The 48,908-nt window shown below is 45.9% G+C and carries 33 protein-coding genes and 1 riboswitch; of the genes, 26 read left to right on the forward strand and 7 right to left on the reverse strand.

Going from position 1 to position 48,908, the window contains the following annotated elements:
* Window positions 1-148: 148 nt before the first annotated feature.
* The gene (locus QUA01_RS24000) at window positions 149-349 is read right to left on the reverse strand and encodes a hypothetical protein (protein WP_333092967.1); all 201 of its coding nucleotides are present in this window, start codon (window positions 347-349) and stop codon (window positions 149-151) included.
* 499 nt (window positions 350-848) lie between these two features.
* On the opposite strand from QUA01_RS24000, the gene QUA01_RS24005 reads away from it, so the two are divergent.
* The 6 genes from QUA01_RS24005 to QUA01_RS24030 all read left to right on the forward strand — a co-directional run bounded on the left by QUA01_RS24005 (window position 849) and on the right by QUA01_RS24030 (window position 9,014).
* A complete protein-coding gene (locus QUA01_RS24005) occupies window positions 849-1,130 on the forward strand; it encodes a 4a-hydroxytetrahydrobiopterin dehydratase (protein ID WP_333092966.1) in 282 nt (93 codons plus the stop codon).
* Between the two features lie 616 nt (window positions 1,131-1,746).
* Window positions 1,747-3,393, forward strand: a complete 1,647-nt coding sequence (locus QUA01_RS24010) for an HD domain-containing phosphohydrolase (protein WP_333092965.1) — start codon at window positions 1,747-1,749, stop codon at window positions 3,391-3,393.
* Window positions 3,394-3,684: 291 nt separating this feature from the next.
* Window positions 3,685-5,931 (forward strand): iron uptake porin, encoded by a 2,247-nt coding sequence (locus tag QUA01_RS24015; RefSeq protein WP_333092964.1) that lies wholly within the window; start codon window positions 3,685-3,687, stop codon window positions 5,929-5,931.
* A 561-nt stretch (window positions 5,932-6,492) separates the two neighbouring features.
* Window positions 6,493-6,933 (forward strand): RrF2 family transcriptional regulator, encoded by a 441-nt coding sequence (locus QUA01_RS24020; RefSeq protein WP_333092963.1) that lies wholly within the window; start codon window positions 6,493-6,495, stop codon window positions 6,931-6,933.
* A gap of 54 nt (window positions 6,934-6,987) precedes the next feature.
* Window positions 6,988-7,950, forward strand: coding sequence for a cysteine synthase A (cysK, locus tag QUA01_RS24025; RefSeq protein WP_333092962.1), 963 nt, complete (start codon window positions 6,988-6,990; stop codon window positions 7,948-7,950).
* Between the two features lie 380 nt (window positions 7,951-8,330).
* A complete protein-coding gene (locus tag QUA01_RS24030) occupies window positions 8,331-9,014 on the forward strand; it encodes a J domain-containing protein (RefSeq protein WP_333092961.1) in 684 nt (227 codons plus the stop codon).
* 329 nt (window positions 9,015-9,343) lie between these two features.
* On the opposite strand, the gene QUA01_RS24035 is transcribed toward QUA01_RS24030, so the two are convergent.
* Window positions 9,344-10,840: a cyclic nucleotide-binding domain-containing protein gene (locus QUA01_RS24035; protein ID WP_333092960.1), complete on the reverse strand. Its 1,497-nt coding sequence runs from the start codon at window positions 10,838-10,840 to the stop codon at window positions 9,344-9,346.
* Between the two features lie 416 nt (window positions 10,841-11,256).
* Here QUA01_RS24035 and QUA01_RS24040 point away from each other — a divergent pair, with 416 nt between their 5' ends.
* The 6 genes from QUA01_RS24040 to QUA01_RS24065 all read left to right on the forward strand — a co-directional run bounded on the left by QUA01_RS24040 (window position 11,257) and on the right by QUA01_RS24065 (window position 18,971).
* Window positions 11,257-12,129, forward strand: coding sequence for a 6-carboxytetrahydropterin synthase (locus QUA01_RS24040; RefSeq protein ID WP_333092959.1), 873 nt, complete (start codon window positions 11,257-11,259; stop codon window positions 12,127-12,129).
* A gap of 18 nt (window positions 12,130-12,147) precedes the next feature.
* On the forward strand, window positions 12,148-12,288 hold the full coding sequence (locus QUA01_RS24045; RefSeq protein WP_333092958.1) for a hypothetical protein: 141 nt from the start codon (window positions 12,148-12,150) through the stop codon (window positions 12,286-12,288).
* Between the two features lie 281 nt (window positions 12,289-12,569).
* Window positions 12,570-14,567, forward strand: coding sequence for a tetratricopeptide repeat protein (locus QUA01_RS24050; RefSeq protein ID WP_333092957.1), 1,998 nt, complete (start codon window positions 12,570-12,572; stop codon window positions 14,565-14,567).
* 737 nt (window positions 14,568-15,304) lie between these two features.
* Window positions 15,305-17,602, forward strand: a complete 2,298-nt coding sequence (locus QUA01_RS24055) for a Calx-beta domain-containing protein (RefSeq protein ID WP_333092956.1) — start codon at window positions 15,305-15,307, stop codon at window positions 17,600-17,602.
* A gap of 168 nt (window positions 17,603-17,770) precedes the next feature.
* On the forward strand, window positions 17,771-18,331 hold the full coding sequence (locus tag QUA01_RS24060) for a Uma2 family endonuclease (protein WP_333092955.1): 561 nt from the start codon (window positions 17,771-17,773) through the stop codon (window positions 18,329-18,331).
* Window positions 18,332-18,410: 79 nt separating this feature from the next.
* Window positions 18,411-18,971 (forward strand): Uma2 family endonuclease, encoded by a 561-nt coding sequence (locus QUA01_RS24065; RefSeq protein WP_333092954.1) that lies wholly within the window; start codon window positions 18,411-18,413, stop codon window positions 18,969-18,971.
* Between the two features lie 127 nt (window positions 18,972-19,098).
* On the opposite strand, the gene QUA01_RS24070 is transcribed toward QUA01_RS24065, so the two are convergent.
* Entirely contained in the window at window positions 19,099-20,235 is a 1,137-nt protein-coding gene (locus tag QUA01_RS24070) for a DUF262 domain-containing protein (protein ID WP_333092953.1), read from the reverse strand.
* 124 nt (window positions 20,236-20,359) lie between these two features.
* A riboswitch (TPP riboswitch) is annotated at window positions 20,360-20,456 on the forward strand.
* 8 nt (window positions 20,457-20,464) lie between these two features.
* Between QUA01_RS24070 and thiC the strand changes: the two genes are divergently transcribed.
* Window positions 20,465-21,838, forward strand: coding sequence for a phosphomethylpyrimidine synthase ThiC (thiC, locus tag QUA01_RS24075; RefSeq protein ID WP_333092952.1), 1,374 nt, complete (start codon window positions 20,465-20,467; stop codon window positions 21,836-21,838).
* 472 nt (window positions 21,839-22,310) lie between these two features.
* Here the strand turns inward: thiC and QUA01_RS24080 are convergent, their stop codons facing one another.
* A complete protein-coding gene (locus tag QUA01_RS24080) occupies window positions 22,311-22,505 on the reverse strand; it encodes a hypothetical protein (protein ID WP_193975465.1) in 195 nt (64 codons plus the stop codon).
* A gap of 383 nt (window positions 22,506-22,888) precedes the next feature.
* Between QUA01_RS24080 and QUA01_RS24085 the strand changes: the two genes are divergently transcribed.
* The 11 genes from QUA01_RS24085 to QUA01_RS24135 all read left to right on the forward strand — a co-directional run bounded on the left by QUA01_RS24085 (window position 22,889) and on the right by QUA01_RS24135 (window position 41,087).
* On the forward strand, window positions 22,889-23,242 hold the full coding sequence (locus QUA01_RS24085) for an STAS domain-containing protein (RefSeq protein ID WP_333092951.1): 354 nt from the start codon (window positions 22,889-22,891) through the stop codon (window positions 23,240-23,242).
* A gap of 141 nt (window positions 23,243-23,383) precedes the next feature.
* A complete protein-coding gene (locus QUA01_RS24090) occupies window positions 23,384-26,170 on the forward strand; it encodes a TIGR03960 family B12-binding radical SAM protein (RefSeq protein ID WP_333092950.1) in 2,787 nt (928 codons plus the stop codon).
* A gap of 1,133 nt (window positions 26,171-27,303) precedes the next feature.
* Window positions 27,304-29,691, forward strand: coding sequence for an Rne/Rng family ribonuclease (locus QUA01_RS24095; protein ID WP_333092949.1), 2,388 nt, complete (start codon window positions 27,304-27,306; stop codon window positions 29,689-29,691).
* On the forward strand, window positions 29,684-30,415 hold the full coding sequence (locus QUA01_RS24100) for a ribonuclease HII (protein WP_333092948.1): 732 nt from the start codon (window positions 29,684-29,686) through the stop codon (window positions 30,413-30,415). The genes QUA01_RS24095 and QUA01_RS24100 overlap by 8 nt, the downstream gene beginning before the upstream one ends.
* Window positions 30,416-30,928: 513 nt before the next feature.
* Entirely contained in the window at window positions 30,929-31,234 is a 306-nt protein-coding gene (locus QUA01_RS24105; RefSeq protein ID WP_333092947.1) for an FAD-dependent oxidoreductase, read from the forward strand.
* Window positions 31,235-31,248: 14 nt separating this feature from the next.
* The gene (locus QUA01_RS24110) at window positions 31,249-32,232 is read left to right on the forward strand and encodes a hypothetical protein (protein ID WP_333092946.1); all 984 of its coding nucleotides are present in this window, start codon (window positions 31,249-31,251) and stop codon (window positions 32,230-32,232) included.
* 244 nt (window positions 32,233-32,476) lie between these two features.
* Window positions 32,477-34,597, forward strand: coding sequence for an FAD-dependent oxidoreductase (locus tag QUA01_RS24115; RefSeq protein WP_333157002.1), 2,121 nt, complete (start codon window positions 32,477-32,479; stop codon window positions 34,595-34,597).
* 182 nt (window positions 34,598-34,779) lie between these two features.
* Window positions 34,780-34,935: a hypothetical protein gene (locus tag QUA01_RS24120; RefSeq protein ID WP_333133235.1), complete on the forward strand. Its 156-nt coding sequence runs from the start codon at window positions 34,780-34,782 to the stop codon at window positions 34,933-34,935.
* 47 nt (window positions 34,936-34,982) lie between these two features.
* A complete protein-coding gene (locus QUA01_RS24125) occupies window positions 34,983-38,372 on the forward strand; it encodes a GAF domain-containing sensor histidine kinase (protein WP_333092945.1) in 3,390 nt (1,129 codons plus the stop codon).
* Window positions 38,373-38,922: 550 nt separating this feature from the next.
* Entirely contained in the window at window positions 38,923-39,318 is a 396-nt protein-coding gene (locus QUA01_RS24130) for a response regulator (protein ID WP_333092944.1), read from the forward strand.
* Entirely contained in the window at window positions 39,315-41,087 is a 1,773-nt protein-coding gene (locus QUA01_RS24135; protein WP_333092942.1) for an adenylate/guanylate cyclase domain-containing protein, read from the forward strand. Before QUA01_RS24130 ends, QUA01_RS24135 begins: the two co-directional genes overlap by 4 nt.
* 216 nt (window positions 41,088-41,303) lie before the next feature.
* On the opposite strand, the gene QUA01_RS24140 is transcribed toward QUA01_RS24135, so the two are convergent.
* Entirely contained in the window at window positions 41,304-44,288 is a 2,985-nt protein-coding gene (locus QUA01_RS24140) for a PAS domain-containing sensor histidine kinase (RefSeq protein WP_333092941.1), read from the reverse strand.
* 873 nt (window positions 44,289-45,161) lie between these two features.
* Window positions 45,162-45,308 (reverse strand): hypothetical protein, encoded by a 147-nt coding sequence (locus QUA01_RS24145; RefSeq protein ID WP_333092940.1) that lies wholly within the window; start codon window positions 45,306-45,308, stop codon window positions 45,162-45,164.
* A 5-nt stretch (window positions 45,309-45,313) separates the two neighbouring features.
* Between QUA01_RS24145 and trpD the strand changes: the two genes are divergently transcribed.
* Window positions 45,314-46,429: an anthranilate phosphoribosyltransferase gene (gene trpD, locus QUA01_RS24150; RefSeq protein WP_333092939.1), complete on the forward strand. Its 1,116-nt coding sequence runs from the start codon at window positions 45,314-45,316 to the stop codon at window positions 46,427-46,429.
* A 269-nt stretch (window positions 46,430-46,698) separates the two neighbouring features.
* Here trpD and QUA01_RS24155 read toward each other — a convergent pair whose 3' ends face one another.
* Entirely contained in the window at window positions 46,699-47,175 is a 477-nt protein-coding gene (locus tag QUA01_RS24155) for a retropepsin-like aspartic protease family protein (protein ID WP_333092938.1), read from the reverse strand.
* A 493-nt stretch (window positions 47,176-47,668) separates the two neighbouring features.
* Between QUA01_RS24155 and carA the strand changes: the two genes are divergently transcribed.
* Window positions 47,669-48,820: a glutamine-hydrolyzing carbamoyl-phosphate synthase small subunit gene (carA, locus tag QUA01_RS24160; protein ID WP_333092937.1), complete on the forward strand. Its 1,152-nt coding sequence runs from the start codon at window positions 47,669-47,671 to the stop codon at window positions 48,818-48,820.
* The last annotated feature ends 88 nt before the right edge of the window (window positions 48,821-48,908 follow it).

Raw genomic sequence — 48,908 nt, forward strand, 5'->3', positions numbered from 1 at the left:
GCTTGGATGTCTCCGATCGACCAACCTCACGAAAACTTCATGTTCCCAGAAGAAGTTCTTCCTCGCGGTAACGCACTGTAATCAGCGCTAGTTATCAAAAAAGTCAACATTCTCAAAGGATTAAGATAAAGCAATTTAGGTTTTATCCTCAATGTTGAAAAAGCTCCCACCGATTGGTGGGAGCTTTTTTGTTTCGCTTTTTTTGTTTCAAAGCCGCGCATTTCCCGCTTGACACCGAACCCAACAGCCGAGCAATCCGTTCAAAAGCTCGATCGTCCGCTAGCAACTCGAAGAGCGAGCGAAAACCTCGCAGCAGCAGTAATTTGCCCAAAGCTGGCAAAAATATCAATTTGAATTCCCCCAGTTCTAATTCCTTGTGTTATTATAGTAATTGTGATTGCTGGAATGATACTCAGAACGCAGGTTCTTTCAGTAACGCTGGCAATAGCTAGCGCACAAATCCTGACACCAAATCTTGTATTTGGGTCAGGTGCGTTCAAATATAAACCATTTAGTAAAACTTGGAGGTGATGCCCATGATAGAAAGTAGTAAACGCATGGGTCATCAGATTGGAAACTACCGGCTGTGCGCCGGGGCCGCTCACTAGCAGTCAGCCGTCGTTTCCAACGGGAAACGAATTCCACGGGGAACCAGGCTGAGCTAGGGATTCTCCCGGCAGTCAGGTTCTAATCTGAAGACCCGCTAGACCGCTCTCATAAATAGTGTTACATCTTGAGTATTAAAACTTGAGCCTCAACACTATTTTTGAGAGCGGATAGTTTTTTGTAGGATTTTCCGCAGGTGGGCTGTGAATATGCCACACTCATCCCAAAATACCAAAAAAAATATGGCTGACCTACTTAACAATACGGAAATTCAAGAGCGCGCTAGTCAATTGTCAGGCTGGACAGTTGAAGGCAAGCAACTGCAATGTACCCGTTTATTTAAAGATTTTATCGAAGCGATCGCCTTTGTAAATAAATTGGTCGCCCCCTCAGAAACCGCAGGACATCACCCAGATATCAAAATTTCCTACAACAAAGTTACAGTTAACTTGACAACTCACGATGCCGGAGGGTTAACTGAAAAAGACTTTGCGCTAGCCCAAGAAATTTCTACGCTACATTAAAACAGTTCCGCTTTGTGCGACAGGAGCCGCTGCATCTAGCGACAGTCCACAATCGCCACAAGCTCGCCAATAAAAAAATCGACTCTGGGTTAAAATCGGGTGTGAGAAAGTCGAGATGCAAAAAGTCCAATGTTTGACACTCCCCAGCCTAAAGGCGTGGGGATTCTTAATTCATCGACTAACCTTTAAGCGCTATGTCCTTTCGGCAATTCTTAAACTTTTCAACCGTACAAAAGTACCAATTGACGAGCCTAACTCACAGCAACCCCAGAGGGTCTATCTCCACTCATGGTACTAGGATATTAACCTAGAGTTCGGGTATGCCCTACCCTACTTAACAAATAAACTACATTATTTGTTTTCTGGTAAAGAGAATGTGTTAATTCTCTAGCTATTTTAAGAGTTTTCGCTGCTCTGTGTCCAACAATTTGTGCCTGAAAGTGTGTCTTAACTGTTTCACGATGGCAAAGGAGTTTAACCTTGACTATTGTAGTATACTACAAATACAAGCAAGTTTTGGATTTTTAGAAATAGATTTAAGAAATTAAAGCCGTCCTAGAAGAACGGGGTTTTAAACCCAATCTCCCGATAAAAGGCTGTTCGCCATCCTCCGACCATGATCGTATTTGAAAAGCCAGAGTTATTGAACGAGTCTGCTGAAAGAACCGAGCTGATAGAAAAGCTTCTGGATATTGGCGCTGCTCTGTCGAGCGCTCAAGATTTAGGCGGTTTGTTAAATTTAATTTTATCCAAAAGTAGGGAAATTACCAACAGCGATGCGGGCAGCGTTTACTTAGTAGACCGCAGCGACGAACAACCTAAGCTGCTGTTCAAGGTAGCCCAAAACGCTTCTAAACCGAGCCTGTCGTTTAAGGAGTTTGCGCTGCCGCTGACAGACAAAAGTTTGGCAGGTTACGTAGCAATTACAGGTCAAAGTTTGAACCTGTCGGATGCCTACGACTTACCCCCAGCCGTACCTTACCAGCTAGATACCAGTTTTGACAGGGATATTAATTACCGCACTTGCTCGGTAATGGTGTTACCGATGCAAAACAGAGAAGGCGAGACAATCGGCATACTGCAACTGATCAATCGCAAAACAAAGGCAGATGCGGTGCTGACAGCCGAGAATGCCTGGGAATCGACGCAGCAGTATTCTTTGTGGGAAGAAAGAATAGTTCGCTCGCTCGCATCTCAAGCAGCAATCTCGATCGAGCGCAATCATCTCCAAGAAAGTATAGAACATTTGTTCGAGGGCTTCGTCAAAGCCAGCGTGCAAGTCATAGAAGCCAGAGACCCCTGTACCTACGGCCATTCAGAACGAGTAGCAGCCCTGACAGTGCGCCTGTCAGAAGAAGTAAACGCCGTCAGCAACGGATGGCTGCGCTCCGTCTACTTTAACAACCGCCAAATTCAAGAAATTCGCTACGCAGCCTTGCTGCACGATTTTGGTAAAATCGGAGTGCCCGAAGCAGTTTTGACCAAACAGAAAAAGCTCTACCCCGCACAGCTAGAAATCATCCGCCACCGCTTTGGCTTAGCTCAGCGGACAATGGAAATGGAATGCGTCCAGTCTAAATATAAATATTTGCTAGAGCATTCAGCCTACCCAAAACATCCCAGCGAAGAGCCAGAGTGCGTTCAATGCCAGCAAATAGAAAAGCTAGACACTAAACTAGCAGAAGCAAAAACCAGATTGGCTCAATATTGGGAAATTCTGATCGAAGCCAACGAACCTCACATTTTGGCAGAAGAACCCTTAGCTCAACTGCGAGAAATTGCTGGGCAAACTTATAAAGATATCGACGGGGCAGTTAAACCCCTGCTGACTCCCGACGAGATCGTGCAATTGATGGTGTCGAGGGGCAACCTGACAGCGGAAGAACGATCGGCAATAGAATCTCACGTAACTCACACTTACGAATTTCTCAGCCAAATTCCGTGGACAAAAGATTTAAAAAATGTTCCCCAAATCGCCTACGGACACCATGAAAAACTCGACGGTACCGGCTATCCGCGAGGACTGAAAAACTCTGAAATCCCGATTCAGGCGCAATTAATGACAATCGCGGATATTTACGACGCCCTGACAGCGGGCGATCGTCCCTACAAACGAGCTCTGCAGACAGAGGCAGCGATGAAAATTTTGTGGCAAGAAGCAGCTCACAACAAAATCAACGCCGATTTGTTAGAATTGTTCGATTGCCGCCAAGTCTTTAGCGTCCTCGGACACAGCTTGGATGGTAAAGTCGAATCAGCCTAGACGATTCGGGCGTGCTGTGCTAAAAAAGTACAGAGGCGATCGGGCTTTTGGATGCAAGCAGTCAAATCAATCGACAGCCTAAGTCTTGTCAGGTTTTGAGGCAGTCGATGGCAGGGTAAAAAATACGCCCTCAGCAGCAGCCGATCGCATCCATACACTCAGTCAGACCAAAAGAATCAAAAGAAAAAGTGAATTTTAGGTCTTTTTTTGCAGTATGCTAGTGGAGCAACTACTGACGGCATAGAAGACTAGAAAAGTTTCTCTGTAATCGGTGTGAGGATGAGAGTGAATATGTCGAAATTTTTGTGGAGTTACCTATTAATCAGCCCAGCAGTCTTAGGAGCTACCCTAGTAGTTTCTTCGAGCGCGATGGCAGCAAACGCTCAGCCCGGTGCTGATGCGCTCAAGCCTCAAGCTGCCAAAGCTGAAACTGCTGAAACCTCGGAAGCGAAAGTTAATGCTGTAGCAGCGGTTGACGAAACTACTGCAGCAGCCGATCGAATCGCAGAAAATTCCCCAGCCGCTGGCATCGAAACAGAGCCAGCGATTGCAGCTTCAGGCACGGCTGCAACAGAAAGCGCGATCGCCACAGCCAACACAGCCCCCGCAGCGGAAAATCCCGAAGCGGCAGCACCAAAACCTGCAACTGAATCTCTAGCAGCAGTTGAGCCCACAGTCGCTCAACCGGTAGAAAATTCAGCGGCTGCGAAACTAGAAAATCCAGCCCCGACAGCTACGGCTATCCCAGAGATACTCGGTGCAGTTCAATTAGAAACTACCGCCCCGGCAGCGGGAGCCCCGGCAGAACCAACAGCGGCAGCGCCAGCAGAACAAACAGCACAGGCTGAACCTGTAGCCCAAACAGCACAGGCTGAACCTGTAGCCCAAACTGTCGCACCAGAAGCTCAAAACCCAGCCGCCACATTAGAGCAGCTCAATCAGTACAGCAGCGAAGGTGCAGCAGGTGGCGAAACTCAAGGTCAAGTCACCTCAGTATCTCAACTTTCTGACGTGCGACCTACAGACTGGGCATTCCAAGCACTGCAATCCCTAGTCGAGCGCTACGGCTGTATTGCCGGGTATCCCGACGGCACATTCCGCGGCAACCGGGCAATGACCCGCTACGAATTCGCAGCCGGTTTAAACGCTTGCTTAGACAAGGTTAGCGAGCTGATCAGAGCAGGCAGCGGCAACTTAGCTACGAAAGATGACTTGGCAGCCCTCCAACGGCTCCAAGAAGAATTTGCAGCAGAACTGGCAACCCTGCGCGGCCGCGTCGATGCTCTCGAATCTCGGACATCCGAACTCGAAGCCAACCAATTCTCAACTACTACCAAGCTGACTGGGGAAGCAATTTTTGCCCTCAGCGACGACTTTGGTGGCAACGATGGCTTGTTTGGCAGAGGCAATGACAGGATCGTCGGCAAGGGTAACAATGAGACCGTCTTCCAACAGCGGGTACGTCTCAACTTAAATACCAGCTTTACCGGCAGAGACTTGTTACTTACCAGACTTCAAGTCGGCAACGGTCAAAGATTTAACCTTGGGGCTACCAGCGAAGGCACTCAAACTTGGAACGTAGTCGGCAGAACCGACAACGTTGTTGCCCTAGACAGCTTGTTATACAAGTTTCCTGTAGGTCAAAACCTGAACGTTACCCTGGCAGCTAACGCTGGCGTTTGGGACGACATTATGCCGACTGTCAACCCTTACTTTGAAGACTATGACGGTGGCAACGGCTCCCTGAGCGCCTTCGGACAGCGCAACCCGATTTACCGCTTGGGTGGCGGTGCGGGTATCGGCTTTGACTATGCCTTCGGTGGCAGAGGCTTGCTGGGCGGCGTGTTCGGCCCGACTTCTCTGTCCTTCGGCTATTTGGCCTCAAGTGCAGCCAGTCCTGCTAAGGGTTCAGGCTTGTTCAACGGCGACTACGCGGCGATGGGCCAGTTGACTTTTACCCCCGGACGCAACTTGCAAGTTGCTTTCAACTACAACCACGGTTACTTTAGCCGAGGTAACTTCGGGTTTGACAATGCTTTGGGAAGCGGCCCCGATAATCTCGGCGGTTTCACTGGTACCGGTGTGGCTAATTCCCTCAACGGTTTGAGCGACGGCTTCCCCGGTTTCCGGGCTCGCAAAGTGGTCAGCAACTCCTACGGCGCTCAGGCTTCTTTCCGTCTCAGCCCGAGATTTATAATTGGCGGCTGGGGTGGTTTAACGAATGCTCGCATTCTCGGCATCGGCGATGCGAAAATTTGGAACTACGCTGTCACCTTGGCTTTGCCTGATTTAGGAAAAGAAGGCAACTTGCTGGGCTTTGTGGTAGGTCGCGAGCCTTACTTGGATAAACTTGATGCTCCCGGCAATTTGGATAACTTCAGAAATGACCAGTCGTGGCACTTTGAAGGCTTCTACAAGCTCAAGGTTTCCGATAACATTGCTGTGACTCCGGGCGTCATTTGGATTACTAACCCCAATCAAAACGATCGCAACGATGACATCATTATTGGTACTCTGAGAACTACTTTTACGTTCTAAGAGCGGGTGAAAGAAAGGCAGGACGGGTCAAACTCTCTCTGCTAATTCTAGCCAAATTTAGCCCTGCTTCCGGCAGGGCTTTTTTGTGCGCGAGACTAATTTGGGGCCCGCAAGCAATTGAAAATTAAACGAGCAATTGCATAAATCACGGGATCGATCCTTTAACCGCAGATGTAAGGTAGATAAACGCAGATGGACGCAGATAATTTGCTGATCGGAGAGCGAATGAAAACAATGCAAGTCTCCGATCATTCCTCGACTCTAATATCATGTGCGGTCGATTGACATATCTCAAATTGGATCGCGCGTGGGGAATGCGAGTCCGCAATCAGGGAGCGTACTCGCATTCCCCACTACGAAGGGTTTTTGTTATGGTAATCGACCAGACATTAGATGAAACCCGGTTTGTTGAGAGAAGATTGTAGAAATTTATGAAAGTCGATTAAGTTCAGTGGAAAACCGGAGTATAATAACAATTGAGGAATTAAAATTTTGAACTCAACATTGAGGAAAATTTTAAGATCGGACTTCGGAGTCTAGAATTCAGGTATTTGAAGCAATATGGTAGAACTCTCCTGTAAAAGCGAATACGCAATCTTAGCTTTGCTAGAGCTTGCCGATTGCTACGACGAGGGCGAACCCCTGCAAATTCGCCAGATAGCGGCTCAGCAAAATATTCCCGATCGATATTTAGAACAGTTACTGGCTACAATGAGACGCTGCGGGCTGATTCGCAGCCAGCGAGGTGCTAAGGGCGGTTATATCTTGGCGAGGGAACCCTGGAAAATTACACTGCTGGAAATTATTAACTGTCTCGAAGGCTCAGAATTAGATCGCTCCCAAAAAGACTCGCCGGCTCAAACGGTAGAAAGTGCTGTAATTTGGGAAGTTTGGCAAGAAGCGCGATCGACTGCCAACTCGGTTTTGCAAAAATATACGCTACAGGATCTGTGCGAAAAGCGCAATGGCAGGCGGCAGCTCGATATTATGTATTACATCTAGTTACTATTGCCAACGAGCAATTAACAATTTACTCTCAACAAACAGACAAAGATTATGCGTATTGCTGGCGACATTACAGAATTGGTCGGACACACACCCCTGGTGCAACTCAACCGCATTCCCCAAGCCGAAGGCTGCTTGGCTCGAATCGTGGTCAAACTCGAAGGCATGAATCCGGCAGCATCGGTAAAAGACCGGATTGGTGTCAGTATGGTCAATCAAGCCGAGGCCGAAGGGCTGATTACTCCAGGAAAAACGGTTTTAGTAGAACCGACTTCTGGCAATACCGGAATTGCTTTGGCAATGGTGGCGGCGGCAAAGGGCTACCAGTTGATTTTGACAATGCCGGATACGATGAGCACGGAACGCCGATCGATGCTGCGAGCTTACGGAGCCCAACTAGAACTGACTCCCGGCATTGAGGGCATGAGTGGCTGCATCCGCCGCGCTCAAGAAATTGTGGACAAAACTCCGAATGCGTATATGTTGCAGCAGTTTCGGAATCCAGCCAACCCGGAGGTTCACCGTTCGACAACGGCTGAGGAAATTTGGGCAGATACCGACGGTGAGGTGGATTTCCTGATTTCTGGAGTCGGCACTGGTGGCACGATTACGGGTGTTGCAGAGGTACTCAAGTCGCGGAAACCCGAGTTTAAGGCGATCGCCGTTGAGCCGGCCAACAGTCAGGTACTGTCGGGCGGAAAGCCAGGGCCTCACAAAATTCAAGGTATTGGTGCGGGTTTTGTGCCGCCAGTGCTGAATGTGGAGGCGATCGACGAGGTGATAATTGTTACCGATGACGAGGCGATCGCCTACGGGCGTCGCTTAGCCAGAGAAGAAGGACTTTTGTCGGGTATTTCCAGCGGTGCGGCACTCTGTGCGGCCTTAAAAGTCGGCAAGCGTCCAGAAAATGCCGGGAAATTGATTGTGATGATTCAGCCTAGCTTTGGCGAACGCTATCTGAGCACTCCCTTGTTCCAAGATCCAGAACTCAATCTAGCGGTGGCTGTCAACTAAATCAGCTTCCGGCGCAAGTCGCAGCAACTTTTAGCAGGGTGTAGAGTTTACGCCCTGCTGTTGTTTGTAGTGAGGAATGCAAGTCCTGATTAATATCAAATTTGCAGAAAGAATATTGTCGGCAATCGCAATTGTGCCAGCCAGAGGAATGCAAGTCCTGTTTAACTCAAATCCGTCAAGAGAAGACCAAAGTCGGATGCTGCGAACTTTTTCAAGACTCAATATTTTTATAAAATGGATTTATAATAATTTGAAAACAAAAGTTTTTTACCGACAACTTTTGACATTCATATCAAATAAATAACTAATACTTTAGCAAAAAGTGATATTTTTGTCAAGAACTTTTTCGCAGATTATCTAGATTTCAAGGAAATAAGAGCGTGTCTTCCGTTAGCAATCACTACAAAACCCTAAAAATTAGCCCAACAGCAACACAAGCCGAGATTAAACAAGCATACCGCCGTTTAGTCAAACTATTTCATCCAGATAGCCAGAGTAAAATAGCCGGTCACGAAGAAATTATCCGTCTCAATGCAGCCTATGAAATATTAGGAGATGCCAAGCAAAGACAATCCTACGATCGCCAAATTTCCCCAGAAAGCGAAGAATTGCGATCGCCCAGCGCGTCCAACTTCAGCCGCCAGCGACAACAAACAGCGCGGGATGCCGACGAACAAATGGAACAGTGGCTGATTAAAGTATATAAACCAGTCAATAGAATGCTCAACAACATTTTGAAGCCGCTGAAAAAGGAAATAAACGAATTGTCAGCAGATCCGTTCGATGACGAACTGATAGAAAAGTTTCAAGCCTATATCGATACCAGCCGCGAATTTCTTGAAAAAGCTCATAACAGTCTTAGATCGATGCCCAATCCATCTAATCTAGCCGGAGTAGCCGCCCATCTCTACTATTGTATCAATCAAGTCGGCGATGGCATAGAAGAATTGTATTTATTTACCCTCAATTATGACGATCGCCACTTGCACACAGGTCAAGAACTGTTTAGAATTGCCTCTAAACTACGACGGGAAGCACAGGATGAATTAAAAATGAGAACTTAGTTAGTTGAAGGAGAGGGGGAGAATGGGAGAGGGGGAGAATGGAAGAGGGGGAGAGGGGGAGAGGGGGAGAATGGGAGAGGGGGAGAATGGGAGAGAGAGGGGAGAGGGGGAGAGGGGGAGAGAGAGGGGAGAGGGGGAGAGGGGGAGAATGGGAGAGAGAGGGAGAGGGGGAGAATTGCCCAATTCCCAATTCCCAATTCCCAATTCCCAATGACTAATGATTAATGATTAATGACTAATGACTAATGACTAATGACTAATGACTAATGACTAATGACTAATGACTAATGACTAATGACTACTGACTACTGACTACTGACTAATGACTACTAAATCCCAAAAAGAACTTGAATTCGTTTCCTAATTTTAATAAAAGGAGCTTGTTCTAGAGAATCACCATATAACAATCCCAAATCTCTCAAAGCTTGCTGGCGTTCCGACAATTTTTGAGCAATCTGATCTGCTAAATTCGGCTGTTCAATTAAAAGTTTTTGCAAGTCGTGGCGTTCCACAACAAACAAAATTGAATCTTCGCTAGTTTTAACAGTCGCCGTTCTCGGAGTTCCCAACAGCAAAGAAATTTCCCCAAAAAACTCGCCCTCGTGAAGCGTCGCAATATACTGATCTGTTTTTTGAGAAAGAACTTCTACAGCCCCGGAAAGAATAATATAAAAAGAATCGCCAGGGGCATTTTCTTTACAGACAATCTGTCCCGCTGGAAACATTTGTCGGTAGCCATATTCAATTAACTGTCGCAGTTCTAAATCCGTACACTGTTCAAAATAAGTAACTCGCCGCAACAAGTCTCGCAGAGTCCAATTATTAGGTGCTTTACCAGGGGTGATATGTTCAGAGATGCTGGAATTAGATTTGAGTTCGGCTGAATTTTTAGTATTTTGCGGAACAACTTTTCCATTGGAATTATCGTCTTTGTCATGGTGAAAAGCTTGAGTTAACTCGTGGGGATTTCGCAGCCATAAATCGTGCTGGGGAAAGGGGATTTCGATATTTCGGTGGCGCAATTCGTAATCTATTAAAAAATTGATTGCACTTATAATGGCATCGCTTTCCTGTGGCTGGTCAATCCAAACTAAAAGTTCAAAATTTAAAGCATTGTCTCCAAAACCGCTAAACCATACTTTAGGAGAAGGATGGGACAAGACATTCGATGCCATCCGCGCCGCCACTAATAGCGCTTCGGTAACTATTACTGGGTCAGTGCCGTAAGCAACGCCGACGGGGATGTGAAGGCGGCATTTTGGGTCTCTATAACTCCAGTTAATAATGTTAGTTTCGACAAACCTGATGTTGGGTATTATTACAAATAGCCCATCAATTGTTTTGATAATTGTGGAGCGGATAGAAATATTTTCTACTGTTCCTAAGAGGCGGTCAATTTCAATAAAGTCTCCGACTCTAATTTGCTGCTCGAATAGCAGGGTGATACCGCTAATAAAATTGCTGGCAAGATTTTGCAACCCGAAGCCGAAACCAATGCCCACTACGCCAGCTAAGACGGTGAGAGAAGTGAGGTTGATGCCGGCAGCTTGCAGGACGAAAATACAGCCGAGAGTTGCTAAAATATAGCTAATGATGGTGGCAATTGATTCTCGGCTGCCGCGATCAAATCTCATCCGAACTAGGAGGCTGCGCTTGATTCCTTCGCTGACGATCCGAGCTACAATGAAGGCAAATATAGCTAAGATTATTATTTTGACGATCGCACTAACGGACAGATGAGTGTCGCCGATATAAAATAGCGGAGTGCCCATCGCAGCGGATAAATGTTGAAAAAAGCGATCGGCTCGTACAGTAATCCAATTCATGAAGATTTCGTCATTCGTAATTAGTTTTGCTCGCAACTGAACCGGAAACTGCTAACTATTGCAGAGCTTAGGCGAAAAATTATAAATGGGGAGTTCCCTCTGTTGCAAAAAGTACGCGCAGCGCAGCTATCCCTCGCGGGGCCAATCGAAAATGGGATAACCCATCCCTTAGCAACGGATGAGGAAAAACTGTTTTGTAGCAGTAGCAGTATTTTCTGTATTTTCTGCCCGATATCTGTGTTGTGGCGCACAATAAGCCATGCTACTCTCGCGGCGACTGGTTGGCAATATCTCGAAAATTGGTATAAATTCAAGTAAAGCACCCTCAAGTAATCGAAAAATTCCCGCAAAAATTAGTTTATCCTTAAGAAGTCAGTTCTTTACAGAACTTAACAAGCTTATCCTAATTGACTTTTATGCAGTGCATCATCAATCGTCGGGCACAGTTTTCGGCGAGTCATCGTTACTGGCTACCGGAGTTGAGCGAAGCCGAGAACTTTGAGCGGTTTGGCCCAACAGCCCGCGCACCGGGACACGGACACAATTACGTTCTTTACGTTTCCATGATAGGAAAACTCGACGAGTACGGCATGGTGCTCAACCTGTCTGATGTCAAACACGTCATCAAGCGGGAAGTTACCAAGGATCTCGATTTTTCCTACCTTAACGAAGCGTGGCCGGAATTTGAGCAGACTCTGCCAACTACCGAAAACATAGCACGGCAAATTTGGCTGCGGCTAGCTCCTCATTTGCCTGTGAACAAAATTCAATTGTTTGAACACCCGGAACTTTGGGCTGAATATTTAGGAAACGGCATGGAAGCTTATCTAACTCTGTCAACTCATTTTAGCGCCGCCCATCGGTTGGCTCGTCCCGATTTGAGCTTTGAAGAAAACTCGGAAATTTATGGCAAATGTGCTCGTCCTAACGGTCACGGTCACAACTATCATTTAGAAGTGACTGTGAAAGGGGAAATTGATCCGCGCACTGGCATGATTGCTGATTTGGGAGCTTTGCAAAAAGCCGTTGACGATTATGTTGTTGAACCCTTCGATCACACTTTTTTAAATAAGGATATTGCTTATTTTGAGAAGGTTGTGCCGACGGCGGAAAATATTGCGGTTCGGATCGGGCAATTGTTGCGATCGCCCGTGAGGGAATTGGGCGCAGAGTTGCACAAGATCAAGCTGATTGAAAGTCCGAATAATAGCTGCGAAATTTTCGGTGCAGATTTAGATGCAGCGGATGTCGCGCGCCAGAAACCGTCAGCCGTTTTAGCTGGGGTTTAGAGTTAAAAATCGGGTTTTTTGGGGCGGTTTCACCCGGATTTGCAGCTAATTGTGCAGATTGGTGAAGCCGCCCCAACGATTAAATTGGACGATCGCATTTTTGGCAATTTACCGACAATTCGGGCGAGCGAAGTTGGTTGGGGCGGGACAAGTTTATAGATATTTTGGTTAGGAAGTTAAGATTTTGAGAAGGGGCGCATAAAAGGCTGTTGATGATTCCGAGGGCGATTTCAGCCGGATCGGGTACCAGAATAAATTCTTTCACCGAAGTTATAGAGCTACAATTATTGGCACTTTTCCTGACAAGTCAGACACAGCCCGTATTTTGGAGATAGTAGCATCATCGCCAGCATTCCTCATCTCAGTTATTGTAACTGCTGAGACTATGAGGTCGATCGCTGACAAACAAGCACTAATTTCTCCTAGGTGAGTTGACGTTTATGCGAGTCTCAAATGTAGCTCTCTTGACTCTGGCCGCCCTCGCATCCCAGAATGTAACAGCTAATACTAGCGCCGCTCCTGCTGCACCTCCCGCCTCTGGAGGGATACCGCAGGCCAGCAAATTTGTTGATGCCATAAATAATATCGCCTCCCGTCCGGCGGAGTCAATGAGCGCGCCGGAGACGATCGCCCACGAACAATTTTCCCCGCGAATTGCGGTAAAATCCCCTGCAGGTTTGCTAGTAGCCGCCGCCGGGCCGGAGTTATCTCCAGCAGTAAAAACCAAGGCGAATACTGCTGCTCAATCCGGCGATGAATTAACACAATCTTTACAAGAAACCTGGCTGGCTAAATTAATTGAAACCGGAGTTGAAAGCAATCCCCAAGTTCGCGACGCTTTCGATTTTCTTGCCCTGCGTACTGACAGTAATGCTGAATCGGGATATGGTTTTAATAACACCATAGCTCTGCTGAATATTTTGCTAATTCTTGGTACTATCTTTCCACCGGCGACACTTGCCTTTTTTTGGACGTTCCGGCGACTGGTAGTCAGACAGTTGGTTGCTGATGCCAATCAAAGATTGCAGGGCATTGGTATATTAGAATCAGAGCTAATCAATTCTAGTCAACTGACTCAAAAGTTGAGAGATGAATTAGAATCGCAACTGAGTGCAGCCAAACAATCCATTGATTTTTTAAGTAGAGAAACTGAACTTTCCAAATCTTCCGTCGAGCAAATTGAGACTCTCAAATCTCAATTTCTCATGCACCTCCAAGTTTTGTTAACAGAAGTTTACGAGAAAAAATCTGAAATTGTTCAAGAAATATCCCAACTTCCTGCAGTTGTTGCCAAAGAAGCTGTCAAACTCGCACCTCAACCGCAGTTAAACAATTCGCAAAATTCGGAAACAGCACCTGGTAGCGCAGCAAATATGATTGCTGATGATTACATCAAGCAAGGTGAAGGGCTTTATTTTCAAGGCAATTATGATGAGGCAGTAGTCTGCTTTGAAAAAGCTATTTTAATGAATAAGAATGTGGATGAGGCTTGGTATTGGCGCGGAAATGTGTTAATAAAATTGCAGCGCTATGAAGAAGCGATCGCCTGTTACGACCAAGCAATATCGATGAAACCGGATTGTTGGGAAGCGTGGTATAATAAAGCGAATTTGCTGGCAAAATTGCAGAAGTATGAAGAGGCGATCGCCTGTTACGAGCAAGCAAGTGCCAGCGAGTCCTACACATACGCCTGTTGGCACAGCATAGCAGCTTTGTTGGGTAAACTGCGGCACTACGAAGAAGCGATCGCCAGTTACGATCGCGCCCTCGCCATCAAAACAACCGACAGCGAAATCTGGCACAATCGAGGCGCGATGCTGGGCAAAATACAGCAAAACGCCGCAGCAGTTGATTCCTACGATCGCGCTCTTGCCCTCAATCCCAACAGATACGAAACTTGGTACAATCGAGGCAATGTGCTGTGGAGATTGCTCCGCTACATTGATGCTGTTGATTCTTACGATCGGGCTTTGGACATCCGAGCTGACAAATACGAAGTTTGGTACAATAAAGGCGCAGTGCTCGGAAAAATGCAGCGCTATCAAGAGGCGATCGCATCCTACGACAAAGCAATTGCCATTAAACCCCAGGATTTTGAAGCGTGGCACAACCGAGGTACAGTTTTCGAGAAACTCTCGCAATACGAAGCAGCAATTGCATCTTACTCCGAAGCAATTAAGCTTAATTCCGAGTGTTACGAAGCTTGGTTTGGTAAAGCCGAAGCCTTAGCAAAATTGCAGCGCCCAGAAGAAGCAGTTGCAGCTTACCAAAAGGCGATCGCGATCAAGCCAGAATCCTACGATGCTTGGCACCAAATGGGTACAGCTTTATCAGAATTAAAGCGTTACGAGGAAGCAATGGCAGCTTACGATCGTGCGATCGCCATCAAGCCCGAAAATGCCGAAGCTTGGCGCGATCGAGGTGCAATTGCCTCATAATTCAAGCAGGATTGAGAAGGATTTGTTACGAGCAAAAAAACAATCAAAACTCGCCACAATTCGATGAATTATTCGGCTATTTATATCAATACTCAAAACTATTGATACACCTAAATTATACGGAACAACTACTCGTTACTAGGCTCTGCCTGGTAACGCAGATGCTTTGGCTCTGCCTCCCTTTTCGCAGGCTAGGCTCTTCAAGACAGACATCGATTCCTAGGCTATTAACCAGTTATTGAAAATGATTTAGAATTGCTATAAGCGATCGCAGTTGCTCTTACATAATTTCCCCGGCTCTTCCAAATGAACCAGTTATTTTAATTAATTTAGGAGTGCTATAAATTTTAAAAAATCGTCCTGAAATCGGTTGAATCAATAGAAACATATAGGTTAGCTACTGGCACTTATCGCAATCCACAACGGGCCGAAATTGTGCAGCAAACAAGTATTAGTTTTAATGCAAATCTTTTGCAAACTTCGGGAACATTCATCGAACATTCTCCTTCTTCATTATTAACAGGACATCGAAGCGGAATACAGTTGCCAGAAATCGCAACAGCCTAAAATGTAGGGAGAGATTACCGTATAGGGACAAACAGCAGACTAAATCTTGACATAAATGTCCGGTTTTTTTCTGCAAATCAGTTAATTTAACAACCGCAATCTGACCCTGAAGAATCTCTACAGGTGCTTCTACCAAAAGCAAAAAAAATTAACCTGTGGAGTTAAAAAAAATGGCAAATATAACAGGAACTCTCGGCCCCGATGTGATACCGGGCCTTTTACCAGACGGTCGCGTAATTAGCCTGGGAAACTTACTGAGCGACGATACCATCAGCGGCCTTGACGGCAATGATGCAATCAATGCACTAGACGGAAACGATCTACTTTTCGGCGGCCCCGGCAACGATTTTGTTAACGGCAATGAAGGTAACGACAGCGTTTTTGGCGGCAAAGACGACGACCAAGTTTACGGTGGTAAAGGCAACGACTTAGTTAGAGGCGACATCGGCAATGACAGCGTTTTTGGCAACGACGGAAACGACAGTATGTTCGGTGGTAAAGACAATGACACGATGTTCGGCGGGAAAGGCAACGACTTGATCCTAGGCGACCTCGGCGACGATGTACTTTACGGCGACCTCGGTTCTGATACGATGAGCGGCGGTGGTGGAAATGACATTTTTGCGATCGGGCGAGTCGGCGACGGCAGGCCCACAGCCACCACCGGCGGCCCCGGAGTCTCCGATGCCGACATGATTACCGACTTCCAAGTTGCCGGCAACGATGTCATCCAACTGTTCGGCGGCCTGCAATTTAGCGATTTGCAATTCATCGACGGCACCGGTTCCAACGGCATCAGCATCGGCAACACCCTCGTTCGCGATACCGGCACCGGCGAGTATTTGGTCAACATCCAAGGTTTGACAGCAGCCCAACTGAGCGCGAACCCAGCTTGGTTCCAATCGGCTGGATTCCCGACACCAACGCCGACGCCGACACCGACGCCTGCACCGACACCGACACCTGCACCGACTCCTGCAAGTGTCTTCAGCTTTAGCACAAATAATTACTCTACTCCCGAAGGCAGTCCCGCTACAGTCACAGTGATTCGCACGGGCAATACTTCCGCTCCTGGAAGCATTAGTTTTGGTACTGTTGACGGTTCAGCACTTTCTACTGGCTCGGCTGCTGACTACACTGCTACTACAGGAACTCTGAACTTTTCGGCAGATCAAACTAGCGCGACTTTCACTGTCGCGACTCTGAACGATGCTATTACCGAAGGGCCAGAGACGGTGAATGTATTTCTCAACAGCGGTAATGTGGGTACTGTCAATCCAGCCACAGTGACGATTTTTGATGCTTCAACGTCGGTATCGCCGACTCCGACTCCGACTCCGACTCCTGCACCGACTCCAACGCCTGCGAGTATTTTCCAGTTTGACCAAGCAAGTTACACGGTTAGTGAAGGCGGTGTGGCGACGGTTAACGTTACTCGATCGGGCGGCACTGGTGCGGCGACAATCGGCTACGCTACTGTTGACGGTTCGGCAATTTCTAGCGGGACTGCACCTGATTACAGTGTGGCCGCTGGTTCGCTGAATTTTGCTCCGGGGCAAAATAGCGCTAGTTTCACGATTTCGGCTCTGAGCGACATGATTCTGGAATCGCCGGAAACGGTGAATTTGGTGCTCAGCGGCGGTAATGTGGGCAGCAATCCATCAATCTTGACGATTCAGGATGTGCCCCCTGTCCCGACTCCGACTCCGACTCCTTTTCCAACCCCGACTCCTTTTCCAACCCCGACTCCCGCCCCCACTCCGACGCCTGCTCCCACCCCGACTCCCGGTCAAAGCACGTTTTTCTTCAGTGCGGCTACTTACAGCGCTAATGAGGGTAGCACTGCTCCGGTGACAATCAATCGCGGTGGCGACCTTTCTGCGCCGGCTACGATTTTGTTCAGCACTGGCGACGGTACTGCTATGGCTGCGGGTTCTCAACCCGATTACACGGCTGTAGTTCAAGCGGTGAATTTTGCACCCGGACAAGCTAGCGCGCAAGTTCCGGTTCAAACTTTATTTGATAGCCTCACGGAGTCTACTGAGACGGTGAATTTGTTCTTGAGCGGCGGTAGTTTGGCGAGTCCTTCTGCAGCAGTTTTGTCGATCCTTGATACTACTGCTGTTCCTCCTACTTTCTTCTCTTACGGTTCGTCTCCGGGTTCTGTTTCTGACGGCGCTGCTGGCACTTTTACGATTAACCGCAGCGGCAATACTGGGGTTTCGGCTTCGATCGACTTTTTGATTGTTTCCCCCGGCGGCGGTCAACCTCTGAATAATGTAGACTTCAACATTGTCGGGCCCTATTCTCCGAATTCTTCTGGCGGTTCGGTGAACTTTAATCCCGGTCAAACGAGCGTCAGTCTGACGATTAATAACGCTCCTGGTTTGACTGCTGGGGTAGTGAATTTAGGTTTTGGCCCTGGTTCGATCGGCGCTCCGGCTTCCACTGCAATTACTCTGATTTAGGACTGTTAGTAGGGCGAGCAATTTTTGCTCTACTAATATGTTTCTTGGGTACAGTCAAACCCTTTTTGTTTAAGGTTTGTCTTCTAAATTTTTCCTCTTTTTGCCGCCCCGTTTGGGGCGGTTTTTTTTATGATAAATTTAGAGAAGCTGCAAATAAGGAGAATAGTTATGTCTGTTGAAATGCAAAGACGGCTATTTACAGTCCAAGAATATCACTTGATGAATGAGTGTGGTGTGTTTGGTGAAAATGAACGAGTCGAACTTATAGAAGGAGAAATTATCCAAATGGCAGCAATTGGTAGGCGTCACGCCGCCCGTGTCGATCGCCTTGCAGAGTTTTTTGGCGATCGGGTGCGAAAACGTGCTATTATCCGGGTTCAAAATCCGATTAGCCTTGGATCGGGATCTGAGCCTCAACCTGATATTGCTTTAGTACAACGTCGCGCTGATTTTTACGAAGAATCGCTGCCAAATAGCGAGGATATTTTGCTGTTACTTGAGGTTTCAGATAGCACGGTTAATTACGATCGCGATGTGAAAGTACCTAATTATTCACGTTCTGGGATTCAGGAAGTTTGGTTGTGGGATTTAGAGGCTAATTGTTTAGAAGTTTATCGCAACCCGACGGCAAATGGCTACATTTCAGTGCAAAAATTTGAGCGGAGAGAAACTGTTTCGCCCTTGGCTTTTCCCGACTTTGTAGTGAGTATTGATGGAATTTTGGGTTAGGGGGATGAGCTAGTATTAGTTGGAAGATGACTGGTAACAAAACTCAGCTTGAATTGACTGCGAAAAAAGGAGGAAATTTATGTCTGTTCAGATCCAAAGACGGCTATTTACAGTGCAAGAATATCACTTGATGAGTGAGGCTGGCGTATTTAGAGATAATGAACGAGTAGAACTTATCGAAGGAGAAATTATCCAAATGGCAGCAATTGGTAGGCGCCACGCCGCCCGTGTCGATCGCCTTGCACGAATGTTCAGCCACATTCCAGAGTCCCTAGTTATTTTTAGAGTGCAAAATCCTATTTGCCTTAATGATAACTCAGAACCGCAACCTGATATTGCTTTAGTGAAACCCCGCGCCGACTTTTATGAAGAATCGCTGCCAAATAGCGAGGATATTTTACTGTTGGTAGAGGTAGCAGATAGTACGGTTAATTATGACCGCGATGTGAAAGTACCGAATTATGCGCGATCGGGCATTCAGGAAGTTTGGTTGTGGGATCTTGAGGTTAATTGTTTAGAAGTTTACCGCGATGCGACGGCTGATGGCTACACTTCAATGCAAAAATTTGAGCGGGGAGAACAAGTTTCGCCGCTGGCGTTTCCTGAGTTTGTAGTGAGTATTGATTTAATCTTGGGTTAAAATAGCCCGCTTAAACTAACTGTTGAAAAAAGGAGAGAAGAATAGTTATGTGTGTTTAAAAACATTGCCTTAAGCATCTAAAAAAGAAGCGTCAATTATAAGTTAACGCTACTTTTATGAACACTTGCTATTCTAAATTTCCTAAATAATTGGACGCAATTTCTAATCTCCTCTTGACATTATCTTCGCTAGTAAGATTGCGTATTTTTTGAGCTACTCCACTAAAACTATCATTTTCCATCAGTGATTTATAGCGTTCTTCCAGTTGTTCAAAATTATTAATCTTGCCTTGTTCTAACCTGCGAGCAGTAACCACCATTACGGCTTCAAAGTAAGTAGGAATCAATAATTTTAGAGGCTTAAAAGCTTTGTTACCAAGACATTTATGGAGCAATTCAATCGTTGGGATAAATGCGTTTATTATTTGTTTTTTGGATTGGTGGGCAAAGTGTCTATTTTTCCTCATGTATTGATTGAGAAATTCTTTTAGAGAAGGCTTATAATCGTTGCCATCGAAGTAAAAGGCCAGGAATCGCAAAATAAGTTCTTGATCTTTCCTGTTTTTATCTGGGATACCAAATATGTCACGCCACGCTGGGTTTTGATTTAGTTCCTCTAGCAAATTATTGAGTTCGCCGTGATAGATGCAAGCACGAATTTCCTGCGATTTAAGGATAGTACCTCCGGTATTTAGCCTTTCAAAGATATAGTAAATACTACTGTCGTCGTCTGCATAAAGTGGCTCGACAATTGTAGCGGAGACAACCGAGTCATCTAATTGGCGTCGGTATGCGTCTTTCAGTGATTGATATGTCTCTCTTTCAAATTCTGTATGAACCCCTTTCAGAGCAAACGAGTGCCGACTGTTTGGAAACTTCCCTTGGTAGAAATATAAAAGACTGCGTAATCTTTGCTGACCATCAATAACAAGCAGTTTTTTTGTTTCTCGATCTTTTGCTAGAAATATACCGGGAACTGGAAGCCCAAGCAAGAGAGATTCTATAAAACGCGCAGCTTGTTTGGGTTTCCAAACATAAGCACGCTGGAATTCAGGAATATATACGTCTTTGCTTTCCAGGCGTCTAACTAGACCCGCTACATCAAAATCAATTCGAGAAACTGCTATGGAAAATTTGGAGGGAATAATGTCCTCCTCATCTTCCCCGCTGTCATCTTCCCCGCTATCCTGAATATCGTTTTCCTGTTCCTCATTCGCTAGATGCTTTGGGGCAGATGTCTCGCTGTTTGACTCAAATGTACTCATCTTGTAGCCTCCTTTCTGCCTGAGTTATTAGATATTATATAATGCTCGCTCCCCTGATCTATCTCTCAATATTAAGATTTCCTTAGTTGCTGCCGTCGCGCACAGAAATCGGTGATACAATCAACAGCTTAGCTAGGGGTGCCCGAAAGTCCGGGCTGAGAAAACACCCTTAGAACCTGAGTCTGGGTAATACCAGCGGAGGGAAGCTGTTTATCAAGGAAATAAGAATATGCGTACCGAATGGATCGCGAAGCGTCAGGGACACAGCAATGTATCTCAAATGCACTACGCCCGTCAAGGTGTGATCACTGAGGAAATGGATTATGTTGCTAAGCGAGAAAATCTCCCAGCAGAACTGATCCGCGCGGAAGTAGCGCGGGGACGGATGATTATTCCGGCTAACATCAATCACACAAATTTGGAGCCAATGGCGATCGGCATTGCCTCTAAGTGCAAAGTCAATGCTAATATCGGTGCTTCTCCCAACTCTTCCAATATGCAGGAAGAAGTTGACAAGCTTAAACTAGCAGTGAAATACGGTGCTGATACCGTGATGGATTTGTCCACCGGCGGCGGTAATTTGGATGAAATTCGCACTACAATCATCAATGCTTCGCCGGTACCAATCGGTACTGTACCAATTTACCAAGCTCTAGAAAGCGTGCACGGTAATATGGAAAGTCTGACGGCGAATGACTTCCTGCACATCATTGACAAACACGCTCAACAAGGTGTTGATTACCAAACAATTCACGCCGGAATTCTGATCGAGCATTTGCCGTTAGTCAAAAATCGGCTGACTGGAATTGTATCTCGCGGCGGCGGCATTTTGGCGCGGTGGATGCTGCACCACCACAAACAAAATCCCCTCTACACTCACTTTAACGACATCATTGAAATCTTCAAAAAATACGATGTTTCGTTTAGTTTGGGAGATTCTCTGCGCCCCGGTTGCACTCACGATGCGTCGGATGAAGCTCAATTAGCCGAACTCAAAACTTTGGGACAATTAACTCGCAAAGCTTGGGAACATGACGTGCAGGTAATGGTGGAAGGCCCCGGCCACGTTCCTATGGATCAAATTGAGTTTAATGTCAAGAAACAAATGGAGGAATGCTCGGAAGCACCTTTCTATGTTTTGGGGCCGTTGGTGACTGATATTGCGCCTGGGTACGACCACATTACCTCAGCAATTGGCGCCGCGATGGCTGGTTGGTACGGTACTGCTATGCTGTGCTACGTGACACCGAAGGAACATTTGGGATTGCCTAATGCTGAGGATGTCAGAAACGGGCTGATTGCTTACAAAATTGCGGCTCACGCTGCGGATATTGCGCGGGGCCGTCCGGGTGCGCGCGATCGCGATGATGAACTCTCGAAAGCGCGTTACAATTTCGATTGGAACCGTCAATTTGAGCTGTCATTAGATCCAGAACGAGCAAAGGAATATCACGACGAAACTTTGCCGGCAGATATCTACAAAACTGCCGAATTCTGTTCGATGTGCGGGCCTAAATTCTGTCCGATGCAGACGAAAGTTGATGCCGATGCTTTGACTGAGTTGGAGAAGTTTCTTGCTAAGGAACCTGTAGCGCTAAGCTAATTTCGATCGGGTGGGCGGATTGTTTCGCCCGCCCTTGGCCATTCAAAAGCAGCGAGGTAAGGGAGGTAGAGCCTCCGAATCTGCATTACCAGGCTCTTCCTGCTAACGAGGAGGGAGGAGACAATTTAAAGATTGATAAGCTGAGCTTGGTCTGGTAGCGACGGATTATCGTAAGTAATAGTATAAAGTTATACTCATAAAGCTTTTTTTAAGTATAACCAAAAAAGCTCAAATCAAAGATGGGCTTTTTGAAAGTAGAGAAATCCGAAGTATTTCCCCAAAGAAAAGACAGGTTATACGGACTTATGATGTGCTATTTAAGTCTTCGAGAACCATCGCCGCAATCATCCCCCCAACCATCGATAGCTCGGAAAAACACCGTGCTGCAGTCAATGATTTTAGCACTCTTATATTGTGCGCCACGCCAGGATTTTGTTTCGCTGTTTGATTTTTCCGTGTCGCCCGGTTCCCACTATCGACTAGATACCAATTGCACCCGGCCGGCATCCATTTCATCCATTAATAACTCTAAAGCCTCATAATCAATATCCGAGATGTACCCCAAACGGGTGAGCTCGTAGTTGATTTCGTTTTCAATGTCAGGCGTCAACTGCTTAATGTAGAGGGCTTTTTCTACCAGATGACGAATAGCATAAGTTGCTTGCATATTAGCTCTGAGAACTCCATACACTATAATCTTACTATTAACAGTCGATCGCGCGCGCGATCCAAATCACCACTAATAAGTGATTTAAATTACATTGATTGGTTTAACTTAACAGCTAGTACAAAGTCGATCGCCATTTTTAGAGTTGCCAAGACTTGCGATTGCTAGCATCAATAAAAAACAGTATAGCAGCTTACGTTTCCTCTCCCAATCCTGGGTAATTTTGCATAAATAAGAGTAAATAAATAAAAATTAAGTAAAATTAGTGAAAACAGCTTGTCGGTTTCCCTCAGAGCAAGTTAGGCTCAAGGTATAAAATAGATTTAGACTGACAACCAGATAACACCATAGTAGACAATACACAGAAACCATAGGTTGAAAATATGCAAACACTTCTTGCTCCGAAACCAATTACAGTGATTCAACCCTTATACCACCTGAATGCAGCTACCTCCGGAGAATTCGGACAGCAACTAACAACAGCAATTGAGACTGAGGGAATTGTGGCGGTACTCGTAGATTTGGGCGCAGTAACATTTATTGATAGTGCTGGTTTGATAGCATTGGTTTCCGGCTTAAAGCAGGCAAAAAAAATGGGGCGTAGGTTTAGTATTTGCTCAGTTTGCACCCAGATTAGGATGGTTCTGGAACTCAGTCAACTCGATCGAGTTTTTGAGATATTTGAAAGCGTCGAAAGTTTTGAAGCGGCCAACTCCCGCGCCCCCAAGCACTGGTAAAATCTGGCTAGAGGTCAAAAGCAGCAACAAAACACAACAAATTGAGTGAAATGCCCGAAAATATAGCAAACTGTCGCTGGCGTGTTGAGCGATTTTAAGGTAGGCTGCTTAGGAGTCGCAAATATCAGAGCGAGTCGAGCCGTGCCAGTAAAAATCGAAGAATTACTTACAGCAGAAATCAATCAGCCTGCTCGTTATCTGGGTAACGAGTTGGGGGCGGCGCGCCCGCTGTGGGATGCAGCTCGCGTGCGTTGGGTGCTAACTTATCCAGAAGTGTATGAAGTTGGTGCTTCCAATCTGGGACACATCATCCTTTACAATATTTTGAACGCTTTGCCGAGGCAGTTGTGCGATCGAGCTTATTTGCCCGCACCAGACTTGGCAGCAAAACTGCGATCGACCAAAACTCCCTTGTTTGCAGTAGAATCAAGGATATCGCTCACAGAATTTGATATTCTAGGGTTCAGCCTCAGCTACGAACTCGGAGCCACAAACATTCTGGAAATGCTGGAACTTGCCGGCATTCCCCTAACTTGGAAAGAAAGAGCGACAAACCCTCAAAATGGTGGCGATTGGCCGCTGATTTTTGCTGGCGGACAAACCGCAACATCCAATCCCGAACCCTACGCTGACTTTTTTGACTTCATCGCCTTGGGAGATGGAGAAGAATTGCTCCCAGAAATCAGCTTGGTTTTGGCAGAAGGTAAAACTAATAATTTAAGTCGAGAAGCGCTGTTGCTGGATTTAGCGCAAATTCCCGGCGTTTATGTCCCGCAATTCTACGATATGGCGGCAGACGGTTCGGTTCATCCCAACCGCCCGCAAGTTCCAGATCGAATTCTGCGCCGAGTCGCGACTCCGATACCAGCTTATTCGATCGGCCTAGTGCCCTACGTGCAGACAGTACACGACAGACTGACAGTCGAAATCCGCCGGGGATGCACCCGCGGCTGTCGCTTCTGTCAGCCGGGAATGCTGACTCGCCCCGCGCGCGATGTCGAACCGCAGCAAGTCGTAGAGGCGATCGAACAAGGGATGAAAGCCACCGGGCACAGCGAATTTTCCCTGCTTTCCCTCAGTTGTTCCGACTATCTGGCACTCCCAGCAGTCGGGATGGAAATCAAAAACCGCCTCAAAGATCAAAATATTTCTCTGTCTCTACCCAGCCAGCGGGTTGACAGATTTGACGATAATATTGCCGACATTCTCGGCGGCACGCGGCAAAGCGGTTTGACTTTTGCCCCGGAAGCTGGCACTCAGCGGATGCGGGACATCGTTAACAAAGGCTTGACCAACGAAGAATTGCTCCGGGGCGTGAAAACTGCGGTCGATCGCGGTTGGGATAAAATCAAGCTGTATTTTATGATCGGTTTGCCCGGAGAAACAGATTTTGATGTGCTGGGAATCGCCGAAACAGTCCGCTGGCTGCAAAGGGAATGCAGGCTGAATGGCCGGCGGCCACTGAATTTTAATTTGACAATTTCTAATTTTACGCCTAAGCCTCACACTCCTTTTCAGTGGCACTCGGTTTCGACTGCTGAGTTTTCTCGCAAGCAAAAACTCCTGAAGGGAGAATTTAAAGCGATGAGAAATCTTAAGGTGAATTATACTGATGTGCGGCTTTCGGCAATGGAGGATTTTGTCGGACGGGGCGATCGGCGTTTGGGCCCTGTAGTCCGTCGCGCTTGGGAACTTGGCGCTGGTATGGATGCTTGGTGGGAAAGTTTGGATCAAGCTTACCAAGCTTGGACTCAGGCGATAGATGAATCTGACCTTACTTGGAAATACCGCCAAGTTGAAAGCGGCGAATGGAATCTTTTTCAGAAGGAAGAGGAGAAGGCAGAAGGCAGAAGGCAGAAGGCAGAAGGCAGAGAAATCAAAGAAGATTTTCCCAATTCTCCGCATCTCTCCCACTCCCCCTCCCCCTCCCCCACTCTCCCCCTCTCCCTCGATCAACCACTGCCTTGGGATCACTTAGACACGGGGATCGACAAAAACTGGCTGAAAATTGACTTGCAAAAGGCTTTGGAAGCGGCGACGGTTCCTGACTGTTCCTTTGAAGGGTGTTCGCGCTGTGGGGTTTGCGGCACGGATTTCGGACACAACGTGGTGGTGGATGCGCTGCCAATTCCTGAGTTTGCCGGTGAGTTCGTGCCGAATACGCAGCGGCAACAGCGGGTTCGGGTTTGGTTCGGGAAGGTGGGCGATATGGCTTTGGTTGGTCATCTGGATTTGCTGCGATTGTTCGATCGAGTTGTCCGCAGGGCCAATTTGCCGATTTCGTTCACCGGCGGCTTTCACCCGAATCCTCGGATTTCGGTGGCAAACGCTCTGCCTCTGGGTGTCACTAGCACAGGGGAAATTGCTGATTTTGAGCTTACTCGGCCGATCGATATTGAGGTTTTTCGGGAAAAATTGGTGGCGACTCTGCCAGAAAATATCCCGATTTACAAGGTGGAACAGATCGATCTCAAGGCTCCTTCTGCCAACCAGTTGTTAGAAGCCGCTGAGTATATCGTTACTGTCGCAGCAACAGGCCCGCTGGCAGAAAATGGCGATTTTGAAGGTGAAAATTCGGCTGCTGTCTCTGTCGCTGTTAGCGCTAACTGGGAAGCTTGGGTAGGGGCGATCGCCCAAACAGAGGCTTTTTGGCGGGTGCACACTACTAAGTCGGGAAAGACTAAGGATGTCAATTTGCGCGATCGGCTGCACAAACTAGAACTTGTAGAGCAGCTACCAGCTACCAGCGCCTCTGGCTGTGGCGGTACATCCGAAGGTAGAGCAGTCTTGCGCTATACCGGCAGTTGTCGCAGCGATGGCAACTTGCTCAAGCCCGAACATCTTGTGTTCATGCTCGAACAAGTCAGCGGGCAGGAAATTCAGCTTCTGCAAGTTCAGCGCAGTCAGCTAATCCTAGGTTATTGTTAAGATAGGGAAGCCCTGGTGAAATATTTCACTAGGGCTATCGATCGGGATGTGTCGCTTAAGCTATAATTGTTTGTTATGGAAGCCGCAGCGGCTCGAGCGCTTTAGTCGCTCGTCGCTAAGAGTCAACCAGCAACGCGGGCTGGGTGAAACTGCTTCTGTTCAAGACTTTAAGCCTTTTTGTACGTTGACCGGCTAAATCTAGTGCCAAACCCGCAGGAGCCGGGCCTGAACCAAATTTAGCGATTAATTTCGATCGCTCGACTCATTGTCGATCGTCGGCTTACTCACAAATCTCACGGTTCAAGCCGCTCTGCTGGTATTCAACAATAGATATTTTTGACCTCGATCGGAAAACAGAGACAAGCTCTCGACAATCGTCGTAAAGAAGCAAAAATTTGAGATTTTAGATTCTAGCTCCTGCTCCCTGATTCATCTGTGGAGTAAATCTAAAACTTGTACGGCGAAGTCGAAGTATCTCAAACTTCTACAGCGAAGTCGAAGTATCTAAAATCGAATCAAGAGGTTTTAGGGTTGGCACAGGCAAAAGTCGCAGTCGAAGAATGTCAAGCTGGGGTAAGTTGACCGCTATCCCGCAAGAATTCAACAAAAGTCTACGCGCTTTCAATCCTACTTAACTTTTGCTCAAAACCAGCCCTCAACCACGCAAGCGGAGTTATCAGTTCGTAGTGTTAAGTTGTGTGTTAAGAAATTGGTACGGAGTCACTGAATTTATTCACGCTCGTTCAAAGGAAGAGTTGGAAGTGTTGAAGATTGAGTGAGAGAGTTTGCAATTCACAAATCAAAATTCAATATTTATAACTCGGTAAAAACGTCCTTATTTCTATCTTCCAGCTCAGTCTGCGAAGCATAACTCATAACTCGCGATCGGGTGGATTCAAACACTGTATCTGTAACAGTTAACAGTCAGTAGGGGCGGTGCCCCCGTGCCCGCCCTCTTAACTTAACAGTCAACAGTTAACAGTCAACAGTCAACAGTTAACAGTCATTCCACCCTGAACCAACTCACAGCTAATAACTCTTCCTGCTACTACTAATAATTACAGTCAAAGTAAGAGGCACTATGAGCGTGCGTAAGTGTCTCTAATTTGCTGCCATTTTTTTGAGGAAATTGAATGACAAAGCAGATAGTTATAGCAGAGCAGCATCGCATTGCTGCCGTTTTTTCCGAAGATCAAATTCAAGAACTCGTGGTAGCCACAGGCAGCCACCAAGTCAGCGATATTTACTTGGGAATTGTCGAAAATGTACTCCCTGGGATAGATGCGGCCTTTGTCAATATTGGCGACCCAGAACGCAACGGGTTCATGCACGTCACAGACCTCGGCCCGCTGCGGCTCAAACGATCGGCAGGAGCAATTACAGAACTCCTCACCCCCCAGCAAAAAGTGCTGGTACAGGTGATGAAAGAACCGACGGGCAGCAAAGGCCCCCGGCTGACAGGCAATATCACCCTGCCCGGCCGCTATTTGGTACTGATGCCCTACGGTCGGGGAGTCAATCTGTCCCGCCGGATCAAGTCGGAAGCCGAGCGCAACCGCCTCAGAGCCCTAGCTATTTTGGTGAAACCGGCCGGGATGGGGCTGCTGGTACGCACCGAAGCCGAAGGCATGACCGAAGAAGCCATCATGGAAGATTTGGAAGTGCTGCAAAAACAGTGGGAATCCGTTCAACTCGAAGGCGGTACTTCCCGAGCGCCAGCACTGCTAAACCGCGACGACGATTTTATCCAGCGGGTACTCCGGGATATGTTCAGCGGTGACGTGAATCGGATTGTGGTGGACTCGCAAAATGGCATTAAGCGTGTCAAACAGCAGTTGATGAGCTGGAACGGCGGTAAACTTCCAGCAGGAGTTTTGATCGACCACCACCGAGAGCGCGCCTCGATTTTAGAATTTTTCCGCGTCAACGCTGCGATTCGAGAAGCCCTCAGACCGAGGGTAGATTTGCCTTCGGGCGGTTACGCGATCATCGAGCCGACTGAAGCCCTGACGGTGATTGATGTCAACTCAGGCTCGTTTACTCGATCGGCCACAGCTCGCGAAACTGTACTCTGGACAAATTGCGAAGCAGCAACCGAAATTGCCAGACAACTGCGGCTGCGGAATATTGCCGGGGTAATTATTGTTGACTTTATCGACATGGAATCCCGCCGCGATCAATTGCAAGTGCTGGAACATTTCAATAAAGCTCTCAAAGCAGACAAATCTCGGCCACAAATCGCTCAACTGTCGGAATTGGGACTGGTAGAACTCACTCGCAAGCGCCAAGGTCAAAATATTTACGAGTTATTCGGCCACAGTTGCCCGACTTGCAGCGGGTTGGGGCATTTGGTACACCTCCCCGGCGAAGACGATATCGCCGGTGCCGTGCGGGAATCGCCCGATCGCACTGTGGGTTCTTCCAACCGCCTTTTGTTGAATTTGCCAGAAGGATTGGAACGCCGCAGCCTGACACCTACGGCGGCTGCAACTCCTGCACCAGTAAGAGAAGAACGTTCCGTCGAACCAGCTCGGGCTGCTTGGGAACCGTCTAGCGAAAGTTTGGATTTTGAGACCGGCAGCAACGCCTCGTCTTTGGACTTGCTCAACCATCCCAGCTATCAGGATTTGGGGAACGGAACCAGACGTCGCCGTCGTCGCCGAATTGGCGAAGAGCCTTTTGCTGTAGCCGAGGAGGAACCGGTACGCAACAAGTTGCGACTGCCGAATACCAACAGTGCGCCCGTCGTGGAGACGCGCTCTGAGTATCTCGCACCCCCCGGCATCCGCGCCGCTTCGGAGGGCTTCGGGTTGGTGAATATGGCTGCTGTTGGCAGGCGCGAGGATTTCGATCGCGTGCGTCCAACTAAGTCTGAGTTGATGAAGCCGATGGTGGAGCCTCCTGAAATGATTTCGGTGGAAATGACAGCCGAGGAGCAGGATGTTTATGCTCTGATGGGAGTTTCTCCTTTGGTGATGACGGATCGCGGTGTAAAAAATCCTAAGAATGCGATCGTTTCGGTGACACTCCCCGGAGAACCCCCGAACAAGTCGTCTTTCGAGCAGCTCGAATTTGAATTTGAACCGCCCGCGCCAGCACAGAAGGCTGAGGAAGCTGATTATTATGCAGAAATATCGGCAGTTGAGCCTGTATTTTCTCTGGGTGATGAGGATGATGAGGACGATCTCGATCTTGATGATGAGGTTGAAATTTACGGTGCAAGTTCGATCGACCTCATGGATGATTTTGCTGGCGACGAGGAGGAAACCAGCGATGGGATGGACGAATCGAATGAATGGGGAGCATTGGAGCCGCCGATCGAATTCGAGGAGTCGATCGAATTCCATGAGTCAAGCGAGTTGAATCAGCCTTTGACATCCAATGACTCAAACGAGTCGAATAAGTCGAATGAATCAAGCGAATCAAGCGAGTCAAGCGAATCAAGCGAACCAAGCGAACCCGAAGAGCCAGCGATCAACCGCCGCCGCCGCCGTCGCTCGTCTGCTGTTGTAGATGACTGATCTCCAGTCAGAGGGAGGAGGAAAGAAGGAAGAAGGAAGAACAAAGAACAAAAAAGTAGAAATTTTTACTCTCTTCCCATCTTTCCATCTTTCCCCCTCCCCCAATCTCCCCCTCTCTAGCCTGAGCGAAGCCGAAGGCCAATCCCCCTCTCGGACTCAGATAATAGCTGGTGTGGACGAAGTAGGAAGGGGAGCTTTGTTCGGGCCCGTGGTGGCGGCCGCCTGCATTCTGCCCGACGAAGTTATCGATGAATTAGCAAGTTGCGGGGTGCGCGACAGCAAGCAGTTGAGTGCCGCAGCCCGGAGTCGGTTAGCACTAAAAATCCGGGCTGTGGCTGTTGACTGTCAAATTGGTGTGGCTTCGGTGCGGGAAATCGATCGCCTCAATATTTTGCAAGCTTCTTTGTTGGCGATGAAGCGGGCGATTTTGAAGTTGAATGTTACTCCAGATTTGTGTTTGGTTGACGGGAATCAAAGAATCCCCAATTTGGCGATCGCACAAGAGACGATGATTAAAGGTGATTCGCGATCGATTCAGATAGCCGCTGCTAGTATTGTCGCTAAAGTTTGGCGCGATGAATTAATCGTGCGCTTGGCTGTTAAGTATCCCGAATATGACTTGACAAATAACAAAGGATATGGAACAGCTAAACACAAGTTGGGATTGGAACGTTGCGGTGCGTCTGTCTTGCACCGAGTGTCATTTAGCCCTTGTCAAAAATAGTTACTTAGGGCTTGCTGAATAGAACTAGAAGTTATGACTACCAATGGTTGCAAGATTTTAAACACAAAAAAGTGCTCTCGTTATGACGTTTGTCGGCTCAAAATCCTTGGATTTCGGTGGAAAATTGTGGAGTAAATTTGGGAACCCATCTCCGAATCTCCCATTTTTCAAGCTGTTTGGCACCTAGATTCGATTTGTGGACTTTTTCAGCAAGCCCTACTTATCGGAAATAATCAGCATTTACTAAAGCTTGAGCTTATAACTAATAGCTATTATTACAAAATTAGGAAAAGTAGTCAAACTAATCATATTAATCATTCTGTAATTATTCACAAAAGTAGTCAAACTAATCATATTAAATCATTCTGTAATTATTCACATTCGAGTTTTTCCAGATTATAATTTTTTTCAAAATCACAGGAAAATAAAAACATAATTAATAAAGCTTTGTTTGGCAGTAGCGGTGAATACAGAGAACCAGCATCTGTTCCCTCAACTCCTTGGAGATTTAGATTGCCCAATACCGCAGATTTTAACTTCAACTATTACCACCTACTAGAAATCAACAAAAATCAATCTATTGGTTGCAACAACGACCCTCAGATTAAAGTGGCAATTATTGGTGCGGGGATAGCAGGACTCACCGCAGCCAGAGAGCTATTCAGGTGCGGGTACACCAATATTGACATTTATGAAGCCAGCCACAGAATCGGCGGCAGAACATATTCCAGATTAGTTGAGGGGCAACATACTGTATTGGAAATGGGTGCAATGAGGATGCCTTTTTCCCCGCTCCTGGCAGCGGCAACAGTGTATTAGATTATTACCGAGAATTGTTTCAAATTACGACGCAGCCTTTCCCAGACCCCGGTTCATCAATAGCCGATACCGGAATATATTTGAACAACGGCTGCGGCCCCGATACTCAAAATCCCTATCCTAAGCCGCAACTCGATATATGGCATAAAAATGGCGGCCCTCCCAATCCATTATTCAAAGCTGTCTACGATAAATGGCTGCATTTTGCGGACATGGTAACGAGTGTTTGCAAAGAGTTTTACGGACAAGATGGATGGGAAGAGTTTTGGCACAATGTCGTCCAATATTATTGGGACAAAAATTTTAGAGAGCTGGTTTATATGCCAGCAATAGATAGATACGACCCTTCTAAGCCGGGATACTTTGGCGGTTTGGGCATGAACGAAGCAGAGTCCAAACTTTTTTATACCATCGGTGCTGGAGATGGCGGCTGGGGGGCTTTCTACGACATTTCTTGTCTGTATCCGATGAGAACATTACTGTTCGGTTTCGGTACGAATCATCAGCTAATTCAAGGAACATTTGACGGACAGGGAAATTTTGTACCGGGACCTGAATATCGGGAGCAAGTAACAGACAGTCTGGATCGCGAATTTGCTTCTCCCGGTTATGTCGGCGTACAAACATTTGCAGAATGCCTGTTTTATCAGCCTGTGACCAGTGCATTTGTTGAAAATGTGTCGCTTTATGAAGCGTCAAAAACGAAAGGCAAGTATGATGTAAATCTGTATCTGAAGAATCCGGTAAATAAAATCAAATACCTCGATCACAGAAACGTAGAGGTAACTTCTGCCAACTTGGAGTCACCGAGAAATTACGATCTAGTTATTCTGACACCTACGACTTGGGCTTTAGAAATGGGTATGACTTTTGAAGGTTTTGACCCTAAAACTCAATTGCCATTTGATGTCACATACAGCATCAAGGAATCTCACTGGATATCGAGCTGCAAGGTGTTTTACCCGTTAAAGGAGAGGTATAATGTCTTGATTAACTAGATACATAATTGTTTAGAAAAAGCCTATATTGCCAAGAAACAAAGTAGTCTCTAGAGAGGTCTGTATGTCGAGAGAAAAGTCCAGCTCTGTTTACTCCTGTCAAGAAGAATTAACCTTATCTGAAAGCCCGTGGCAATATCATTAGCCTAACGATCCAGATCGCCTATTCAACTATAACCATCTATTATCTTTATCTTCGGACTCTGGAATAGCATATAACACCGACCCAAACAAAACTATCGCAATTGTTGGTGCAGGAATAACAGGTTTAACAGTAGCAAGAGAGCTGTTTCGCTGCGGATTTAAAAATATCGACATTTATGAAGCAAGTGGACGTATAGGTGGTCGTTTATGGTCGATTCCAGCAGACGGACAACATACAACTTTTGAGATGGGGGCAATGAGAATGCCATTTTTTCCATCACCAGGCTCTGGCAATAGCTTGTTAGACTATTATTGTAGCCTATACTCACTACGAACTCAGCATTTTCCTAACCCTGGTTCGCCTCACGCCAATACTGGAATTTATGTCAATGAAGGGTATAGACCTATCCCAGATATGACACTTCAACCAAGAATGGATATTTGGGAAAAGGAGCGACAAAAACCTCCTCACGAAGCATTGCAGAGAGTGTATGATAAGTGGAGTCATTTTGCTGAACTCGTTCAGTCCAATACCAAACACGCATACAGTCAAGGTGGTCATATATGGCAATCTCTATGGAGAGCAATTGTCAAGCGTTATTGGGATTTGAGTTTTGTAGATATAGTGTTTACCCCAGCTTATGAAACATACAATCCAAATGTCCCTAGAGACTTTGGTGGTTTAGGAATGACAAGAGAAGAATCTGAAATCTTTTATGTCATTGGTGCTGGAGACGGAGGTTGGGGTGCATTTTTCCATATCTCTGCACTTTATCCCATTAGAACTTTACTGTTTGGATCTGGAACTAATCATCAACTAATACAAGGTCGTTTCCATCCAGAAAATGGAACTTTTCGTGGAGGTCCTCACCAAGGAGAAAAAATATTTGATAGCAATGGATTAGAATTAGATTCACCAAACTGGCTGGGCGTTCAGTCTATGGCTGAGGGTATGTTATATCACCCCTTAGAAGGGAAATTTGGCGAACTTTCTCTCTATGATGCAATCAAAGAGAATAGGTGGAATATCAATCTATATTGCAAAACACCTGTACAACTTTTGACAAAAACTGCATCGGGTATCGACCTTGGCTGTGCATTAAGGAAAAAGCACTATCATGCAGTTGTATTAACTTGCCCTACCTGGGCACTTCAACTCAATGTCGATCTCCAAAAATTCACACCCGAAATGATTCCGTTGTATGTGCGAGGTAGCATTGCACAGTCTCATTGGATCTCAAGCTGCAAAGTGTTTTACCCTCTTAAAGAGCGTTATTGGGAAAAAAGTAACATCCCACAACTTATTATGACAGATAGTTTTATTCAAGGAGTTTATGGCTATGCCCTGGAAACAGAGAGTATCCAGGATGAACCAGGTGTCTTACTTGTCTCTTACACATGGGAAGACGATGCAAGTAAGCTACTGGCGTTTTCCGACGATGAGGACTTAGCCAAGCGCTGTCTGCAAGAACTAGATAACATATGCTTAAGAGCGGAAAATATTGCGACAAAAATCTCTCCCTTTGTAGATCGCTCGAAGCCTGTTGTGGTTCACTGGTCTAAACAGCCAACTTATGCAGGTTGTGCCAAGCTTTATCGTTCCCGAACCTGGATGGCAAATCTAGCGTTATCGACTTATAACCAAGACTACTCTCACCAATCAGCTCTTTATTTTGCAGGAGATGCTTATTCGGTAACCAGTGGATGGGTGGAAGCAGCATTAAGAACAGCCATTGATACAACCATTCATGTAGCCAAGAATTTGGGAGCAAAATTTCACCCGAGTTTTAGCCATTTTGACAATGCATTTAAAATCGATTCTAGCTGGACTCCTGAAGAATATGTAGGAAATATTTCCGATGTACTGAGCATTCCCCCAGGAAAGTATCTTTGTCGAGAGGGTGAGCGTTCAGAAGATATGTTTGTGCTCTTAAGTGGAACAGTTTCCATAATTCAACAGGGAGAAAAAATTGCACAAATTGACGAAGAGTATGTATTCCTGGGGTATCTATCATTTTTTACTGAAGGAATAAGAACATCTTCTATGTATACAGAGACAGAGTGTCGGGTTATTAGAATCACAACTGAAAGGCTAGAAGAATTCTTAAAATTATCGCCTAACCTGGCTATCAAACTGATGAAGGAAGTTGGAGATTTAGCTGTAAAATCTATTACAGAGACGATAGAGCTTCGGAGGAAGTCGAAAACACTTAATGACTAAAAAACATAAATGTGAAACTCTCGCTCTACTCCTTCAAAATACACTTCCTTGCCAAACTCTACGCAAAAGTCAAGCAAAGTCGCAGTCAACTGACTCAATTTTTAAACACGATGCCTGTGGATGTATCGGTTCACGAACCAAATAGATAAATCTACTAGGCCAACCAGGCAGCAGAAGAGTTGATGAGCATAAACGCTTTACCAGAAGCGAAAACTCAGCAATTATCACAAGCGTATCAAGTTTATCGTGCAGGCACCAAAAAGTTATACTCCACTGACCAACTGCCAATCTTGCGATCGCGCCAGCCTACAACTTTTAGCAGAATTAATAGTACATAAAACTCAGGATAATGCTTTGCTTGTCAATAAATTATTGAAAACATTGTATGCAAATAGACATGGTAAAAACTTACGAGTTAAAAGTCCAAATTTATACAGCTCAAAATCTACCTGTAAAAGCTATAGAAACTGGTTTAGAAGCATTGAATTTACTGGGAATTTCTTTATCAACAGGCGAAGATAGCATTGTAGAGTTGCCAGCACTGACAGACTTAGAAAAATTCCCGGAAATGACGGAAGCTGCTCAACTAGCAGCCATGCGGATTTTGATGTCTATTTGTCCGTCAGCTTATTTTGCCAAACCGGAAGTTTTACTGTCAATTATTTTGACAATGGTTAACCTGACAATTCAAAAAGGTTATTCAGCTTTGGCTGCTTATGCCTATGTTTGGTATGCTGCTATTTGTTCGGCAAAAGGTAAGATAGAAACGGGATATCATGCGGGACAATTGGCTATTAAATTAGTAGATAAATATCATGCTAAAGAACTTAAAGCCAAAGTTTATAACTTATTTTGCGCCTTAGTAAAACACTGGAAAGATCCAGCAAAAAACAGCCTTTTTTTGCTGCAAGAAGGAATTCAAAGTGGACTGGATACAGGAGATAATGAGTACGCCTGTTATTGTATTAAGGATTATTGTGTCACCCTATTTTTGACGGGAGAACAACTCGAAGCTGTAGAGTTAAAAATGCAGCTATCTTGCGAACAGCTAGTGAAGCTTAAACAGGAATACTCTATCTATCAAACTAATATATGGCGGCAAGTTAGCTTGAATCTTTTGGGGAAAGCTGCGAAGCCATCTTGCTTGCAGGGGGAAAGTTTTAATGAAGGCGAAATCCTTCCCCGTTTATTAGCAGCGAATAACCGCACGCTGCTTTTTATTGTTTACCTTGCTAAACTAAATCTTTCTTATTTGTTCAAAGACTATGCTGAGGCCGTGAAGAATGCGATCGCCGCCGCAGAGTACATAGATTCTGTCATGGGATTTATGTATGTCGCTATTCACAACTTCTACTCTTCTCTTGCTATTCTCGCTCAGTATTCTACCGAATACTCAGACAGTTTGTACCAAGTGGAATCAAATCAAGAGCAAATGAAGCAATGGGCAGAACTTGCCCCAGCCAATTTTCAACATAAATACGATTTAATAAAAGCTGAAAAAGCAAGAGTCTTGGGAGATAATTGGCAAGCCGCTAAACTTTACGAGCGATCGATTAAAGGAGCAAGAGACACCGGATATATTCAAGATGAAGCTTTAGCCTGTGAATTAGCGGCAGAATTTTATCTGGCAAGCGGTATCGAGGAGATTGCCCAAACTTATCTCAAAGGAGCACACTACGGCTATACTCGCTGGCAAGCTAGGGCAAAAGTTGAGAATTTAGAAGCAAGATATCCACAATTACGGGTTCAATCTTCGGCGAGTCTCATTAAGAACACAGGCAAGATCGCGATCGATACACACACTACCACAGGTTCAGGTACAGCTTTAGATTTAGCTACAGTTATCAAAGCTTCCCAAGCTATTGCTGGTGAAATAGCGATCGAACAATTACTCCGAAAATTGATGAAAATTCTGATTGAAAATGCTGGCGCAGAGGTAGGCTACTTGTTGTTAAAATCTCAGGAAAAACTGCTAATTGAAGCATCCGCTGCTATTGATTGCGACAGCATCAATTTATTACAGTCAATCCCACTTGAAAGCAGTGATTTAGTCTCAAGAGCCGTTATTAATTATGTCGATCGCACTCACAAATATGTTGTTCTCCATGATGCTGCTCGTGAAGGTAACTTTACTAACGACACTTATATCAAGGCACATCAAACTAAATCTATTCTTTGCGTTCCTATGATAGAGAAAAACAAGCTTGTTTCAATTCTGTACCTAGAAAACAACCTGACAACGGGTGCCTTTACTCCCGACAGATTAGCCCTCTTAAAAATCTTGTCCTCGCAGGCGGCAATTTCCATAGAAAATGCCCAACTCTATGCCAACTTAGAAGCAAAAGTAGCAGAACGCACCCAAGAACTCCAGCAGTCAGAAGCTCGCTTTCGACAACTTTACGAGCAATCTGCCGATGCTATTCTGCTGTTAGATGAAGGCATATTTACCGACTGCAACCCCGCCACAGTCAAAATGATGCGCTGCACTGATAAAAAACAGTTTCTTTCTCTACATCCCTCCCTGCTTTCTCCCGAAATGCAGCCAGATGGATGTTTGTCATTTGAGAAAGCTAACAACATGATTGCCATAGCATTTGAGCGAGGTAGCTATCGGTTTGAATGGATGCACAGGCGTGCAGATGGGGAGGATTTTTGGGTAGAAGTATTGCTGACTATAATTCCTGTAGATGGTAAAGAAATTCTGCATACAGTGTGGCGAGAAATTGGCGATCGCAAACAGGCAGAATTAGCTCTGCACCAAAAAAATCAGGAACTCAGCGATACTCTCCAGCAACTCAAAGCCACCCAAGAAGGATTGATTCAATCAGAAAAAATGGCAGCTTTAGGACAACTTGTAGCCGGAGTTGCCCACGAAGTTAATACGCCCCTAGGTGCAATTCGCTCCAGTTCGGGCAATGTTTCTAAGTTCTTGGATCGAACTCTCGAACAATTGCCCGCACTTTTTCAATCTCTCTCCCCAGAAGCCGGACAGAAATTCTTAGAATTACTTCAGTATTCTCTCCAACAATCTACAAACTTATCAACCAAAGAAGAACGCAAATTAAAAAAAGCTTTAAGAAGCCAACTCGAAACATTAGAGATTGAGAGTGCCGATACTGTGGCTGATAGATTAGTCATGATGGGGGTCTACGAGCGAATCGAAACTTTTATACCACTGCTGCAAAGACCTGACAGCTTGCATCTTGTAGAATCTGCATACAAACTGTCAGAAATAAAAAAAGGTATTGCCATTATCAACACAGCCACAGATAGAGCATCAAAAGTTGTTTTTGCTTTGAAAACCTATGCCCGCTACGAACAGTCTGGCACCAAGACAAGCGCCAGCATTGCAGAAGGGATAGAAACTATCTTAACTCTCTATCAAAATCAATTAAAACAAGGCATTGAGGTGGTTAAAAACTATGCCGAAATTCCGCCGATACTTTGCTATCCCGACGAACTGAATCAAGTGTGGACAAATCTGGTGCACAATGCTTTGCAAGCAATGGATTATCGGGGGACGCTAACTATTGATGTGACAAAACAAGACCAGCAGGTTAAGATTAGTGTTAGCGACAGCGGTAAGGGCATACCAGAGGAGATAAAAGGGAAAATATTTGACCCATTTTTTACTACTAAGCCTCCGGGAGAAGGCAGCGGTTTGGGACTGGATATTGTCAAGAAGATTGTTGAAAAACATCAGGGAAAGATTGAAGTGGAATCGATTCCCGGTCAAACTACATTTAATGTTTTTCTGCCAATCAGTGGTGTATAGCCTTTCGAGCGAAAGATGAGGTGCCGCTGGGCATAGGGCATAGGCCTCCGTGGGCATAGGGCATACCTCACGACGCTTGAGAACCGCTATATAAGGAGGTGAAGTATCTGGCAAATGATATAACGCAGTAAGTAGCTGGGGTTTTATTTAGTTCCATCCCATCTGCAATCTACCCCATTGGGAGGATGGCAAAAGTTAAAGCGTTTTGAGAGCAATAACTCGGATTCTACCGGGAATCGAGGTAAAATCGCTGTACGGTGCGTTATGCTCGGCTAAGCTGCTACGCATTTAGATGTCTTAGTTTCGGCGACTGGGGAGGGGAGAGGACTTGGAAATTGGTTGTTTCGCGGCATTTAATTGGCGATCGCACTTAAACCAAGAAACGGGGTTTTGAACTCTGCCAAGAGGATTGTCAGCAAGTATTTTGGTAAAAAACCAAGGTAACGGTCGCCAGCGCGATCGCCAAGTAGCATCTTAAAATGTGATCGGGCATACTAATACACTTTACTACTTTTCCTACTAATAAAAACTTACGAAGTAGAAAAAATAAATGTCTAAACCAGTTATTTTATGCGTTGACGATGAGAGAATGGTGTTAGATAGTCTCAGGACACAGCTAGCAGCAGAATTTGGGGATACCTACACCTATGAAGGAGCCGAAGATGCTGAAGAGGCGTTAGAGGTTATCGGCGAACTATATGACGAAGAAACTAGCGTTATTGTGATTATTTCTGATTGGTTGATGCCTGGTATCAAGGGAGATGAGTTACTGATACGCATTCACAAACAATACCCCCATATTATTACAATTATGCTGACCGGTCAAGCTGACGAAGTAGCAGTTGACAGAGTAAAAAAGCAGGCTAATCTCCATCGCTGCTTATCTAAACCTTGGTCGGAAGCCGATTTACTGGAAACTATAAAATCTGGTTTGTTGAAGTTATGAAACAACAGGTAATAATCTGTGTAGATGATGACAACACTGTACTCAAGAGCCTCAAAGTAGAACTCCAAGAAGCTGTCGGCAATGCTTATCTGGTCGAAATTGCCGAGGGTGGGGAGGAAGCATTAGAGTTGCTTGAAGAATTATTGTTAGATGGGTATGAAGTACCGTTAATTATTTCCGATCACATCATGCCTGAGATGAAGGGAGATGAACTATTAAGACAAGTCCACCTACTTTCGCCCCAAACTATCAAAATTATGCTGACAGGGCAAGCAGATATTGAGGCGGTGGGCAATGCCATCAAAAATGCAAATTTATATCGTTATCTAGCCAAACCCTGGCAACAAGAAGACTTGAGTTTGACGGTAAAACAAGCAGTAAATAGTTATCGGCAAAATCAACTTCTGGCATCACAAAACGCGCAGCTTCAGCAAATGAATCAGGAATTGGCTGATTTAAACCGCGAGCAATCGCTACTAATTGCGACACTCCACGAGAACGAAAATCGTTTGATGCAGTTTTTGGAAGCAATACCTATCGGGGTGGGAGTGCTGAATGCTGATGGCCAAGTTTACTATATCAATAAAAAAGCAAAAGAGATATTTAACAAAGGAGTCGTGTCTGAACTCCCAACCGAAAAACTGTCAGAGGTTTATCAAGTTTATCCAGCAGGAAGTCTTGAACCTTGCCCTGTGGAAAACTTGCCAGTCATTCGGGCATTGAGGGGCGAAACTTCGGTGGCTGACGATTTAGAAGTCCGGCACGAAAATAAGATTATTCCCCTAGAAATTCATGCTTCCCCGATTTACGATCAGCAGAACAAAATTGTATATGCTATCAACACTCTTCTAGATATCACAGAACGCAAAGAAGCTGAGGCTGAGCGCAAAAAGTTCATGGAGGAGCTTTTTGAGGTCAATAGCAGTTTGCAACTTTCACTGGAGGCAGAATTAGATATCGTTGAGGCGACAAGTCGTTTTGTACCCAATCAGTTGTTATCTTTTTTGGGATGTGACAGTATTGTTGATGTTAAATTGGGAGATGCGGTGGAGTTGGAAATGTCGGTGCTATTTTCTGACATTCGCGATTTCACGACTCTTTCGGAACAGATGACACCAGAAGAAAATTTCAAATTTATAAATTCATATTTGAGTTATATGGAACCGCTGATTCTAGAAAATCAGGGGTTTATTGATAAATATATTGGCGATGCAATTATGGCTTTGTTTAGCGAGGGTGCGGATGATGCTGTGAAAGCGGGAATTGCGATGCTACACAGTCTTGCTGAATACAATCGACAGCGCGTTGCTGCGGACGATGTGGCGATTAAGATTGGGGTGGGAATTAATACTGGTTCTTTGATGTTGGGTACTGTTGGCGGAAACAGCCGGATGGACGGTACTGTTATTGGTGATACGGTTAATTTGGCTTTTAGAATTGAAAGCTTGACGAAGAATTATGGGGTCTCGCTGTTAATTACTCAACAGACTTTCGATCGCTTGACAAATCCTGCTGATTATGCGATTCGGGTAATTGATAAGGTTCAGGTTAAGGGGAAGTCTGAATGGGTGACTGTTTATGAAGTTTTTGAGGCGGATTTGCCGGAAGTTAAGGCGGGAAAGTTGGCTAATTTGCGGTTGTTTGCTGAGGCTTTGTTTTTATACAATATGAATAATTTTAGGGAAGCTGGGGAACTTTTTGCGGATTGTTGGCGACAAAATCCGGAAGATAAGGTGGCTCAAATTTATTGGGATAGGTGTCTTAGTTAGTTGTTAGTTGTTAGTTGTTAGTAACATACCCCGTTTATGATTCGGCGGTTGAAACCGCGCCTTGTCAAACAAAGTCGGCCTGCGCCGACTGGTTCATAAAGGATATCCAAAACCCGGATTTGGTATCAATAACCAATAACCAATAACCAATAACCAATAACCAATAACCAATAACCAATAACCAATAACCAATAACCAATAACTAATAACCAATAACTAATAACTAATTTGTTCCATCGGCATTTCTATGATAAATTCGGCTCCTTGACCGAGTGCAGACACGCAACTCAGCGTGCCTCCGTGTTCTCGGACAACTTTATAGGAAATTGACAGGCCCAAACCAGTGCCTTTATCGGCGGGTTTGGTGGTAAAAAAGGCGTCGAATAACTGCTGGCAAACTTCTTCCGGCATCCCTGGGCCGTTGTCAGAAATCCGAATTACAGCGTTGGAGTTTTGGACTTCTGTCCTAATTTTAATTTTGCTGCGGGTAGCTTGGGCTTCCTCTACTGAACGCCCTGCGTTGTATTCCTCGATCGCGTCGATCGCATTTCCGATCAAATTCATAAATACCTGATTTATTTTACCCGAATAGCACTCAACCAAAGGCAAATTTCCATAGTCCTTAATTACCGCAATTTCGGGATAGTTGCCGCGCGCCCTCAACCGGCTTTGTAGGATTAGCAGCGTTCCTTCAATGCCTTCGTGCAGGTTGACTTTGCTCATTTGAGAATCGTCTTTGCGAGAGAAATTTCTGAGAGAGCGCACGATTTCCCGAATGCGATCGGCCCCAATCTGCATCGAGGACATTGCTTTTGGCAAATCTTCTAACAGAAACTCTAGCTCGATTTCCTCAATTTTATTTTGAATTGGTGCGGGCGGCTGCGGGCAGTGCTGCTGATACATATCGATCAAATTTAGCAAATCTTCGGTGTAGTGGCCGACGTGGACGAGATTGCCGCAGACGCTGCTAACGGGATTGTTAATTTCGTGAGCCACACCAGCGATCATTTGACCGAGTGTAGACATTTTCTCAGTGTGAATCAATACCGCTTGAGTTTGCTGCAATTCGTGCAAAGTATGTTCTAGCTGAAGTTTTTGTTGAGTTAACTCTGTTTGCGACTGCAGCAAAGCTTCTTCACTGCGTTTCTGCTCGGAAACATCAGTAATTAACCCTTCTAAAGCTATCAATTCTCCAGAGTCGGAATACACTCCCAAACCTTGCTCCCAAACCCATTTTAATTCGCCATTTTTACAAGTTATTCGATAATTTAGCTGATAGGGGCGATTTTCTGCCAAGGCTATTTGAATGGCATTCCACAAAATATCGCGATCGTCCGGGTGTGTTAATTCCGATACAGAAATTTGCCTGGTGCCGATAAATTCTTCAGGAGAATAGCCGGATAATTGATAGCAACCTTCGCTGACAAACTCCATACTGCGATCGGCATCATTGCGAAAACGATAGGCCATCCCCGGCAAATTGCTCATCAGCGTCGCCAGTGCCCGCTGGCTTTCCCGCAGGGCTTCTTCTGCACGTTTGCGATCGGTAATATCCGTCATCACCCCCAGCATACAAAGTTCGCCCTCCAAATCAATCAACTCTGCTGAAAGCAAACACACCACCAGCGATCCCGACTTCACCCGAAATTCGCATTCCTGGTTACGAACAATATATTTTTCTTGCAATATTTTCCTAAAATTAACTCGTTCTTCTGGCTTCACCCAAATATTTAAATCATCTACTGTATGATAAATAGTTTCTGCCAAACTGTAGCCAGTCATCGCTAAAAAACTATCATTAACTTCAATAAAATTGCCTGCAAAAGTAGTAATAGTCATCGGATCTGGACTCGATCGAAAAGCTTTAGAAAATTTTTCCTCCGACAAACGCAACTGTTTAATAGCTGCTTCCAACTGACTTGTCCGCTCTTTCACCCGGCATTCCAAAACCTCGTTAGCCTGCTTTAAATTTTCCTGGGCTTGCACCCGATAAGTGATATCGCGCACCACAGCTTGCAGCCCAATTTTGCCGCCGATATCCATAGAAGTTAGCAGCACTTCCGCCGGAAACTCGGAACCGTCCAAACGTCGGTGCAGCCAGTCAAAACGGCAACTTCCCGTTTGCACCGCCGTATTAATTCGCTCTTGAGACAGACTCATAGAATCTTCCGATCCCGGTTGTAACGGCGGGCTAAATGCCGAAGGATGCTTGCCGCAGAATTCCAATTCTGTGCTGCAGCCAAATAACTTTAAAGTTGCTGGATTGCAATCCAAAAATCCCTGTTCGTCTAACAGCATTACCGCATCAGTTGTCGATTCATAGAGAGTGCGAAACTTCCTTTCCGATTCTTGTAAAGAAGCAATCAACTGCATTTTTTCTTCTGCAGCCCGCTTTTGCTCGGTAATGTCCTGCATGATTTGAGAAAAGCCTTGCAACTCTCCGCTTTCATCCCGCAAAGGAGTCACAATAATCTTCGCCCAAAATCGAGAGCCATCTTTGCGGAACCGCCAGCTTTCACTTTCATATCTACCTGCTGCGGTAGCTGTGGCTAATTTTTCTTGCTGTTTGCCAATTTTAATATCTTCAGGCGTATAAAAGCACTCCGAGTTTTTGCCTACTATTTCGCTGGCTTCATACCCAAAAATTCTTTTAGCGCCGGAATTCCAGCTAGCTACATATCCCTTAGTATCTAACATGAATATAGCATAATCTTTAACGCCTTCTATTACCATTCGCAGGCGTTCTTCACTCTCTCGCAGTGCAGTTTCTGCATTTTTGCGCTGAGTAACATCTTCGACAAACCCTTCGTAATAAAGCAATTTGCCGTCGGAATCGCGGACTGCTCGCGCATTTTCCGAAATCCAAATTACTGCGCCATCTCGGCGATAAATCTGCGATTCAAAATCCGATACGATGCCGCGCGCTTGTAAAGCCGAAACAAACTCGCTGCGGCGATCGGGATTGACGTAAAGCTGATCGCTGATATCGGTCAGGTTCCCCATCAATTCTGCTGGGGAATTGTACCCGTAAATCCGAGCCAAAGCGGGATTAGCGCTGAGGTAACGCCCTTCGGGTGTGGTCTGGAAAATGCCGGAAACAGCATTTTCAAACATACTGTAATATTTTGCTTCCATTTGCTGCAGCGCCTCCTGGACATTCAGGCATTCTATTGCTTTATTTTGTAATTGTTGATTTGCCACTTTTGAATACCCTGCTCTTGTATTGGAGTTGAATATTTTTAGTATGTTCCTGTTAAGTATGAACTGTTAACTAGGCAGGAAAATACTGTGCCGCCCGATCGCGAAAAACAAGCGATCGCCCACAAATCTTGGCGATTGGTTTGTGTCCGGGGCGGCAATTATACAAGTATGTTGATTCATTTTTCCTGCTGGGCTGTTAGATGTTAGATGTTAGATGTTATTGAGGCAAGTTTAGTTGATTGGGTTTGTCTTTTTTTAAGATTTGGCTGGTCTTCAGACGGCCGAGTTGCTCGATTCCCAACCTGCTCCTTAAAATCTGTGTGAATATATTAGCAGTTAAGTACCCTGAAATAAGTTAGTGGCGATGCTGTTTTACTATAATCAGAGGCAGCTACTTCTACAACCGCAAGAGTTTATTTTTAAGGTTTGGGTCAAAGTTCGATCGACTCTCTGTCTCCTGTGACTAACCTGCGGATATCAACTGAACGGCTGTGGGTGCTGTGCTGTCGATTGGGAGATTGAAGATTTTGGATCGAATCATGGACTTGCGGCGCAGTGAATCTGTGACTGTCGCTCTGGCCTAAAATTTTGGGGTATCCACAACTTTTGTCGGAAACTTGTATCCGTTGGTGCTCTCGGTTACTGTTAATTATTTTTAGTCAAATATAATACAGCGGACTGCTGGTAGTTGCACGATCGCGCGTTTCCCTTTAAAGTTGCCATAACAAGAGGGCAATTGTTGTATCAAAAACTTCATATTCGGCTGCTGCGGGCGGACAAATCATGTAACGCTGCTAATATCAGGGGCCAAAATCTGATCCCTGGGCTCAAAATAGGGTGAGATTTGGGCAGTTTCCCAAACAAGATGCAATTTTAAGGACGCTCTAAACCATTGTGCAGTAAGTCATTGCCAATTCTAAAATCTCCCACGCAAAAATTGAACATGGTGTAAGTCTGGTAAAATGCCGATCGATTCTCGGTTTGGCCGCTAAGCTCGATCGGGCTAAATTTGACTAACACTATAAATGACAGATTCTCCCGTACTCGCAACACCAGATATATCCGCAGCTTCAACTTTGACAGCGGATTCTCCTCTGTGGCCAGCCCTGCTACAACAACTGTTAGACAGACAATCTCTCTCGCGCGCCCAAGCCACCGACTTAATGCAGGGATGGCTAGCAGAAGCTATACCCCCGGCACTTTCCGGCGCAATTTTAGCTGCTCTCCAAGCTAAAGGCATTTCTGCTCAAGAATTGGCGGGAATGGCTCAGGTATTGCAGTTTGAGTCCCTCGCAGGCGAGTCAGAAAGTGTTTTGGATCGCCAATCTCGAAGTTCAAATCTTAAATTAATTGATACTTGCGGCACCGGCGGTGATGGCGCTTCCACATTTAACATTTCCACGGCTGTAGCTTTTGTTGCCGCCGCAGGCCTAGTGCGAGTCGCCAAACACGGAAATCGATCGGCATCGAGCAAAGTCGGTTCTGCTGACGTGCTAGAAGCACTCGGAGTCAACCTCAACGCCGATATGGAGAAGGTAAAAGCTGCTTTAGACTCGGTAGGGATCACTTTTTTATTTGCGCCAGGGTGGCATCCAGCACTCAAGGCTGTAGCATCGCTCCGGCGCACTTTGAAGGTGCGGACTGTTTTTAACCTTTTAGGGCCTCTCGTCAATCCTCTGCGCCCGGATGGGCAGGTAATCGGGGTGTTCGATCCCAGGATGGTATCAACTGTGGCGCAAGCTTTGGGCGAGTTGGGGACTGAGTTGGCGATAGTGGTGCACGGCCGAGAAAAGTTGGATGAGGCGGGTTTGGGTGATGTGACTGATTTGGCGATTTTGTCGGGCGGCAAGGTGGAACTTACTACTTTAAACCCGGAACAGGTAGGATTGACACCAAGTGCGATCGGCTCCTTGAAAGGCGGAAATGTTGAGGAAAACGCCGAGATTTTGCGGAATGTTTTGCAAGGCAAAGGTACAGCAGCGCAAATGGATGTTGTAGCTTTGAATGCGTCTTTAGCTTTTCAAGTGGGGGGTGCAATTCCTATGGGTTCCCACGCTGCAGGAGTTGATTTGGCTAAGGAGATTTTATCGAGCGGCGAATCTTGGTTGAAATTGCAGCAGTTAATTGAGTTTTTGCGGTGAAGGAAGAAGTTCGGCATCTGATGCAATTGGCTGATTTAACAGATGTTGAAAAAAGAGGTTAGAGGCCAGAGGAGGGAAGAATGAGATGCACAATTTGCGATCGTCTCTCGCTTCTGGCGATCGAGCAAACTCGAACCATTACGCAGGGATCAACTGTTTGCAAAACCCAGCGAACTCTTAAGGTATTCGCACGCTCGGACTAATGACCAATGACTAATGACCAATGACTAATGACCAATGACTAATGACTAATGACTAATGACTCCACTTTAAGAGCGCGATCGAAATTCAATCACATCTTGCTTAATAGTCACATCTTTATTACCAAAAAAATCGTGACCCAGCAGCCCGATGTCTAGTGCGGGCGATATCGGTACAACTACATTTGTAATCGCCAAACCGCCAGCTTCGATCGAAGTAAGATTGCCCAGAGGAAAAGTAGCCACTCCGTTGGGAGTTTTGGCTTGCACGCTTCCTTGAGGAACTATCTTCAAAGCAGTAGCCATTGCTGGCGTAATTACTGTGCGGCTTGCTCCAGAATCCACCATCATTTCAAACTTTTGCGTGCCGTTAAACGTGACTTCTATCACTGGGATATTAGCTTCTCGGCGTTTAATTTTGACCAGAAATACTCCCGATTTAGTATTAGCCTTAGTATCAGACGAACCTGCAGGAGCCAATTCTTGGGGCATAAAACCGCAGACAGAGCGGCTCAAGCTAATTGTTTGGCCGCGGTCGTTACGCATGAAGCATCCCTCGCTCTCTTGAGCAGTCGCTGGCGACGAGTTGACTGCAGTGTCAAGTAAAATTGAACTGCTCAGAGAAATAACTGCTGTTAAAAGCAGTAAAGGTTTGCGGAGGTTTTTAGCGTTCGGTTGAGGCTTTTTTGAGTTGGAAAGTAAAGGCAAGGGAGATTTGCTGACCATAGTTTGTTTAAACGCTTGTTTGTCGATCGTAACAGTGAAAATTGCCTTTTAGTATAGATTTAGACTGTTTTCCAGACTCATAAGCTGCTGGCGGTTCAATTGTTCGTGCAGGCGTCAGATGCCAATAATTTGCACTGGTTGCTTCTGCTCGATCGCGCGTGGCTTCTTCCTCAAACCTCGGCTATGGCAGTGCACAGGCGCCTTCGTTTCCCGAACAGTTGCAAAAATTAAAATAATATCTGTATATTGCCGGCTAGCATCAAATCGCAGGCAGTGGTAAGAATGAAACCAAAGTCCAGTAATTAAGGATGCCATGTCACTTTCAACAGCAAAACCCGCTCTCCTAGTCCTGGCTGACGGTACTGCTTACCGCGGCTGGTCGTTTGGCGCTGACGCCACCGTCGTCGGCGAGGTAGTTTTCAATACGGGAATGACAGGCTACCAAGAAGTCTTGACCGATCCTAGCTATTGCGGCCAAATTGTCACTTTTACTTATCCAGAATTGGGCAATACCGGGGTAAATCTCGAAGACGAAGAATCCTCGCGGCCGCAAATTCGAGGTGCGATCGCCCGTAACGTATGCAGCCGCCCCAGCAACTGGCGCTGCTCGCAATCCCTGCAAGACTACCTAAAACAGCACAATATCCCCGGCCTTTACGGCATCGACACCCGCGCCCTCACCCGCAAAATTCGCACTGTGGGAGCGATTAACGGCGGCATCTCGACAGTGATTCTCGACCAGGCAGAGCTGTTGGAGCAAGTCCAAAACGCTCCCAGTATGGCCGGGCTGAATCTGGTACGCGAAGTGACCACCCGCAAGGTTTACGAGTGGTCGGAAGCCACGGACTCAGTGTGGGAGTTCAGTCCGACAGTCCAACCGGCCAGCGGCGAAATGTGGACGGTGGTGGCGATCGACTTTGGGATCAAGCGCAATATTCTGCGGCGTTTGGCGAGTTACGGCTGTCGGGTAATTGTTGTACCCGCTGACACGTCGGCGGAGGAAATTCTCAAATACAACCCGGACGGCATTTTTCTGTCCAACGGCCCGGGAGATCCCTCGGCGGTAACTGAAGGAATCGCGACGGCTAGAGCTTTGTTGAAGTCAGACAAACCCGTGTTCGGCATTTGCATGGGACACCAAGTGCTGGGACTTTCCTTGGGTGCGGAAACTTTTAAACTCAAGTTCGGCCACCGGGGCTTGAATCATCCTGCGGGTTTAACGGAGCAAGTAGAAATTACTAGCCAAAATCACGGTTTTGCGATCAACCCGGATTCCCTAGTCCCCGAAGTAGAAATTACTCACCTCAACTTGAACGATCGCACCGTAGCCGGATTGAAGCACAAAACCTTGCCGATGTTCTCAGTCCAGTACCACCCGGAAGCCAGTCCGGGCCCGCACGACGCTGACTATTTGTTCGATCGATTCGTGCAGTCCATGCGAGACCATCAGAAAATCACAGCTTAGCCATCTTTGGGGAGTCATTAGTCATTAGTCATTAGTCATTAGTCATTAGTCATTAGTCATTAGTCATTAGTCATTAGTCATTAGTCAT

Source organism: Microcoleus sp. S36a_B3, assembly GCF_036700745.1.
In the GTDB taxonomy this organism is placed as follows: Bacteria; Cyanobacteriota; Cyanobacteriia; order Cyanobacteriales; family Microcoleaceae; genus Microcoleus.

What these genes read in the sequence shown, in the direction of transcription:
- QUA01_RS24100 (WP_333092948.1), top strand. Translation starts at nt 29,684, where the DNA reads ATGACTGATCTCCAGTCAGAGGGAGGAGGAAAGAAGGAAGAAGGAAGA.
- QUA01_RS24080 (WP_193975465.1), bottom strand. Translation starts at nt 22,505, where the DNA reads ATGCAAGCAACTTATGCTATTCGTCATCTGGTAGAAAAAGCCCTCTAC.
- QUA01_RS24065 (WP_333092954.1), top strand. Translation starts at nt 18,411, where the DNA reads ATGTCTGTTCAGATCCAAAGACGGCTATTTACAGTGCAAGAATATCAC.
- trpD (WP_333092939.1), top strand. Translation starts at nt 45,314, where the DNA reads ATGACAGATTCTCCCGTACTCGCAACACCAGATATATCCGCAGCTTCA.
- QUA01_RS24055 (WP_333092956.1), top strand. Translation starts at nt 15,305, where the DNA reads ATGGCAAATATAACAGGAACTCTCGGCCCCGATGTGATACCGGGCCTT.
- QUA01_RS24135 (WP_333092942.1), top strand. Translation starts at nt 39,315, where the DNA reads ATGAAACAACAGGTAATAATCTGTGTAGATGATGACAACACTGTACTC.
- QUA01_RS24005 (WP_333092966.1), top strand. Translation starts at nt 849, where the DNA reads ATGGCTGACCTACTTAACAATACGGAAATTCAAGAGCGCGCTAGTCAA.
- QUA01_RS24040 (WP_333092959.1), top strand. Translation starts at nt 11,257, where the DNA reads ATGCAGTGCATCATCAATCGTCGGGCACAGTTTTCGGCGAGTCATCGT.
- QUA01_RS24120 (WP_333133235.1), top strand. Translation starts at nt 34,780, where the DNA reads ATGAGCATAAACGCTTTACCAGAAGCGAAAACTCAGCAATTATCACAA.
- QUA01_RS24035 (WP_333092960.1), bottom strand. Translation starts at nt 10,840, where the DNA reads ATGAATTGGATTACTGTACGAGCCGATCGCTTTTTTCAACATTTATCC.
- cysK (WP_333092962.1), top strand. Translation starts at nt 6,988, where the DNA reads ATGCGTATTGCTGGCGACATTACAGAATTGGTCGGACACACACCCCTG.
- QUA01_RS24130 (WP_333092944.1), top strand. Translation starts at nt 38,923, where the DNA reads ATGTCTAAACCAGTTATTTTATGCGTTGACGATGAGAGAATGGTGTTA.
- QUA01_RS24060 (WP_333092955.1), top strand. Translation starts at nt 17,771, where the DNA reads ATGTCTGTTGAAATGCAAAGACGGCTATTTACAGTCCAAGAATATCAC.
- QUA01_RS24085 (WP_333092951.1), top strand. Translation starts at nt 22,889, where the DNA reads ATGCAAACACTTCTTGCTCCGAAACCAATTACAGTGATTCAACCCTTA.
- QUA01_RS24010 (WP_333092965.1), top strand. Translation starts at nt 1,747, where the DNA reads ATGATCGTATTTGAAAAGCCAGAGTTATTGAACGAGTCTGCTGAAAGA.
- QUA01_RS24070 (WP_333092953.1), bottom strand. Translation starts at nt 20,235, where the DNA reads ATGAGTACATTTGAGTCAAACAGCGAGACATCTGCCCCAAAGCATCTA.
- QUA01_RS24095 (WP_333092949.1), top strand. Translation starts at nt 27,304, where the DNA reads ATGACAAAGCAGATAGTTATAGCAGAGCAGCATCGCATTGCTGCCGTT.
- QUA01_RS24015 (WP_333092964.1), top strand. Translation starts at nt 3,685, where the DNA reads ATGTCGAAATTTTTGTGGAGTTACCTATTAATCAGCCCAGCAGTCTTA.
- thiC (WP_333092952.1), top strand. Translation starts at nt 20,465, where the DNA reads ATGCGTACCGAATGGATCGCGAAGCGTCAGGGACACAGCAATGTATCT.
- QUA01_RS24020 (WP_333092963.1), top strand. Translation starts at nt 6,493, where the DNA reads ATGGTAGAACTCTCCTGTAAAAGCGAATACGCAATCTTAGCTTTGCTA.
- QUA01_RS24125 (WP_333092945.1), top strand. Translation starts at nt 34,983, where the DNA reads ATGCAAATAGACATGGTAAAAACTTACGAGTTAAAAGTCCAAATTTAT.
- QUA01_RS24050 (WP_333092957.1), top strand. Translation starts at nt 12,570, where the DNA reads ATGCGAGTCTCAAATGTAGCTCTCTTGACTCTGGCCGCCCTCGCATCC.
- carA (WP_333092937.1), top strand. Translation starts at nt 47,669, where the DNA reads ATGTCACTTTCAACAGCAAAACCCGCTCTCCTAGTCCTGGCTGACGGT.
- QUA01_RS24155 (WP_333092938.1), bottom strand. Translation starts at nt 47,175, where the DNA reads ATGCGTAACGACCGCGGCCAAACAATTAGCTTGAGCCGCTCTGTCTGC.